Genomic DNA, 57,671 nt, shown 5'->3' on the forward strand with positions numbered 1-57,671 from the left:
TATCTTCGTCTTTAACTTCGTAAGATACTTCTTCAACTTCTAATCCTTTGTAGTCTCCTAAAGTAACTTCTGGATAAGTAGTAACTTTAGCTTTGTAAACTAAGTCTTTTCCTTCTCCAACTTCAACTACTTCGATTTGTGGATAATCAACTGGTCTTATGTCGTTTTCTTCTAAAGCAACTCCATAAGTTTTATCTATACAAGTGTTTATTGCATCATCAAATAAAACTTCTACTCCATAGAATTTTTTAACCATGTTCATTGGAACTTTTCCTTTTCTGAATCCTGGTATGTTAAACTTCTTTGAGTTTTTATTGTAAGACTTCTTTAATGCCTCAGCAAAGTCTTTAGCATCAACTTTAATTTCTAATTCTACAACATTTGTGTCTATTTTGTTCATTTTAGCTTCCATTGTATATTCCTCCTGTAAATAGCCTTTTAATTCATCTTTTTATGAATTAACCTAGGCAATTATAACATATAATTTCTTTTTTTATCAAATATTTCTTTAATTTTATTCTTACATTTATACATTTTACCATACTAGTAGATTTTTTTCTATAAAATATTTGACATCTTTTAATTCTTCATATCTTTTAAAATTCTCTCTATAAACTTCAATTACTAATGGTCCTTTATATCCTATATTGCTTAGTTTTTCAAATATAGGTTTGTAATCAACTATTCCCTTTCCTGGAAGTAAACAAATACTTTTTTCATCTCTATCATTTATATGAAAATTAACCAAATCATTTCCCATAATATCAAGATAATCAAGAGGACTTTTATTACTTTTATATGCTTGTTTTATATCACAAGTAAATTTAATATCATATTTTATATTGTTTTTTAAAAACTCTAAAAATTTCACCTCTGATGACATACACCAAGAAACATTTTCTTGAGATAAATATATATTGTTTTCTCTAGCTATATAAGCTAATTCATTATATATTTCTAAAACTTCTTTCTTATTAATAAGATCTAGTTCTCTTTTTCTCATACCATGAAAAGTATAAGATGAAGCTCCTAACTTATTGGTTGCTTTACATATATTTTTATATATGTCTAAGGCATCTTTTCTTCTTCTTTTATAATCATCAAATAAATAAGGCTCGTACATAGATGAAAAAAAATGTACTGATTTTATATTAAAATTATTTTTCTCTTTTTCTTCTATTAACTTGAATAAAAATTCATCACTATATTCATAGTAAGTATTTAAAAACAATTCTCCTGTATCGAAATCCAATCCTTTCATTATCTTAATAGATTTTTCTAATTCAAAATCTGGATAAAAACATGCTGAAGAAATTCCTATTTTCAAATCTATTCCTCACTCTCCTTCTTAATTTATAATATTATAACCTATAGTAAACATTTAAATAAACTTTTTAATTCTTATTTTAAATAATATCATTTGCTTATATGGAGATACTATGTTATGATAAGCTTTGTTTGATTGTGAGAATTTTTTAAAAATAAAATAAATTTAAAAACTAAAATACACGAAAAGAAAGAGGATAAAGAATGAACAATATAAAATTTGATGACTTAGGTCTTAAGGAAAGCTTACTTAAAGCTATAAAAGATATGGGATTTGAAGAACCATCTCAAATACAAGCTGAGAGTATTCCTGTAGCCCTAGAAGGACACGATATAATCGGTCAAGCTCAAACTGGTACTGGTAAAACAGCTGCTTTTGGATGCGCTATAATAAACAATGCTGATTTTTCTGGAAAAAAGAAAACTCCTAAAGCACTTATTTTAGCACCGACTAGAGAGCTTGCTATACAAGTTAATGAAGAACTTGTAAGACTTGGTAAGCACGAAAGACTTTCTGTTTTACCAATATACGGTGGTCAACCAATAGATAGACAGATTAGAGCTTTAAGAAATGGTGTTGATATAGTAGTTGGAACACCTGGTAGAGTATTAGACTTAATAAGAAGAAAGAGTTTACCTCTTAACGATATAGGATTCCTAGTATTAGATGAAGCTGATGAAATGCTAAACATGGGATTCATTGATGATTTAGAAGAGATTGTTAAATCATTAAGCACTGATAGACAAACACTTTTATTCTCTGCTACTATGCCTCCACAAATAAAAAAATTAGCTAAAAACTATATGAAAGAAGATACTAAGCACATCGCAATAAAGAAAAGTTCTTTAACAGTTTCAAAAATAGAACAATTTTATTTTGAAATAAAACATAGAGATAGATTCGAAACACTTTGTAGAGTTTTAGATTTTGATGAACCAAATGCTGCAATAATTTTCTGCAAAACTAAAAAAGGCGTTGATGAAGTTGTAGAAAAAATGCAAGCTAGAGGATATATGGTTGAAGGAATGCACGGAGATATGAGCCAAAACCATAGACTTCAAACTTTAAGAAAATTCAAAGAAGGAAGCTTAGACTTCTTAGTTGCTACTGATGTTGCGGCTAGAGGAATCGATGTTGAAAGTGTAACTCACGTTATAAACTACGATTTACCTCAAGATAATGAAAGTTATGTACATAGAATCGGAAGAACTGGTAGAGCTAACAGAGAAGGTGTTGCGTATTCTTTAGTTACTCCAAAAGAATATATGATGCTTAAGCAAATTCAAAAACATACTAAGAGTAAAATAGTAAGAAAAGCTGTTCCTACAGTTGATGAAATATTCCAAAACAAACATAATAACATAATAAACACTGTAAAATCTACAATAGAAGAAGCTTCAGAAGACTTCCAAAAGTTCATTCCAATAGCTACTCAATTAGATGAAGATTATAGCTTAGTAGATGTTGCAGCTGCACTTTTAAAAATAGTATTTGATAAGGAATCTTCATTTGAGTACACTTCAAATTCTATAGAAGCACCTGTAATGGATGAAACTAGATTATTTATGTCTGTTGGAAGAAGAGATGGTATAACTCCTAAATCTCTTGTAAACTTCTTAAAAGAGACTGCTAGAATAAGCCCTAAGCAAGTTGGAGATATAGATATAAAAGAAAACTTCTGTTTTGCCAACGTTGATGCTGATGCTGTAAACAACATTATGAAAAAATCAATGGGTAAAAAACTTAATAAAAGAACTGTTAACATAGAAGTTGCTAAAAAGAAAAAATAATAATAAAAAATACATACTCATATGAGTATGTATTTTTTTATTTATTCTTGCAGCATCCTCCCCCTTTTGAACATCCGCCACCATTTGAGCAACCGCCCCCTGAACAGCTTCCACTTGAACACCCACCACAAGTTCCATTATCTTTTTTAGGACATCCTCCTCTACTTCCACAACAACTTTTTTTGAATCCCAACTCTTCTAATTCTTCTGCACTAAGATATTTTAAAGGGAATTCATTTTCACCAAAGCTTTCATACTCCGGAGTATCCTTAATTTCATTTCTATCTATATTCAACAAAATTATCACCTCATTATTTTCTTTTTAAAATATAATATAAAATAATAATACTAAATTACTATTACTTAATAATATAGCACAAGAAACAATGTTTAACTACTTAAATAAAATTTTAATTTTTTATAATTTTTAGCATTTTTTCACTATTTATGATAAAATTTATTTACAAAAACATTTACATTACGAGGAGGTACATTATGAGCGTTCATATAGGTGCAAAAGAAGGTCAAATAGCCGAAACTATTTTATTACCAGGAGATCCCTTAAGAGCTAAGTTTATAGCTGAGACATTTTTAGAAAATCCAGTTTGCTATAACGAAGTTAGAGGCATGTTAGGATATACAGGAACATATAAAGGAAAAAGAATATCAGTTCAAGGTACTGGTATGGGAGTTCCTTCAATTTCTATTTATGTCAACGAACTTATAAGAGATTACGGAGTTAAAAATTTAATAAGAGTTGGTACTGCTGGCGGTATGCAAGAAGATGTAAAGGTTAGAGATTTAGTTTTAGCAATGTCATCTCATACTGATTCTGCAATAAACAAAGTTAGATTTAACGGTTTAGATTTCGCTCCAACAGCATCATTTAAACTTTTAAAAGCCGCTTATGATACTGCTGTGGAGAAAGGATATAGCCCTAAAGTTGGTAGTGTATTCACAGCTGATAGTTTCTATAATGATAACCCTGAGGCATGGAAACAATGGGCTAAATTTGGCACCTTAGCTGTTGAAATGGAAACTGCGGCTTTATATACTTTAGCTGCTAAGTATGGAGTTAATGCTTTAACAATACTTACTATAAGTGATCATTTAATAACAGCGGAGGAAACTACTGCTGAAGAACGTCAAACAACATTCACTAAAATGATGGAAGTTGCTCTTGATACTGCTATTACTCTATAAAAATGAAAAAAACAGATTGATAATTATCAATCTGTTTTTTCATTTTTATTGGTTATTATTATTTTCTTCTATTCCAGGTAAAGAGAAATCTTGAACGTCATAAACTAACCATTTTCCATTTTCATATTTCATCTTTGTGAAGAAATTCTTTTCTACATTATCACTCTTAACATCTATTCCTAGTATCTTCTTCTTTATTTTATAAGATACATTAACAACAATATTAGCCTCATATAACCCATGATTACGTTCTATAGAACTATTTTCCATCTTAATCTGTAAATCACTTATATCATAATCATTCTTTAAAAAGAAATATTTTTGACTTAATGTTGAGTATATATTTTCTTTAACATTAGCTGTAGCATCTTTTATATCATTTTTATCTTCTGAATTTAAAGATTGAAAAACACTATTATAGAATTCTTTAACAACTTTTTCTACATCATCTTTAATAACTGTATTCTTTAAGTCTAATTCTATTTTTATCTCTGGATGATCTTTTATATATACTTTCTCACTATCTATTTCTCCCCAAGGAGTATTGCACTTAATAGTTAAATAAGTTGAGCCATCCTTTGGAAAAGGCCCTACATCTTTAAAATCCCTAACCTTTATACCTGAATCTTCTCCATTTATATAAACATTACTATCATCAAAGCTACTTTTTACTGTAATTAAAGTTCCATTTAAAGGTATATCTACTTTATTATCATCCATAAAAATTATGCTTTTTTCTTCCACAAGGTTAGAATTATATGCTTTCTTTTCAACTTTAAGATTATAAATACCAGGAATTAAATTAGGAATTTTTAAACTTCCAGAACTATTTGTTGTTCCTATGAAATTATTGTTTAAATATACACTTGATTCTTGGAAATTTGATGATACAAGTAAATCTTTTTTTTCTATTACTATATACCACTTTTCACCCCAGAAACTTTTTCTAGATTCTAATTTTGTGGAATATATTTCTTCTCCATTCTCTAGAGAATGAATCAATTTATTTACTCTAGTTTTATCCTCTTTAAAAAAATCAATATAGGGAGTTAGTTCCTCTTTTGTTATTCCTGAATTCATATCCCCCTCTTCTATTAAATTCATTAAAGCTCTTTCATTCCCTTTATTCAAAGAATTAGCTAATTGTTCTATAACATCACTTCTTTTACTGCTAACATTACCATATAGAACTACTATAATTCCAATTAAGGATATAAGACATAAAATAATTATTTTAGGATCTTTTTCCCTTATAATCTTATTTTTTCCCTTCTTAAAAAAATCAGAAACTTTATGACCTACCTCTTTAATATTCTCCTTTAGTTTATCCATATATTAAGGCTTACTCCTCTAATAAATTTATAATCCATTTATTACATGCTGTACATTTATAAACTTGTATTCCAAAAGGATATAGCATTTCATCTTTAAATCTCTCATAATCGCTTCTTAACTCATTTAACGAATAAAATTCATCATCTTTAGTTAAAGCTCCTATAAGCTCGCATATATAGTTTTCCTTAGTTTTAAAGCAGCAGTCATTCTTATCTATACACTCTATCTTTTCTAATTTCAACTCATCTTGAAAATCTTGTATTATAGGTATTATATCTTGAAATTCATTTATATTATCTTGAAAATCCTTTTCTAAAAAATCCACTCCACTTATAGTAAATAATTTATCCATTTAACCACCTCTAATTTTCTAATTAACTTTAATAACTAAATTTATTATTACATAAATTAATTAATTTTACTAATTTATTTCAGTATAATAAATTTTACTTTAAATAAAGAAATTCTTCAACTAAAATGAAAAGATAATAACCTTCCTTTCTTTTGCTATAGTATTATTATATTAAAAATTCTGCTCAGTTATTTCTATTAAAATTATAATAGAAATAATAAAAAAGTATCTTACAAAACTTTATAAGATACCATTCATTTACTCTATTATTGATAAAAATTCTTCTTCACTTATAATCTTAATATCAAAATTTTCTTTTATTAGCTTTTCAGCTTTTTTTAATTTAATACTCTTTTCAGATTCTTTTAATTTCTCTAATTCTTTAATACCTGTAATTAAATAATTTGTTTTTTTACTAACGGAACTAGAAACAGATCCTCCACATCTTATTACATTGCCTATAGCTTCCTCTCTAGACATTGAGCTTAAAGGACCAGTAAAAACTACACTCTTGCATTTTAAAGAAGATTTTCCTTCTTTTTTATCTTCTTTAAATTTTAGATTACTCGAATACCTACATTCTCCCTTTTTCCCTGAAGGCTTATATCCCTTATCATAAACAGCTCCTATTCTAATTGCAAGCTTATCTGAAAGCTCTTCAACAGAGTTAATCTCCAAGTCTTTACATATGTTAATAAGTATATTAGCACAGGCTTTAGCATCCTCTCCTGCATGGTGATGAGAAAATTCAAAGCCTAAAGCTTCACTGACAGTTCCTAATTTATGATTTGGTAAATTTTTATAATAATTTTTTGCCATAACAACAGTACAAGCATATTCAAAGTCTGGATAAGATATATTATAAAAATCTAAAGTTTTTCTAAGTACACTAATATCAAAAGCTGCATTGTGGGCAATTACTAAATTGCCATCTATATAATCCTTTATTTCTTTCCAAATTTCATCAAAGGTCTTTTCTTTTTCTACATCCTCTGGTCTGATTCCATGTATCCATATATTCATAGGCTGAAATCTCATTTCACAAGGTTTTATCAAAAAATATTTTTCCTCTACAACCTCATTATTTTTAACAATAGTCAATCCAATAGAACAAGCACTATTTCTTTTCTCGTTAGCAGTTTCAAAGTCTATTGCAACAAAATCCATTTATGTCCGTCTTCCTTTCTATGTACAATAAATAATATTATATCATATTTTATTTTTATATTTTTAATTTTTTAAGTTTAATTTAAAATTAAAAGACCTTACTAAATAATTTTTTTATTATTCTAATTTTTCAATTATAATAATAAAAAATCATCAAATTTAGTAAGGTCTTATACTTGCTTTATTTTAGTTATAATAATTTATTGAATATGGCTTATTTTATAGCCTTTTTAATATTATTAAATAAATTTCTATTTTCTTTTATTTTCTCTTGATTTCCTAACACGCAAATATATTCTTCTTTCATTAAATCCTTAACCATAGGTGCAAAACTCTTGATTTTTTCAATATTTGCATTTATTATTTCTTCTCTTTCCTTTTGTAGCTCCTCATAGCTAAAGTTACTTAAATAATATGAAACTGCTATATCTCCTTTTATTCCATTGCTTAAAGGTTGATCATATTTCCTTATTGTACCTATAATATATTTTGTCATTTCTCTTTCATCAGCTTCAAAATTTTCTAAATAATTAGGTATATTATCATAAGCCTTTAATGTCTCTACAATATTAGGATCTCTATATGAAACTATATAAGCTCCACCATCTCTCCTAAAATTAGAAAATACTCCATAGGCTCCACCTTTAACTCTTACAGTATTCCATAAATAATCAAATCCTAAAATGCTTTCTAATAGTGATAAGGCACCTGAATATTTGTATTCATCAGCTTTATAATTACCACCTTTAGCTACATATTGTACATTTCCTTGAGTTAAAAGTCCTTCATTTTTATTTCCTAAATCGAACTTATAATCTACTTTATCAAATTTTTCATCTTTTATTTTATCTATTAAATACTTGACTTCTTCTTTAAAGTTTTCATACTCTTCTTCTTTGCCTGAATAGCTTATAAGCATATTTTCCTTATTAAATATTAACTCTCTTACCTTTTTTAATCTTTCTGATAAAATTGACTTTTTACTATCATCATCTATGCTAACTAAGAAATCATAGTAATCTAATCCACTTATTTTTTCATCATAAGCTCCTCTACTTGTGCAATATGATAAAACCTTTTTCATGGCTATTCTATGGCCACTATCAAAAATAGCACCTTCTAATCTAGCTCTCTTTTCTCTGATTAGTTGCATAACTCTATCCATATCATCTAAATCAGTGTGATTTAAAATCTCTTCAACTAATTCTATAGCTTTATTAGTCTTACTGCTTAATGCTTTATATGAAATTTCTAAATACGGTCTAAAGGCATTATTTTCTTTTAAGTTAGCAAAGGTTATAGCACCAAAACTTATTCCACCTGTATTTATATTTATTGCATTTGATAATTTAGAATAATCGTATTTTTCTGTTCCACATTTACCTAGTATGTCACATAGTAATCCAACATAAGGTATTAAGTCCTGGTGAACACTACTTGTATTAAAGAAGAAATTAACATAATCTATTTTATTAGTATGGAAGTCGTGATGTAATGTTTTAATTCCCTCTATCTCTTTTTCTTCCATAGGAATTTTTGTAGCATCTTTGTTTATATCCTCTAAAGATAACATAGGAATGCTCTCTAAATCTTCCTTTTTATCCGGTGTGCTTTGTCTTTCCTTTAACTTCTTACAGTTGTTTATTATTTCATCTAAAGTTTTTTCATCAAAACTATTTTTTATGTCTTCTAATTTTTTCTTTAATTCCTCTAATTTCTTTTCATTTATTCCTCTTTCAGGATGTAGTGAAACAAGTGAAGAATGCGTATTATTAAGCATGTATTCTTCAATTAATTTTTCAAAATAGTTGCTTGTTAAAGCAGTCTTTACTTTTTCAAGATCTTTCTCATATTTTAAATGAACGTATGGCTTTCCATCATAAAGCCAACTATCCATTACCTTTAAATAATAAATTAATCCACTTGGGTAAGAACCATAGTCTCCCTCTCTTAGTTCAAATTCTACTCTATTTATTGAAGCCTCTATAAGTTCTTTGTCTATACCATTTTCAACTAATTCCTTTAAAGTATCCATTACAACCTTTTTAAACTCTTCTTCCTTATTAAGATCTGCATTCTTAACTAAAACAGTAAATGCTGATTGTTTAGTTGAATTATCAAAATCGCCAGATACAGCTTTTCCTATACCAGCATCTATTAAAGCTTTCTTTAAAGGAGCCGCTGTACTTCTTGTTAAAAGATAAGCTAAAACATCAAATGCTAATCCCTTTTCACTATCTGTAGCATCTCCTATTACAAAGTTTAGACTATAATAACTCTTATGATTTAAATCTTCGCTTTCAGCTACTCCATAAGTAAAACTCTCTTCTTTCATTTCTTTAAAAGGTTTTTGTTTCTTTATTTCTGAATCTATATTTCTATATTCAAAGTCTTTTAAATACTCATTATTTATAAATTCTAATTCATTTTCTGTATCTCCGTTACCATATAAGAAAATATAGGAATTGGATGGATGATAGTATTTTTCATGAAAAGCTAAAAACTCTTCATAAGTTAAGTTAGGTATTTCATCAGGATCTCCACCTGAAGATAATGCATAACAAGTATCTGGATATATTGTTGCAGGAATTTTTCTGTATAATAAAGAATCTGGAGATGAATACGCTCCCTTCATCTCATTATAAACAACACCATTATATTTTAATTCATCCTTCTTATTTTCTATATAATAATGCCATCCTTCTTGCATAAATATTTCTTTATGCTTATATATATTGGGATATAATACTGCATCTAAATATACATCCATAAGATTCATAAAATCTTTTTCGTTTCTTGATGCTACTGGATATATTGTTTTATCTGGATATGTCATAGCATTTAAGAATGTATTTAATGATCCTTTTAAAAGCTCTACAAAAGGTTCTTTAGTATTGAACTTTCTAGATCCACATAAAACTGAATGCTCTAAAATATGAGGAACTCCAGTACTATTTTCTGGAGGAGTTCTAAATCCTATTGCAAAGCATTTATTATCATCTTCACTTAATATTTTTATAAGCTTAGCCTTAGTTTTTTCATGTTCAAATGTTAATCCGACTCCACCTATTTCTTCTAAGTTTTCTATGTTTAAAAGTTTAAATCCACTATAAATATTATTCTCTTTAAAATTCATTTTTCACACTCCTATGGAAAGCAATTTTATTAATATGTTTATTTTAATAATTGTACCATAATTACCCTTTATTAAAAAGTTTACTAATATTAATAAGTATTTATTCTTTAAAATCAATATATGCAGATATAATACTACTTAGAAAAAACTAATTTTTAAAGGTTTTTTATATAAAACGCTCTCATTATAATACTTTTAAAATTCATCTTAATTTATTTATTTCCAATGTACATGTAATTTATTTAAATTTATAAAAAAAGAAATGACATAGAATTACTATGCCATTTCTTTTAAGTTTAAATTATTATTCTTTAATATTATCTCATCTTTTTAAGAAAATAAAATACTAAAAATTATATTTACACTCAATATTAATTATTATAATATTCCAAATTGTCTAGCTATTACATAAAGAATTATTATTCCTCCACAAAAAAAGCTATACTTTGCATTTTTTTTATTTTTTGCCATAACTTCCTCAAAGACACCTCTAGCTATAAGTAAAACTCCGGCTACAACTCCAATCCATTGATTAGTTACAAACCAACTTGGATTAAGGTATGTATAAAAATACCCTATTACAAGGGGAAAGATAAAACATCCAAAAATACTTCTTATAAATGGAACTTTTCCTTTAATTAATTTCATCCTATGTAATTCTCCTTTACTTTCATATTACATATTAATTTTATCAACATTCTTTTAAATTTAAAAGCATATATACTTTATTAAACTAATATTTTGATTTTAATTATTATTTTTTCTTATTATTTATCATATACATTATTGAATTATGTATTAACTAGGAGGATATTAATGCTAAAAAAACGCAAAGTACTTTTATTAACATCTATAATATTAATAGTCATATTAAGCTTATCTATATATGTGTCTTTAAATAAGAAAAATAATTCTGATTTCACTGAAGCAATAAATTTATTAAAGGAACCAGATAAAAAAGAAGATGAGGAATTAAAAACTAAATTTGAAGTTGTTATTCAAGATTTATTTAAAAATAGAAATATAGCAATACTAAATAATGATTTAGAAGAATTAAAGAAATTTTATGATTTACAAAAAAAACCTAGTCTTTGGGCTTATGAAAGTGAAAGTAAAAAAGTCGAATATTTAAATAACTGGTCTCAAAAACAAGGAGTTGTATTTAATGATATAAGATCAAAGATTCAAGTAAATAAAGCTAAGGAAAGAGAAAAAGATTTATATGGAATAATATGTGTAGTATCCACAGAATTTACATATTATTACTTAAACGATCCACTTAAGACTAATACCTTCAGATTAGGTACCTACCATTACTTAAACTTAAAAGCTGAAGGAGATAAATATATTATAACTAAGGAATGGTACACAGATCCTTTTGCTGATTCTCTAGATTTAAATAATATAAAATCAGATGAAATAAAATCTTATATTTTAAATAGCACAAGACCAGATTATACTCCTGATGAGAGAACCCAGAAAGCAATTGACTATGCTCATGAATACTGTGGTGCCGCTGCAGATGATGAACTTGGATTTAACTATAATAAAAAATATACTGATTTCAATCCTCAAGGAGGCGATTGTGCTAACTTTGCCTCTCAAATACTACATGAAGGAGGAAGCTTTAAGAAAAACTCAACATGGAATTATTCAGAAGGTGAAGGAACCAAAGCATGGGTAAATGCTCAAGCTTTTAAAAATTATATGGTACACAGTGGACGTGCTTCTTATATCGCTAAGGGAAAATATTCTGAAGTATATAAAGAAGCCTATAATTTACGACCTGGTGACTTTGTAGCCTATGAGAAGAATGGACGAATAACTCACATATCAACAGTTACAGGATTAGATAGCAAAGGATATCCTTTAGTTACTTGTCACAATACTGATAGGCTTCTTGTTCCTTTTGATTTAGGATGGAGCAATGACAACATACGCTTTCATCTAATAGATGTACATTACTAATAATAATTATTTAATATAGCCATCTATTCTAATTAAATAAATACTTATTTTAAAAAGATTCTTTAATATAAAAATTCACCATGCTTAATTATTTTCTTAGGCATAGTGAATTTTTTATAATCTTTTTTATATTTTTTCTAAAATTTCAAGCTAATTTATAAGCGAAATTTTTTAAGCTAATTTATATTATAAATTAACTCTATATTTTTCTAAGGATTTAACTATTAAATCTGCTATTTTTTGCTGATATAATTTATCTCCTAAAAGCCTATCGTCTTCCCAATTGCTCATAAAACCCATTTCTAATATTATTACTGGTCTTTGAGACCAGTTAAAACCAGTCATATCTTTTCTTTCAAAAACTCCATTAACTTTTATTCCATTTTCTTTTAAGGTTTCACATAAAACCTCTCCATATCTTTTACTTTCTCCATATATACTTGCAAGTTGTTTCGTTTCAGAGGAAGGTATTAAAATTGAAGCACCCCTTTTACCTGAGTTATTTGAGCCATCACAATGTATCTTTATTGAAATATCCGCCATTGATTTATTTGCTATATCAGCTCTCTCTCTGTTACTTAAGGAAACCTCATTTTTCTCTCTAGTCATAACTACATTATATCCTTCTTTATTTAAAAGCTCCTTTAATATCATAGCAACTTCTAAATTTACTTCATATTCTCTGTTTTTTGTTCCCACTCCTGCAGTACCTGATGATACTCTTGGCTTTTTGTTACTAGACCACGGAGCTATTGGCTCAAGCTTACTATCTCCTTTTTCTTGATGTCCTGCATCAATACATATTGTAACTTCACTCTTCTCTTTTGCCTTAATTTCCTTTTCTCCTATTCCACCCATAATAAAACTTGCTAAAATAAAAACTACACATAAAAATATACTTTTCTTCTTCATAAAAAAAATCCTTTCTAAAATTAAATAATAGATAGTATTCCTCTAATTTATTAAAAATATTATTCTCTTAGTTTTACATATAAATTTTTCATGTTATAATTTTAAAGTCTTAAATTATGTCTAATAAAGAATTTAATATAAATTAAAGGAGATACATATGAGAAAAGTTAATTTTAAAGGTAGTGTAATGTTAAATCCTACTCCAGTAGTTCTTGTTACTTCTAAAAATGAAGAAGATAAAGTAAATGCTTTTACTGTAGGTTGGGTAAGTACAGTTTGCACTAAACCTCCAATGATAGCTATGGGTATAAGACCGGAAAGATTATCCTATGAATACATTAAAAAGAGCGGAGAATGTGTAATAAACCTACCTTCTAGGGATATGGTTAAATTTGTTGATTTTTGTGGCGTTAAATCTGGAAGGAAAGTCGATAAAATAAAGCACTTTGGATATGCTCTTAGTAAAGGTGAAGCAATAGATACTCCATCTATTGAAAAAGCACCAGTAGCTTTAGAGTGTAAGGTTAAATCCATAACTCCACTAGGTACACATGACATGTTCCTATTTGAAGTTGTTAACGTAAAAGTTGATGAAAGCCTTATAGATGAAAAAGGAACTATTCATTTTAGCAAAGCTAATCTAATGGCTTATAGTCACGGTGAGTATTTTGGCCTTAACTCAAAACCTTTAGGCTCTTTTGGATATTCAATTAAAAAAAAGAAAAAAGGTTCAAGATAAAATTTAATTAAATAAAAAAAATGATGCATCGTTTGATACATCATTTTTTATTTTGTATATTTATCACAAACTTCTAGTAAAAGACCTTCTGTTTCAAGATCAACCTTAATTTCATCTGTTCTAATATCTTCTAAAATCTTTTCACATTCCCTTATAATCTCTTCATCTACTTCTCCAACTTCCCAAAGATTATAAACTTCCTTTGCCCACTCATTTATTTTATGCATAATACCCTCCAAAGAATACTTAATAATAAACTTAATATGATTATATTCGCTACTTCCCTACTTATGCATAAAAAAATAAAGCTGTGAATAATTCACAGCTTTAAATTTCTTCCTTAGCAGATGTTAAAAATTGAACTTCTTCTAAAACAGAACTTGCTCTACTTTCATCAACCATTACAACTAAATAATCCCCACCCTGTATTTCAACAGATCCTTTAGGTATTATTTCATTATTTCCTCTTTTTATTGCAACTAAAAGAGCTGATTCTGGCCACTTAACATCTTTTATTTCTTTTCCAGCAGCATCACTACCAAGTTCTACTCCAATCTCTAATAAAGTTTTATTATTAGCTGACTCTTCTACATCTGATCCAGCTTTTTCTATCCATTTTTCTAATAAAGATTCGTAAATTGGTTCGCTCTTTAATAAATCTGATGTTACATATGATATTATAACAACTACTGATAAAGCTAACATATGTTCAAAAGAACCTGTCATCTCAGTAATAAGTATTATCCCTGTAATAGGAGCCTTTACTATTGAAGCAAAGTTACCTGCCATAGCTAATATTATAAAATCTATTATATATTGATTTGGAACTCCAAATACATTACAACTTATTATTCCAACTATATTACCTATTACTGCACCTAAAAGTAATAATGGGAAGAATATACCCCCTGGTGTTCCAGCTCCAAAACTTATAATTGTTAATAAGAATTTCACTAAAAGTACAGCTAAAAGAATTTTAATTGTAAAGTTCTTAGTTGCTAAATCCATTATAAGTTCATGTCCACCACCTAATATTATAGGTGCAAAAATACCTAATATACCTGTTAGTAAGAAAGGAATCATAACTTTAATCTCTACAGGAACCTTTTTAAACTTTCCATACATACTTTGTACTTTCAAAATTCCATTTGAGAATATTGCACCACCAACTCCTAAAACTACACCTAATATTATTAATACCCAATAATAATTTAAAGGTAATACAGGAACATTGGCCATTCCTAAACTAGGATTCATTCCTAAAAATTGTTTTGAAACAAAATCAGATACTAATGATGCTGCCATTGCAGAAATTAAAACTAGAGGTGAAAAACTCTTATGGACCTCTTCTAAAGCAAATATAACTCCTGATAAAGGTGCATTAAACGCTGCCGCTAGTCCTGCTGAAGCACCTGATGTTATTAGATATTTCTTCTCTATATTTATTCTCTTTAGGCTATTACTAAATCCTTCACCAATTGCAGCACCCATTTGTACTGATGGGCCCTCTCTACCTAAAGATAATCCAGCTCCTAGAGATATTACTCCACCTAAGAACTTATAAACTAAAATCTTTAGCCAATTCATTTTAAGTTTACCTATTAATTCTCCTTCAACTTGAGGAATACCACTTCCTGAAATCATTGGCTCTATTCTAACCATAAATCCAACTATTGCTCCTAAAATAGCTAAAATAACTAAAACTATAATCATATTAGTACCGCTTAATGCAGCCCAGGCATAAAGCTTTTTAAAAAGTGGAAATAAGTAATTGACAATAATTCTATTTAATACTAAAACTAAAGAACATAAAAGCCCTATAGCAGCACCTTCTAGAACCAATTTAAATCTTAAATCCTTTCTGTGTGACAGTACTCTCTTCGTACTCTCATTACTCAAAAGTTCCCCCTCCTTACACTTAACATTTTATTAACATATACATTATACGCTTATGTTTTTTTATATTCAAATTTAATTAAACTTCAATTTCAAATTATTTTTTCAAAAAACATCTCTGTAAACATTACCTTCTTCTAATAACAATAAGTTTTACATAATTTTATCTTTAAATACAAAACCTTAATAATTAAAAATATGTAATTTATTAATGATTTTATACATAGTATTAAAATATGAAGATTATATGAAAGGATGTGCATCTATGAGTCTCTTTACCTTTAAAAAAGGGCTTCATTTACCTTATAATAAAGAGTTTACTAAAGATAATCCTATAGAAATTTTTGAGCCTAAAGAAGAATTACTATTTCCACTTTCTCAACATATAGGTGCTCCCTGTGAACCTATAGTAAATGTAGGAGATAGGGTTTTAGCAAATCAAAAAATAGCTGATTCTTCTTCCTTTGTTTCTGCTCCAATTCATTCTAGTGTATCAGGAACTGTAAAAGAAATTAAGGATACTTGTGCATTTAATGGTTCAAAAGTTAAAACAATAATAATAAAGAATGATTTTAAATATGAAAATTTTCGAAATGAAAATATTAAATACTCTAATACACTTTCTTTAAAGGATGTTATTTCGCTAGTAAAGGATAATGGTATTGTTGGTCTTGGTGGAGCTACATTTCCTTGTCACGTAAAGCTTAATGTTCCTGAGGATAAGGAAGTTAATCATATCATTATAAACGCGGCTGAATGTGAGCCATACTTAACCTGTGATCATAGAGTTATGCTTGAATATACAGATGAAATAATTGGTGGCTTAAATATTCTTCTAGAACTTTTCCCTAAGTCTATAATCTACATAGGTATAGAAGACAACAAACAAAATGCCATAGATAAATTTATTAGTACTTTAGGAATCAACGAGAGAATAAAAGTAATACCATTAAAAACAAAGTATCCTCAAGGATCTGAAAAACATTTAATTTATGCTATAACCAAACTTCAAGTTCCTTCTGGAAAACTTCCTTTAGATATAGGATGCCTTGTTCATAATGTATCTACTATTTATCAGCTATATATTAGTTTAGTAAAAGGATATCCTCTTACAAAAAGAATAATTACAGTTACTGGAGATGCTATAAAAACGCCTAAAAATATTAAAGTAAAACTAGGAACTCCAATAAAAGATGTAATTGAATTTTGTGGTGGCTTTATAAATAAGCCTTCAAAAATAATCTTAGGTGGTCCTATGATGGGTTTTGCTATAAATTCTTTAGAATTACCTATAACTAAAGGAACTTCTGGTATTCTTTGCTTATCTAAAGTAGATAATTCGCCTAAAACTCATTGTATAAGATGTGGAAAATGCTTAAATTCATGTCCAATGAATTTATTCCCACAAAAATTAAATGATTTTGCTATCCAAAATAAACTTGAAGATTTTAAATCATTTAATGGAATGGATTGTATAGAATGTGGTTGTTGTACATTTTCTTGTCCTGCCAAAATTTCTATAGTCAATAACGTTAGAGAAGCAAAGAAATCAATTAGAAATAATTCTAAAAAGTAAAGAGGTGGAAAGAATGATTGATACAAAACAAGAGTCTATGGAATCACTCTTAATAAATGATGAGGATCTTTTAGTTAATTCATCTCCTCATATAAAGTCAACTATCTCTACACAAAGCATAATGAAAGACGTTTTAATAGCTTTAATTCCTACCTCCCTAGTTGGAGCTTTAGTTTTTGGATTAAGGGCTATATTTGTTATTGCAACCTGTGCCCTCTCCGCTGTAATTGCTGAATACGCATTTCAAAAGCTCACAAAAAAGGAGATTACCATAAGGGATTTAAGTGCAGTTGTTACAGGTGTTTTACTAGCATTAAATCTTCCTGTTAACACACCACTTTGGGTAGCATGTATAGGTTCTATTGTGGCAATAGTACTAGTAAAGCAAATTTTTGGCGGTATAGGATGTAATTTTATGAATCCAGCCTTAGTAGCTAGAGCTTTTATCCTAGCTGCATGGCCTGAAACCATTAGTATTTTCACTTTAGATGGTGTTACTACAGCCACACCTTTAGCTTTATTAAAAAGTGGACAAGGAAATCTTCCTTCCTTAAGTAATGCCTTCTTAGGCAACATAGCAGGATGTATAGGAGAAGTTTCTGCTCTTGCTATATTAATTGGTGCTATCTATTTAATGTATAGAAAAATAATAACTTGGCATATACCTGTTGTCTATATTGGTACAGTTTTAATATTAACAACTGTTATAGGTAGAAATGGTTTCTTAAGTGGAAATGGTCTTTATGAGATTTTCACAGGAGGTTTATTTCTAGGAGCCTTCTTTATGGCAACAGATTATGTAACCTCTCCAATGACAAAAAAAGGACAAATTTTATTCGCCTTTGGATGTGGACTTATAACTACATTAATAAGAATATTTGGTGGTTATCCAGAAGGAGTGTCTTATTCTATTCTACTTATGAATTTACTTGTACCAGTCATAGATTACTACATTAAACCTAAAGGTTTTGGTCATTAAAAATAATTTTTTTCAAAAAATTTAGTATATAACTTCTTATATATGATAATAATATTAGCTGTAGAGTTATTTAATCTATACAGCTGTTCCTATATAAATCTTCTCTACTTTAGAGCTTCAATTTAAGGCTGTATTCTAAAATGTACGCGTTATTATTTTAGGGTCTTAAATTTCTCTAAACTCATTTCGTTATAGCTAAGTCTGCTATAACCTCTTATTCATTAAGATAGCTCAGAAAGTATTCTAGAATTCTTTCTGAGCTATTACGTTTTTAATATATAATTTTATCAGTTATATATTAAACTCTCTCTTTATCTATTTAAACTTTTAACTTCAAACTCTTCAAATCTATATTTTTGTCCTGTAGGATTTTCTTTTCCCTTTGGAACCTCTTCTAAAAACATATCATAAGGTCTTACGAATTGACCACAATCTCCGTATAGTGCTCTATATAAAACCAGTTTTTCGCTGCTCTCAGAATGAGTAACTATTCCTTCTACTAAATAAAGATCTCCTTTAAAGTGTCTAAATATTTTCCCTATGCTTTTTTCTATATTTCTCTCCATATAAATCCTCCTAAAAATAAAAGAATCAAGTTAAACTTGATTCTTCTATTTTATATTTAATTAATTTAAAATACAATATACTAATGAGTTTATTAAAAATAATACTTTAAAATATTATTTTTAGAATAAAATTATTCAAAGATGAATGTTTCCATTTCATCAATAGCCTTATTTACTAAAGCCTCTACATCAAGCTTTCTTTCAGCTATTCTCATGTCCTTAACTCTAGGTTTAGTCCTTGGATGTTTTGGTACAAAGATTGTACAACAGTCTTCGTACGGAAGTATTGATGTTTCATAAGTATCTATTTCTCTAGCTATATCCATTATATCCTCTTTATCCATAGCTATTAATGGTCTAAATACTGGTCTATCTGCTACATCATTGCTTACCATAAGCCCTTCCATAGTTTGAGAAGCTACCTGTCCTATACTCTCACCAGTTGTAACTGATTGTATATTTTTTCTTTCAGAAAGTTCACAAGCAACTCTCATCATAAATCTTCTCATTATTATTGTTAATTCATCTTCTCTACACTTTTCTATTATATCCATTTGTATTTCTGTAAATGGAACAACATAAAGTGTTATTTTTTCTGTATATCTACCTACTATCTTAGCTAATTCTTTAACCTTATCCTTAGCTCTTTCTGATGTATATGGATGAGAATGATAATAAACGCAGTGTGTTTCAACACCTCTTCTAGCCATTAAATAAGCAGCTACTGGAGAATCTATTCCTCCTGATAGCATGACCATAGTGCTTCCATTCATTCCATATGGTAGCCCTCCTACAGCTTTTATTTTATCTTTATCAGTAAATACATAAGCATTTCCTCTTATCTCAACATAAAGCTTACATTCTGGATTATGTATATCTACCTCTATTTGATCCTTAAGCTCTGAAAGAATATATCCACCAACCGCTCTTGAAACCTCCATAGAGTTCATTTCAAACTTTTTGTTAGCTCTGTTAGTTTCAACCTTAAAGCTTTTAGCTCCACTTTCTTTAATTTTTTTTAATCCTTCTTCCTTTATGGCATCAAAAGTTGCTTCTACTTGAGTAACTAAACAAAGTTCCTTAACTCCAAATACCTTTTTAACTCTTTCAATAACTCCATCTAAATCTTCTGATTTTATGAACCATCTATTTTGATCTGTTATTATTTCATGATCTATATCTTTTAATTTCTTTCTTATATTATCTTTTAATTTTCTTTCAAACTTATTTTTATTAAGTCCCTTTAAAAATATTTCTGAAGCATATTTTACTAAAATCAATTTATTCATATTTTTATTCTCCTTAAAAATTTCAAAGATTTTTCTAAAGAATTTATGGTATAATCCACTTCTTCTAAGGTATTGTATTTAGAAAAACTAAATCTTATAGCTCCTTGTATGCATCTTGGTTCTAACCCCATAGTATTTAATACATAACTTCCTTTCGCTACTGCTGATTTTGAAGAACAAGCTGAACCTGTTGAAACAAAAATGTTATCTTCCTCTAACATGTGAAGTAATACCTCTGACCTAATCCCTAAAAATGAAACATTTAAAATATATGGACTATACTCTTCACTATTTGGAGCATTTATTATAACATTTTCTATTTTTGAAAGTTTCTCTATAAAATACTCTTTAAGTTTCTTTACATGATTATAAGAATCCTCTAAAGAATCATAAGCTATGTTCATTGCTTTAACCATACCCATATACCCTGGAATATTTTCTGTTCCAGCTCTTAAACCACCTTGTTGACCGCCTCCAGTTATTAAGGACTTTAGGTTTAATCCTTTTCTCATATACATGAATCCTACTCCCTTAGGTCCATGAAACTTATGAGCCGATACAGAATAGAAGTCTATATTACATTCTTTAACATCAATTTTAAATTTTCCAAAGCCTTGTACCCCATCTACATGAAACTTAGCTCTTTTACTTTTTTCCTTGATTAATTTACCTATTTCTTTAATCTTTTGAATGCTTCCAATTTCATTGTTTACATGCATTATTGAGATTAAAACAGTATTTTTGTTTATAGCTTCTTCTAATTCTTTTAAATTTATAAATCCTTTATTATCTACTTTTAAATAAGTTACACTTACACCTTGTTTTTCTAATTCTCTATATGTATTTAAAACACTTGAATGTTCAAAGGCTGTAGTTATAATATGATTATTTTCTCCTACAAGACCTTTTATAACCATATTATTACCTTCACTTCCTCCTGAAGTGAATATTATTTCTTCTTTAGAACAATTTAATCTTCTTGCTATAGATTCTTGAATTTCCTCTATCTTTCTTTGTGATTTTACACCTAACTTATGTAAAGATGATGGATTTCCCCAAAATTCATCCATAGCATAATAAATTTCTTCTCTAACTTCCTTTAAAGGCTTAGTAGTAGCACTGTTATCAAAATAAACTTGCATATTCAACCTCCCTTATAGTTATATAATTTTCTATTAAATCATTATATATACACATTTTCTGATTATATAATAATTATTAAACCACAATAATAATTATTATCAAAAACATTTTCTACCAAATTAAAAAAGTTTAAAAAAAATTCCTAACTTAGCTAATACTAAGTTAGGAATCTCTCTACTCCATAGCAACAAATTCTACTTTTTCAACTCCATGTACTAATTCTATTTCACTTAACATTTCTTTTATATCACATTTCATAGTAGATATATCTATTGTAAAACTTACATGAGCTAATCCATGTATAGGTAATCCTTGATCAATTGTAAGTATATTACCCCCAACATCTGATAGTATATTTAAAACAGATGATAAAACTCCTTTTTCATGAGTAACCACCATATTAAATATAACTTTTCTTCCTTGAAGCGTTTCTGCAAACTCAAATATATAATCCTTATACTTATAATATACACTTCTACTAATTCCAGCTTGCTTTGTAGCTTCTGTTATTTCTTTAACTTTTCCTTCTTTTAAAAGTCTTTTAGCATTTATTACCTTCTCAAAAACCTCTGGTAATACTCTTTTATCTATAACTAATAAATTTCCTTCCATTGGAACTATTCACCTCTTTTATCTTTATATAAATACCCAAAACTTAAGTAAATAATAGCCCTCTTTTATTCGCCACTTATTAAAATACCACCTCTAATTAATATTTTCAATAAGAAACATCGCTTATTATTAATTAAATTTATAAATATTTTAATTAATAACCCTAATTATTTATTAAAGCAACCCTATTATTTTAATTTATTTCCTTTATTAGATAAAATATACGTTTACAACTTATCCTTCCATCTACTAAATTATACTTTTAATTTAAATATATCTATATAAAAAGTATATCACCCTACATTTTAAAACACAACTGTTCTCTTATAAAAGACAACTTAAATTAATAAAGAGGATATACCTTAAAGATACACCCTCTTACACTTCTTGATTAAAGTACTATTTCAAATGTTTTTATTTGTTTCTTTGAAATAATTCCATTAATAGCATTTTCTTTTACTTCTAGTTTTTCTATAATTTCCTCATTTAAGTTAACTTCGTTTATTTCCTTAACATCTCTATTAACTTTTATTTGGAAGTTTTCTTCTTTATCAGAAATATTAAATATTCTTACTATTATAGAATCTCTATCTTCAGCTTTCTTAAATGCTGATAAAACTATATTTTCTCCTGTAATTGAAACTAAAGAGTCCTCTACTTTGAAATCTCCTTGAAGAGCTAACATTGGAGTATTTAAGTTGTATGCTTCTTCGTAAGCTCTTTCTCCAGTGTAATCTCCTTCATGAGCTATTACTGAATATTCGGCAATATTATTTCCTAAGCATTGTGCTTCAGGTGTTGGGAATACTCCCCAATCTCCTAACTCTCCAACAGATCTTAATATTGTTATAGCAATAGTATTTTCTCCATCTCTTAATACTTCATATTCAGGTAATCCCATATTAGCAACCATAAGACCAACTTTTCCATCATTTACATCAACAAAGTTAGTTTGTTTTTGACAGTTAGAAGGATTTTGCCATCCTTCCCATGGAGTTGTTTCTCTTTCTATAACATCAAAATGTCCTTCTGCAAAGTGAGTGCTTGCTTCTATTCCTGTTGGGAATAATGCTCTTACTCTATGATCTTTTGCAGTATTTTCTATTTCAACCTTAACATCTACTCTTCTAGAAACTTCGCTAAGAACTATTGTAGAAACTAACTTAATTTCTGTCATTTCTTCTACTCTTCTACTTTCTTTCTTAACAGCTTCTACTGGAACTTCTAAAGTATTTTTAACTTCAATAACTTTTTCTACTTCATTATCTTTTAATACTTTAATCTCAGCCTTATTTCCTAAAGTATTTACTACTAAATCCTTCTCTGGAGCTCTAAAGATGTATTCATCTCCTATATCTCCACAATCTTCAAAGGCATTTAAATTCCTATACTCTTTATTTGTTCCTTTATGAAGTAAATCAAATGTACCATTTTCATTGAATTTTAGTGAGAAGAATTTATTTTCAAAAGTTAAATCTTGAGAAACTTCCTTTTCTTCTATAACTTCACATGTAACTATCTTAAATGATTTTAATCCTAAAGCTTTTATATTATTAGCTAAGAACTTAACTTTAAATCTATTTACATACTCTGGTTGTCTAAATCTATTGTTTGGAAGAGTATATTTAAATGTTTCACCTAAAGCTTCAACTACTGATGGAACCTCTTCTCCATTCTCTGTAACAACCTTAAAGTTTTCTATTCCTGATTCTTTATTTACATCAACTGTAGCTTCTACTACTTCACTTCTATCCCATCCTAATGTATTGAATACAACGATGCTTTCTCTGTCAGTAGTAGTTCCATTTACTAGATTTAGCATATGCTCAGTACTTCTATCTATCATTTCTTCTGATATTTGCATACTAGCTTTAAATCTTGTTACCATATCTTGATGAACCTCATCAATACTACATCCACAAATTGAATCATGAGGATGGTTTTGAATTAAGTATTTCCATGATTGAAGTATGAAATCACTTTCGTATTTCTTTCCTTCTAATGAAGCCATAACTCCTAAAGGTTCAACATATCTTTCTAAAAGAACTTGAGACTTATTGTTCATTTGCTTTAAATAAAGTCTTGCTGAAGCTGTGTTACATAAAGTCCACCAACCATCTGTATATTGGCCATTTAACTCTCCAGTAACTTCTTTTAAGTCCTTAACTTCGTCTTTAACATCAGCTATATAATCAACTAAGTTACTATGAACTAATTCAAAATCAACATCTTCTTTTACATTATCTATTATGTCACCAACATTTGTTTGAACTGGTTGGTGGTCACATCCGTTCATTAATAATATTTGATTTGTTGTAGCATACATATCTGCCTTGTTAACTCTGTCATTTAAGAATTCAACAGCTTCTTTCTTATCTGCTGGAATTTCATTACCATTACTATACCAGTTAGCCATAAGTATTCCTAAAACTTCTGATCCATCTGGTGATTTCCATAATACTTCTGAATGGTACTCATTCTCTCCAGCTTCTTCAACCTTTTGGTTATCAAATGCTATTGGAGTTATTCCTCTACCAAAAACTGCATTATCTATTCCAAATCCTCTTAATATTTGAGGTGCTTGAGATATGTTACCAAATGAGTCTGGGAAATATCCTATTTTTACTGGATCTCCAAATCTCTTTGCAAATCTCATTCCTAAAAGCATATTTCTTACATTTGCTTCTGCACTTATTAAATATTCATCTTGAAGAACATACCAAGGACCTACATGAAGTCTTCCTTCTTCTATAAGCTTCTTTAATCTATCAAACATATATGGCTTTACTTCTAAATAATCATCTAAAGCTATAGTTTGTCCATCTAAATGGAAATATTTAAAATGCTCATTATTTTCTAATGTATCTATTAATGAATCCATAAAATCTACTAATTTAACTCTATGTTTTTGAAATGGTATGTACCACTCTCTGTCCCAATGACTATGTGAAACTACGTGTACTTTTTTCATGTCTAACCTCTCCTTATCTAAAGTTCATTAACCTATACCTAGATTATATACGTTTACAGATTGTTTCTTCAATTTTCATTCTTATATGTTTAGTGGACTTTTTATAGATTGTTTAATTTTAGCTAATTGGTTTTTTATCAAAGTTGTATATAAAAAATTAAGCCATGTTTTAAACTGATATTGATTTTAGATATTCCCTAAGACCTATCTTACGGTTATATCTAAAAATTAACACTCAACTAAAACATAGCTAAAATTTAAAGTCAGTAATCATTAAAACTACCGACTTTTAATGATTTATTGCTCTAATCTTATTATATTTTTATATCACTTTTTATAACTGAATAAACGCATATATTAATATATTCATCTCTATTCTTATTATAATAATGTTCTCTTAATATTCCATCTCTATGAAATCCAAGCTTTTCTGATAGTTTAATTGATGAAATATTATTACTATCAATCATAGCTACAATTCTATTCATACTTAAATTTTCAAATGCAAAGTTTTCTATAGCTTTAATACACTCAGAAGCAACCCCTTGCCTCCAAAACTTCTTTGCTACAGTATACCCAATCTCAGTATTATTAGAATAAAAATCCATATTATAAAAACCTATATCTCCAATGAACTCTTTACTTTCCTTATTGACTATAGCCCACCTTATGCCTTTTTTCTCATTATACATTACTTTAACTTTTTTTAGATAAAAATCCACTTGTTTTTCTGGATTAGAAACTTCTGTTCCAGAATATTTCATAACATCTTCATCTGAAAATAAATTAATGAAATTCTCCTTATACTTTTCTTCTATCTCTTTAAGTATAAATCGTTTAGTTTCAAAAATTGGAAACTCTAAGAAAAATTTTTCTATTTTATTTTCTAAAAGTTGATTTTTAATACTCATATTATCCACCTTATTATACCATTAATAAATATTTATAACTTATACTCTATATTAAGTTACAAATAGCTCTTATATATTTAGGCGTTGTTCCACAACATCCTCCTATTATATTTACACCTTTTTCAATAGCCTTTTTAGACAAATCTTTAAATTCTTCTGGAGTCTGTTCATATATAAGTTCATCCCCTATTTTTTTAGGTATTCCTAAATTAGCTTTTATCATAATAGGAAGAGAAGTATTTTCTTTTAAAATATCTAACGCCTTTAATACTTCCTCATACTCTGTACAATTTATTCCTAAGGCACTTACTTCACAAGACTCCAAAATTGAAATCATCTCTTTTATAAACTTAGGAATATCCTTTTTCCCAGCTAAAGTAAAAGAACATATAACTGGTTTATCTGTTAGTTCCTTTGCTTTTTTAATTGCAAATTCTGCTTCTTCTATACTTCCTAAAGTTTCAAAAACAACAATATCAAATTTATTATTTGACGAGTTAATTATTCTTTCTGTATTTTCTTCTACAACACATTTAAAATTTTCATTAGTTTCTTCTATATAATATGAAAGAGGCCCTATATCTAAAGCAACTATTCCATTCTTCTCACACACTTTTTTAGCAATATTAACACCTGCTTCTACAACCTCTTCTAAATCATAATTATTCTTTTTTGCATTTATAACATTGCACATAAATGTATTTGAAAGTATTAAGTTAGCTCCAGCGTCTCTATACTCTCTATGAATTTTTTCTATTAATTCAGGCCTTTTAATATTTAAAAGTTCTGAAGGAGTCTCTTTTAAATTTACTCCTAACTCCATAATCCTAGTTCCCATAGCGCCATCAGCTACTATGAACTCATTTTTCAAATCTAATTTTTTCATCTTAATGTATTCTCCAATCAAATTTACTTCTTTTTTATTTAATGTTTATTTTTAAATAAAACCATATTTTAAACTAGCTAAAATTAACACTTACCTAAAACATAGCTTTAAATTTTAAATATTTGCTTAGCTATTTCTACAGCTCTATTAGCGTCTTTAGCATAAAAATCTGCTCCTATTTCTTTAGCATATTCCTTTGTTAAAACAGCTCCTCCAACAAATATTTTAGTTTTCAAGTCTTTTTCTTTAACTCTTTTTATTGTCTCTTCCATACTCTTTAAAGTTGTTGTCATTAAAGCACTGAGACCTAATAATTTAACATCTTTTTCAATGCACACCTTTAAAATTTCTTCTGGTTCTACATTTTTTCCTAAATCAATAATATCATAACCATAGTTTTCTAGAATAACTTTAACTATATTTTTACCAATATCATGTATATCTCCTTTTACTGTAGCTAATACTATGCACCCCTTATTTTTATCCTCTTTAGAGAAATCAACACTTGATTTTATAACCTCAAAGGATTCTTTAACCGTTTCAGCTGATGCTATTAATTGTGGCAAGAATATCTCTTCTTTCTCAAATTTTTCTCCAACCCTATCTAGTGCAGGTATTAATTCCTTATTAACAATTTCCATGCCTTTAAAACTTTTAAGAAGTTCTTCTGTTTTTCTTCTTGCTTCTCCTCTTAATCCTTTTATGACTATTTCTTTTAAGGTTAAAATATTTCCTCCCTTTTCTCTTAGATTTTCTTCCTTAATATTATTTTTCTTAGAATAATAACTTACATACTTATTAGCCCCTTTATCATATCCATAAAGAAGTTCAAATCCTCTTACAACTTTCATTATTCCCTCTTTGTTAGGATTGACTATAGGAAAATCTAGTCCTTCATTAAGAGCCATTCCTAAAAATACTTCATTTATATTTTCCCTTTCTGGCAATCCAAAGGAAACATTTGAAACTCCTAAAGTAGTCTTAACTCCAAGCTCCTTCTTTATTTTTCTAATAGTCCTTAATGTTTCTCTAACCTCCATCTGGTTTGTTGCTGCTGTTAATATAAGAGGATCTAAAATTATATTCTCTTTACTAATTCCATACTCTGAAGCTTTCTCTATTATTTTTTTCCCTATTTTTATTTTTTCTTCACAGGTTTTTGGTATTCCCTTATTACTTAAGGTCAACCCAATAACCATAGCCCCATATTTTCTAACTATTGGAAGTATTCTATCTAAAGTCTCTTCATCTCCATTTACTGAATTTAAAATACATTTACCATTATAATATCTTAGTGCCTTTTCTATTACCTCTGGATTAGAAGAGTCTATTTGAAGAGGAACATCTAAAACACTTTGAAGATCCTTTACGATTTTAACCATCATGCTTTCTTCATCAATATCTGGAATTCCTACATTAACATCTAAAATATTTGCTCCAGCTTCAACCTGTTCAATCCCCTGTTTCACAATATAATCTATATCATTATTTTTTAAAGCCTCTTTAAATCTTTTTTTCCCAGTAGGATTTATTCTCTCTCCAATTACAGAAACTCCTCTTCCACTTATAGTAAGTGAAGGCGTACATACACCTGTTAGACTAACTTTATCTCTTTTTATACTTTCTTTCTTTTTTAATCTTTTCGATAATTCCTCTATATATTCAGGAGTTGTCCCACAACATCCACCAATATAATTAACACCTAGAGAAACAAATTTTTCTCCATATTCACCGAATTCATATTTATCAACTTCATAACTTGTCCTATCTCCATCTATACTAGGCATTCCTGCATTAGCCTGTACTATTACATCCTTGTTAGTTGATTTTACTATTCTTTTTATTATTGATTCCATTTCTCTAGGTCCTAAAGAACAATTAACACCTAAAGCATCAACTCCTAATCCTTCTAATGTCATAGCCATACTCTCTGGAATACATCCTGTAAAAGTTCTCTCATTTTTTTCAAAACTCATAGTACAAAATACAGGCAAGTTAGAATTTTCTTTTGCTGCTAAAATAGCTGCCTTAGCTTCATATAAATCACTCATTGTCTCTATAAGTATAATATCTGCTCCATTTTTTACTCCAACTATAACCTGTTCCTTAAATATATCATAAGCTTCATCAAAACTTAGAGTTCCCATAGGCTCTAAAAGTTCTCCTATAGGACCTATATCTAAGGCTATTTTCACTTCATTTCCCTCTCTAGCTCTCTTTGCTATTTCTAAAGCTTTTGTTATAATTTCTTCTACTTTAAAATCTGTATTTCTTAATTTTTTTCTATTTGCTCCAAAAGTATTAGTAGTTATAAAGTTTGCTCCTGCCTCTATATATCTTTTATGAACTTCATATATAATATCTTCATTATATATATTAAAAACTTCTGGATTCTCCCCAAGCTTCAATCCTAACTTTTGAAGCATAGTCCCCATAGCCCCATCAAAAATCTTAATCATAACATCTCTTACCGCCTTTCCTATAATTGCACTTTGTATAAAAACTACATTGATCACAACTTCTTATGGAAGCTTGATTATTTCTACATTTACTTATTCCTATTATTGCTGTAACTGATTTTCTAGGTATTAAAATATTACTCTCTGTTAAATTTAAACCTATTGCTTTTTGCCCATCTATTAACTCTAAAAAATCCTTTTGAAATTCTATTGAAAAATCTCCATACCCTGGACTAAATCTTTCTCTTATAAACTCATTTTTACTTTCAACCTTTTCCTTTATAGCCTCTTCAATTTCATCACAGACTTCCTCTATGGCAGCAGTAGCACAGGCATCTAATACGAGAGCTTTTAACAAATCTATCTTCTCATACTTATTTATAGCCCTTTCTATCTCATATCCTAAGGTAACTCCTAGTAAAATCACCTTATAGCACCCTTTTAAATGTCTCTTTATAGATACTCCCTTTAAAATTTTTTCAGTTCCTAATATTTTTAAATTATCTTTATACTCTTCTAAACCATATTCTCTATAGGTTACTCTATAATCAGCTATTTCCTTGCATTCTTCGATGCATTTATCTATAAGTTCAAAATCTTCTTCATTTCCTTTTACACCTAAATATCTAAGCACTTCTTTTTTATCTATATTAGTAATTTTCATATTTATATAATTCTTTCTCCTTTTAAGATATTTTTTCCTTTCTATTTACTGAATTAATAATATTTTTAGTTCCACTTACTATATTCTTTGCTACATATGAATTATTCATTGTATATAAATGCACACCTCTTACCCCGCTAGAGATTAAATCTATTATTTGCTCATTTGCATATGCTATTCCAGCATCTCTTAAAGCTTCCTTATCATGCTCATACTTATTTACTATTTTCATAAATTTTTTAGGGAATGTTGCCCTACAAAGAGATAATATCCTCTCTATTTGTTTTTTATTAACTACAGGCATTATTCCAGCCTGAATTGGTACATCTATTCCTTTCTTTTCACAGGATTCTAGAAAATCAAAAAATATATCATTATCAAAAAATAATTGAGATATTAAGTGATTAGCTCCAGCATCTACTTTTCTTTTTAAAAATTCTAAATCCTTATCTTTGTTAATGGCTTCTGGATGAATTTCTGGATAACAAGCTCCTGCAATATTTATATCTTTATATTTTCCAATATGTTTTATTAAATCTATGGAAGAATTATATTCCGATATAATATTTTCTCTTTTATCTCCTCTTAAAGCTAATACATTCTCTACTCCTTTACTTTTTAATATGCTCAAAGTTTTCTCTATATCTTTTTTTTCTGCTCCTATACAAGTTAAATGTGCTAAAGTTTCTAAATTGTATTTATTTTTTATTATTGATGATAATTCTATTGTTCTATTACTTACAAAATTTCCACCTGCTCCATAAGTCACACTTATAAAATCTGGTTTTAATTCCTGTATCTCTTCTAAAGTTCTGTATATATTTTCTATTGGAGTACTTTCCTTTGGAGGAAAAACCTCAAATGAAAACACAAATTCTTTTTTATCAAATAATTCTTTAATATTCATAAAATCCCTCCTAAAAATAAAAAAGCCTAAAGGAAATAATCCTTTAGGCATAAAATCTCTAATTTTCTCAACTTCAAAACTTATCTTTCAGTAAACCTGCAGGATTTAGCACCGTTATAGAATAAAATTTATTTATACTATAGGTTGCTGGGCTTCACAGGGCCAGTCCCTCCACCTCTCTTGATAAGAATAATATTCTGTTTTGGTAAATTATAGTATATAAAAATAAAATAGTAAATATATAAGTTTTTTTTATTATTATAATTTGTAAAACACACTACATATTTGATATTTTTTTAAAACTGTTATAATATTACTTAGTACTAGTAATATTAAAGGGGCGAAATATATGTTTAGATCTATATATTGGTATGGAAAAGGATATGCCTGGACATTAATAAAATCCTTATCTGATATAAAAAAAATAAATAAAATGGAAGAGGAAGGTAAGCTTGAAGAAAGAGATGAATATATCTATCAATGTAGTAGAAGGATAGCTCATACTTTTCTTAAAGATGCCGGAATAAAAGTTAACGTTGAAGGCTTAGAAAATATTCCTGAAGGACCTGTTCTTTTTGTTGGTAACCATCAAAGTAATATGGACATTCCTGTTGTCATGTATTCTATTGATAGACCAAAAGGATTCATAGCAAAAAAAGAACTTGAAAAAATGCCTATACTAAAAGATTGGATACTACTTTCAAAAGCTATATTTATTGATAGAGATCATCCTAAAAAAGCCATGGCTGGTATTTTACAAGGAATTAAGCAATTAAAAGAAGGATATTCAATGGTTGTTTTTCCTGAAGGAACAAGAAGTCATTGTAGTAAACTAGGAGAATTTAAAGCAGGTAGTTTTAAATTAGCTACTAAATCAAAAGTTCCTATAGTGCCTTTTACAATTGATGGAACATATAAAATAATGGAAGGAAATCATTATTTTATAAAACCTGGTGAAGTAAATCTTTATATTCACCCACCAGTTTATACTGATAAACTTACTAAGGAAGAAATTGCAGAGCTTCCTGAAAAAGTTGAAAATATCGTTAGAAGCAAACTTCCTAATGAAGGAAGATAAAAAAATCCATGAGTAAAATTTACTCATGGATTTTTTTATTTATATCAATTTAAAACAGTTCCTTCTAATTCAACACTCTTCTTATTAAGAGCTTTTTCTTTAAAGAATTCTTCTGTTTCTTCTATAACTACTTTTCTTAATCCAATAATACCTATAAGGTTTGGAATTGCCATTAATCCATTAACAATATCAGCTATTATAAATATCAATGTTAATGGTAAGAATGATCCTGCAGCAACAAGAAGTATATATAATATTCTATATGGTTTTATTGCTTTTATTCCAAATAAATACTCAACACATCTTTCCCCGTAATAATTCCATCCTAATATTGTTGTGAAAGCAAAGAATATAAGTCCTATATTAACTATATATGTTCCTATATTACTAATAGGAAGACCCATTTCAAAAGCTTGCGTTGTAAGGGCGGCACCTTCTAAATTTCCTGTATAAGCACCTGTAAGAATTATAACTATACCTGTCATTGTACAAATAAGAATTGTATCAAAAAATGTACCAGTCATAGAAATAAGTCCTTGCTTAACTGGTGACTTAGTCCTAGCTGCAGCCGCTGCTATTGGAGCACTTCCAAGGCCAGCTTCATTCGAGAAAACTCCTCTTGCTATCCCACTTTTCATAACAGTTATTATACTAATTCCCACAGCTCCACCTAAGGCAGCTCTAGGATTAAAAGCACTCTCTATAATTATTACTACGGCATTTGGAACCTTATCTAAATTAAAAGCTATAACAATTAAAACTCCTAATATATAAAGACCTGCCATTAAAGGAACAACCTTTTCTGATACGCTAGATATTCTCTTTATTCCACCTAAAGTTACTAAAGTAACTAATAAAGTTACTATTCCTGCTGTAATTACAGTTGGAACATTAAATGTAATACTTGCAGCATCAGTTATTGATTTAACTTGTCCAAAGGTTCCTATTCCTAATAAAGCTACACCGATTCCAAAGAAAGCAAAAATATTTGCTAGCCAATTTAGCCCAAGACCATTTTTTATATAATACATTGGTCCTCCAGCCATTTGACCATTTTCATCTACCACTCTGTACTTTATAGCAAGTACACCTTCTGCATATTTAGTTGCCATTCCAAAGAAAGCAGCTACCCACATCCAAAATAAGGCTCCTGGTCCTCCAGCTTTTATAGCCGTTGCAACTCCTACTATGTTTCCTGTTCCTATTGTAGCCGAAAGTGCTGTACATAAGGCTCCAAAACTTGAAACATCTCCTTCTGCATCATCACAAGAAGATTCATCATCCTTCTTAAATACATACTTTAAAGCCATTGGTAATTTTAAAATTTGTAATAATTTTAATCTTATAGTCAGGTAAATTCCTGTTCCTACAAGTAGTACAAGAAGTGGGACTCCCCATACTAAGTTGTCGATTTGATTTAATAAGTTTTCCATAAAAAAAATCCTCCTTAAATTTAAATTTGCGGAGGAGAATAAGGATACTTAAAAAACTTAAGTAACTAACCTTATCCTCTGTCCTTTTACCTGAGAGTTTCAGTCAAAATAATTTGACCTTGCTCCTTCGGTGCTCTTTTACAAGAGTCTCTCCAGAGGCTCGTCCAGTAACGGTCCTAATACCTGAAAGATTTCCCTCTTCGGTGGATATATAAAATATCACTCTCCCATTACCTTCATCCGAACATATTGAATTTTAATTTATTATAGTCATTATATAGTTATTTAATACAAAAATCAAATACTATTTTTCCAAAATATTTAATTTTTCGTATTTTTTATTAGTTATACTATTTGTCTTTTCAATAAAATCATTTATTGAATTTAAGATTTTTCTCTTTTCCTCTAAACTTTTTTCCCCTCTACCAACTCTATCGCAATATGTTAATAAAGCTATGTCATGTAAATCTGAATTTAAAACCATATCTTTCGGCTTTACAAATGGAAGATTTTTATCTACATAAAGATATGACATGTGATATCTTATTAGATTACTTACATCTATTATAAACTTTTCATCCTCTACTACACTTCTTAGAATATTTTTGGTAATCTCTGCCCCTACTCTATCATGATCATAAGCAGTCCATCTTCCTTTTCTCATCTTAGTAGTATCTTTTTTCCCTATATCATGAAGCAAAGCTGCCCACATAAACTCTCTTTTATTATTAGCAAATTCTTTTAACCTGGCTGCTTCATCCAAAACCTGCAAAGTATGATTCCATACATTACCTTCTGGATGATGTTTCTTTTCCTGCTGAACTTTCTCTAAATCCTTTATTATTTCTAAAAAAGAGTTTTTTAATTCTCCTTCTTCATTCAAAGAAATTAAAAATTTTGATGGAACTTTATCCTCTAAAATATGTTTTTCTAAAATTTCAAATAATTCTCTATCATTCATAATGAACTCCTAAACTTTATATTATAATTTTATTTATTAAATTAACATTAAGTAAAACTTAATGTTTCAACCTAAGATTAATTATATTTTACCACTAATTTTTAAATTCAATTCCTATAATTAATTGTCAGAAAATTACTACTTTATGTTTTCAAATCCAGCAAATGAGCCATTCTGCCTTTTATGGTACTTATATATTTGCACAAATTTTCCTTTTTATATTGAATTACTTAAAAAGATAATGTTAAAATATCACTGTCGGTATTCTAATCTTAGAAGCTGAACTATTTTTACGGTTAAAAATTCAAGAACCGAATTATATCCCAAAGGGAATAAGAACGGAGGAGAGTCAATGAGCGCAGTTTATCAAACTAGACAAAAGACAAGAAAACTAGTAATTATTGGTATGCTATCTGGTATATCAATTTTCCTAGGACTAACAGGATTAGGTTTTATAAAGATTCCACCTGTTAACGCTACTATTATGCATATTCCTGTTATAATAGGTGCTATTATTGAAGGACCAATTGTAGGAGGATTAATAGGACTAGTGTTTGGATTATTTTCTATGTACCAAGCCTTTACGGCACCAATGCCAACTAGTTTTATGTTTTGGAACCCTATTATAGCTTTAGTTCCTAGAATTCTTATAGGTGTAGTAAGTTACTACGTATATGCATCTATGATTAAGGGAGCTAAAAAGAATTTAAAAGCTACAACCTTTATAAGTTCTCTTGTTTTAGGACTACTTTTATTTGTGAGCTTATCAGCTTTAACAGAATCTTTACTAATATCAGCTATAATAGGAGCTTTATTCTTTGCAATTAGTATGCTTATTATGCTTAAATTTAAGCATAAAAATAAAGAGGAAGCCTTATCTATAGGTACAGCTTCAGTAATCGGAACCCTAGTAAATACTGTTGGTGTACTTGGTTTAACATATGTTTTCTATTTAGAAAGATATGCTTCTGCTTTAGGAATATCTGAGCATGCTGCTAAATTAACTTTAGCAGGAATAGGTATAACAAATGGAATACCTGAGGCTTTTATATCTGCCTTAATATCCATACCTGTTATACTTGGAGTTAGAAAAATATTAAAATAATTTTATAAATATGTTTTAGCGTATAGCTTAATAAAGTTATACGCTAAAACTTTATTCAATTGCTGGTAAAGGTTTAATAATGTGAGGTGTATATTATATGTTTGAAATAAAAATTACTGATATTGAGGGATTTAAGTTAGGACATGCACAGAATTTTGAAGGTGCTACTGGATGTACAGTTTTAACCTGTGAAGAAGGAGCTTCTGGTGGTGTTGATGTACGTGGTGGTGCTCCAGGTACTAGAGAAACAGATCTTTTAAATCCAATGGAAATGGTTGATAAAATTCATGCTGTTGTATTATCTGGTGGTTCTGCCTTTGGATTAGATGCTTGTTCTGGAGTCATGGAATACTTAGAAAATAAAAATGTTGGCTTTGATGTAGGTGTAGCTAAAGTTCCTATAGTATGTGGTGCTGTTTTGTTTGATCTAGTATGTGGAAGTTCTAAAATAAGACCTAATAAAGAAATGGGATTAGAAGCTTGCATTAATGCTGAGAACTATGATGATTCTAAAAATGGTAATATAGGTTGTGGTACTGGTGCCACCGTAGGTAAGGCCATAAATCCAAAACTTGCAATGAAAGGTGGTTTTGGAAGCTATGCCGTGCAAGTTGGTGACTTAAAAGTTGGTGCTATTGTTGGAGTTAATAGTCTTGGAGATATTGTTGATCCAAATAATAATAATAAAATCATTGCAGGTGGATTAAGTGAAGATATGAAATCCTTCATTAACACAGAGGAAAGTTTAATAGGCAACTATGCAAATCCTAAAAATGCTTTTAAAGGTAATACCACTATAGGTGCCATAGTCACTAATGGAAAGTTTACTAAAGCTCAAGCTAATAAAATTGCTTCTATGGCTCAAAATGGTTTTGGAAGAACCATAAGACCAGCTCATACTATGTTTGATGGAGATACAATTTTCACACTTTCTTCAAATAAGGTAGATGCTGATATAAATGTTGTTGGTCTTTTAGCTGCTCAAGTTATGGAAAGAGCTATTATTAAGGCAGTAAAAGAGGCAGATACTTGTCATGGCTTCCTAGCTTATAAGGATTTAAAATTTGATGTATAATATTTTTAACTCAAGCAGATAATATTTCTGTTTGAGTTTTTTATTTGATTTATTATAATATTTAAATCACCAGATAGGCTATTAAAATAATTTTATCATTTTATTCCAAAACATGTCTTTTAATCCTCCAATGGATATAAGTTTATAGTTTATTAACTCCATTTCTGCACATCATAATATCGAAAGGAAAAGAAAACTTATCCTTTCAAAAAAAATCTCATTTAACTTAAAAGGAGGAATTCAAAATGGCACAATTAGTTCCAGAAGCAAAAAACGGATTAGCAAAATTTAAGAATGAGGTAGCAAATGAAATGGGAGTACCATTCTCAGATTACAATGGTGACCTAAGCTCAAAACAATGCGGAAGCGTTGGTGGAGAAATGGTTAAAAGAATGGTTCAACAATACGAACAATCAATGAAATAATAAAAAAGAGTAGAAGGTAAGAACTTTCTTACCTTCTACTCTTTTCTTTAAGAAACCTTTTTAAGCATAAAGTTTCTCCAGTTTCCATCCTCTATTAAAATGCTATTACTTTCAAACTCTTCTTTATCATTCATTGCATAATAATAAACATAACATTTCTCTGGTGATTTTTTCCCTACAATTTCAACATCCATTTCAACTCTATTATATTCATTATTATTATTATCAATTCCAAAGTAGCCTTCCATAAGATCCATAGAATTTATAACATCTTCATAATCATGAATAGTCATTACTTCTCCATATACAAAGCCATCCCCTTCTAATAAAGCAGGATATCCTTTTTTAGGCATATGATATAAAGTTCCTCTTACTCTTCCTAATTCACTCTTTATAACTTTTCCTTTTAAGTATTTATCATAGTTAAAAAATCCTGTTCTTAAGCTTCCATAAACAAAGATTTTTCTTTTTATCCTAGGTTCTAACATTAGCAAACAGCGCCTCCTATAGTTTTAATATCATTATCATTTAAAACAATAGCTTTTATACTAAGCTCTAATCCTTTTGCTATATCATCAATTGACATAGATGGAGTATTTGGTTTACTTACAACTTGAGCTGGTATATATGGTACATGTATAAATCCTGCTCTTATATTTTTATATTTCTTATTAACCAAATATAAAACGCCGTACATTACATGGTTACAAACAAAAGTTCCTGCTGTGTTAGAAACTGATGCTGGTATACCATTATCCACCATCTCTTTAACCATTGCCTTTATAGGTAAATTACTAAAGTATGCACTTTCTCCATCTTCATATATAGGAATATCTATTGGCTGATTTCCCTCATTATCTTTTATTCTAGCATCATCCATATTTATAGCTACTCTTTCTGGAGTTATGCCAAATCTTCCTCCTGCTTGTCCTATTGATATAACTACATCTGGATTAATCTCGTTTATCTTTTCTTCAATTTTTTCGAGAGATTTTCTAAAAACTGTAGGTATTTCTAATTTAATAACCTCAGCTCCTTCTATATTTTCTGGTATCATCTTAACAGCCTCTAAAGCTGGATTTATACTTTCTCCTCCAAAAGGATCAAATCCTGTAATTAATACTTTCATTCTCATACACTCCTTCTTCTCAATACATAGTTAATTAAAATGCTAAGAAATACATTAATGCTATATGTATCACTAACAAAATTATAGCAAATAAACTTTGACATTTCATAACCACATTCTTGTCTTTTGTCTCTAATAAAGCCGCTGGCATTACATTGAAATTCGCCGCCATTGGTGTTAATAATGTTCCACAGTAACCTGCTGTTAAGGCTAAAGCCCCTGCTATAGCAACATTAGCACCTTGAGCAAATACAAATGGTAATCCTATTCCCACAGTTATAACTGAGAAGGCTGCGAAGGCATTTCCCATTATCATAGTAAATACAGCCATTCCTACACAGTAAGCTGTTACACCAGCTAGTATGTGTCCTTCAGGAATAAAATTAGATATTCCTGATGATATAACATCTCCAACTCCTGCCGCAGTAAATACTGTTCCTAAGGCTGCTAAAAGTTGAGGTAATATACTTGTAGATCCAACTGACTGAACCATTCTATTACTATCTTCTACTAAATGCTTAGGCTTAGCTTTTAATACTACAAATGTTGTTATTACAGCTGCCACGGAAGCTATACCTATAGCGACTGTTCCTGATAAACTTGTAAATTGTGCAATCACTAAAGAACCTATTGCTATTACAATCGAAGGTAAAAAAATCTTATTTTTTAATTTTTTAGCCTGCAGTTCTGCAAAATCTACATTAGGCAGCTTTAAGTTTCCTATATTAACTTGTTTACTTGCAGTTAATACACCTATAACTAAAAGTAAAGCTCCTATTACTACAGGTGGAATGGCTCCTCCAGCTATAAAAATAATTGATAGTATTGTCCAAAAGACTGCCGTTCCTATTCTAGTTTTATGTTCTTTATCTCTTAATGTATCAATTGCCGTATTTAACATTAAAAGACCTACAATTATATAAAAGATTTCAAGTAATACATTAGAAATCACTTCCATATTCATTAGCTTTCACCTCTACTTTACTTCTTCTTTGTTCTTTGATAAGTTTTTACTTAACTTTTTATCCAATAACCTATTTTGTAATACTCCTAGTATTAAAGCTATTATAGCTATTGGCACTGAAGCCTTTGCTATTTCTAAAGTACTAACTCCATATCCTAATTCCTGTAATGTTCCAGCTATTAAAAGAACTCCTGAACTTGCTAAGAATACGTTTTGGCCAAAGAAGTTTCCATAGTTATCCATAGCCGCTGCTGTTCCCTTTATTAAGTCTTCGCTCTTATCGTCTAGCTTTCCATATTTGCTTACAGCTGCTCCTTGAGCCATTGGATTTATAAGAGGTCTTATAAACTGTGCTTGTCCACTTAATCTTAAAGAAACCGCTGTTCCAACTTCTCTTATGAATAAATAACAACTTAAAAGTTTTCCAGTTGACATATTTTTCATATTTTTTATTAAAGTTATAGCTCTTTCTTTTAAACCAAATCTCTCACACATACCGATTACAGGTAAGGTCAAAATAAATAAAGTCATATGTCTTTGACTTACAAAAGTTGAACCTAATTTTTCTAATATTTCATATACACTCATGTCTGCTACTAATCCAGTAGCTAAACCAGCAACTAACACAACAGCTATAGTATCAAATTTTAGTGCAAATCCTATTATTACGATTAATATTCCTATTAGTTCCAATATTATCTCCCCTTTTCAATTTATCATCTTAATACCATTAAAATTTTTATTTCGTTATTTTAAAATTATTATAACCATAAATTTATCAATTTTCTACAGTTTTTTATGAATATTTTTAAAATTATCTATATTTTTATTATCATTTTAATTTTGTTATTAATTTATTTAAAGTTTATTCAAAATTTAAACAAACAAAAAAAAAGAAACCATAGGTCTAAACCTATAATTTCTTTTAATTAATATTCTATTTTCTAGAAACTATAATTTTTCCATCTTCTCCATCTACTAAAGCAATAGATCCATCATAAATTTCTCCAGAAATTATCTTCTTAGCAATTTTAGTTTCTAATACATTACTTATATATCTCTTTAATGGTCTAGCTCCATATACTGGATCATATCCTTCTTCAGCTAATATATCTTTAGCTGTATTAGTAACTTCAAGAGTTATATTTCTTTCTTTTAATCTATTTTCAACACCTTTTAAGAAGATATCTATAATTTTCTTAATACCTTCACTACTTAAAGGTCTAAACATTATGATTTCATCTACTCTGTTTAAGAACTCTGGTTTGAATCTTAATTTCATTTCATTCATAACATTTTCTCTAATATCTTCTTCTATACCTTCAGTAGATTTATTTTCTAATAAGTAGCTACTTCCTATATTAGAAGTCATAATTATTATAGTATTCTTAAAGTCAACAGTTTTACCTTTGTTATCTGTTAATCTACCGTCATCTAATATTTGAAGGAATAGGTTAAATACGTCATCATGAGCTTTTTCTATTTCATCAAATAATATTACTGAATATGGGTTTCTTCTAACAGCCTCTGTTAATTGACCACCTTCTTCATATCCAACATATCCTGGAGGAGGGCCTATTAATCTAGATACAGCATGTTTTTCCATGTATTCAGACATATCTATTCTAATAATATTATCTTCACTATCAAATAAGTCTCTTGCTAAAGTTTTTGCAAGTTCTGTTTTACCAACACCAGTAGGTCCTAAGAATATAAATGATCCTATTGGTTTTCTTTCATCTTTAAGACCTGCTCTAGCTCTTATTACTGCATTAGCAACAGCAGTTGTAGCTTCATCTTGACCAATTACTCTTTTTCTTAAATCTTCTTCTAATCTTAAAAGTTTTTCTCTTTGACTTTCAACTAATTTTGTAACAGGAATTCCAGTCCATTTTGAAATTATTTCTGAAATTTCATTTTCAGTAACTTCTTCTTTTAATAATGCATTATCATTATCTTTTTCCATGTGAACTTCTTGTTCTTTTATTTGACGTTCAAGCTCTGGAATTCTACCATATTTAAGTTCTGCAACTTTATTTAAATCATATTCTCTTTCATATTTTTCAACTAATCCTCTTGCTTCATCTAAGTTAGCTTTTAAATCTCTAATTGCTGAAATATGAGCTTTTTCTTTTTCATATTTAATTGTCATTTCATCATTTTTATTTTGAAGATCAGCAAGTTCTTTTTCTAATGCAACTAATCTATCTTTAGATGCTTCATCGCTTTCTTTTGATAAGGCTTCTTTTTCAGTTTCAAGCATTAAAATCTTTCTTCTTAAAATATCTAACTCAGTTGGAAGAGAGTCTATCTCACTTCTTACCATAGCACCAGCTTCGTCTATTAAATCTATAGCTTTATCTGGTAAATATCTATCTTGAATATATCTATGAGAAAGTTTTGCCGCAGCTACTATTGCTGAGTCATGGATTCTAATTCCATGGTGAATTTCAAATCTTTCTTTTAATCCTCTTAAAATTGATATAGTTTCTTCAACTGTTGGTTCTTCAACTATAATTGGTTGGAATCTTCTTTCTAAAGCTTTATCTTTTTCAATATATTGTCTATATTCATCAAAGGTTGTAGCTCCTATACAATGTAGTTCTCCTCTTGCAAGCATTGGTTTAATTAAGTTTCCTGCATCCATTGCACCATCTGTTTTACCAGCACCTACAATTGTGTGAATTTCATCTATGAATAAAAGAATTTTCCCTTCTGAACTTTGAACTTCTTTTAATACAGCTTTTAATCTTTCTTCAAATTCTCCTCTGTATTTTGCACCAGCTATTAAAGCTCCCATATCTAATGAAATGATAACTTTTTCTTTTAATCCTTCTGGTACATCTCCTCTTACAATTCTCTCAGCTAGTCCTTCAACTATAGCAGTTTTACCTACTCCAGGTTCCCCTATTAGTATTGGATTATTTTTAGTTTTTCTTGAAAGAATTCTAACGGCTCTTCTTATTTCTTCATCTCTTCCTATAACAGGATCTAATTTATGTTGTTTTGCAAGTTCTATTAAATTAGTTCCGTATTTATCTAATGCTTCATAAGTTCCTTCTGGATCTTGTGAGTCAACTCTTTGACTTCCTCTAACTTCATTTAAAACTTTTAGGAATCCATCTTTAGTTATATTATATTTTCTTAAGATTTCTCCTACAGCTCCATTTTTATCTATATCCATTATTGCAAGCATTACATGCTCAACACTTATATATGAATCCTCAAATTGTTTTGAGATTTCTTCTGCTTTTATTAATACTTCATTTATTCTTCTTGTTGCAGTCACTCCTGATGATTGAGCTGCTTCACCTAAAACCTTAGGCATTCTATCTATTTGAACATGAATGTCTCTTTTTAATGACTCAATATTAACACCCATTTTTTCAAATATATTAGGAATTAGACCATCTTTTTGATTCACTAATGCTGAAAATAAGTGAATTACATCTAGTTGTTGATTATTATATTTAACTGCAATTTCATAAGCATCATTTAAGCTTTGTTGTACTCTTAATGTCATTTTATCTGCATTCATTTTATCACCTCAATATTCTCTTGTTTGTATCTTATGTAATAATAATACTATAATAGTCAAAGAAAGTCAAAGTCTATTTTTAACTTTTAATTTTTTTCCTATTATCTTAATTAATAAGCTCTTTTCTTTATAAACTATTACTTAATAATAATTTATATTAATAATTTTTAAACTAATCCCCTATTTAAATAAGAAAATATATTTTTATTTCAAAAAAATAGCAAAATTATAAATATATTATTTTAAATTCCTATATTGTTATCCTTAATATATGTTGATATTATTAAACTATACTGACTTTAACAACTTTAACTAATAAGGATGGTGTTTTAAATTTGGAATTAAAAGTTTTTGAATTTACTAAAAGTACTTTGGAATTACTTAAGGATATAAAAAAGGAACTTGCATATAGTGCAAATCTATTAGATGATTTTTTCTATTCCTTACTAGAAAATTCTTGTGAAGGTTTTTTTAATATATCAACTAGAGTAAAATCAGCTTCAAGCTTAAGAGAAAAGATAATAAGACATAATTATTATCTAAAATATGAATCTTCTAAAGATTTATTTGAAAATTTATCTGATTTAATAGGAGTAAGGATAGAATGTAGATTTATAGAAGATGAGGAGCATATTTTTAAATTCATAAGAACAGTTTTTAACTGTATTAATGAAGATGGTTTCTCTTATTCATCTCAAAGTCCTAATATATTTTTAGATTTAAATGAGCATCAGCCTTTAAAACAAAAGAATGGTTTTGAATTATATAGAATAGATGGTTTTATTATTAATGAAGGAGAAAAATTTAACTTTGAACTTCAAATAAAATCAATGGTAAATAATTTTTGGGGAGAAATAGAACATAAAATCATCTATAAAAATTATAATATGATTTTAGGTGATAAGTTTTATAAAAATATACTTCATTCTATTAAAAACAACTTATGCCTAATAGATAATCAACTCCTTACAATATTTAATCATGTTAATTCCAACATGGATAATGCTCCTGGTATGGGAATTAAAAAAGAAGGTATAGAACTTCTTTTATCTAAAATGATTTATGATATCTATTCTTCTAAAGTAAAAAATGAATTAGGAATATCAGTTGACTTTAGAAATGCATGCGATATAATAATTGATTACATATTTACAAAAAATAATTGTAATACCTCTCAAGAGTACTACACCGCTTTTATAGATACTTCTGTAAGATTAAATGAGGTATTTAAAAATTCTATTTCTTTTAAAAACGAATTATCTATTGGAAAAGAACCTTTAGATTTTGATTCAGATTTTTCTATTTCTGTAGGAAATAAATTGGCTCATGCAATGAACTATGATTTTCACTGGAATCTATTTTTTAAAATATTATTTGAAATAGAACCTGGTAATAATAGAGAAGACTTCTATTCATTTATAAGCTATTTAGAAACTATTTTTTCTAAAAGAGATTCTTATTTGAATCTATATTTAACCTTCTCATCTGATGAAGTTTCTATGATAAAGGAAGATATTTTAAGTGCTTTAAGCAAGGCATTTTTAGAAATTGATTCTTTAAAATTCATATATAGAGATAAGCTTTCAGAAATATTTAATGCTCTTGATGAGCATGTTAAATTCTTATGTGAAAATATTAAGTCTTATGAGGATTATTCAGATCATAAATACTTATATACAGAATATCTTTACCTTAACGTATTAAGTATTTTTAATGCTGATATAAATATAAATTCAATTATTGAATTTGTTAATGAATTAAAAAATAGTAAGTGTAAACTTAGAATAAGCTATAAAGGAATTAAATTACTAGCTTCAAATAACATTAATTCTCCAATTAACACATGTGAACTTTTAGAACAAATTTATATTAGATAATCAATAATTAAAATATCAGTCCACATAAATTTAATTATTGGACTGATATTTTTTCATATACAAAGGAGGAATTTTTATGCACTTTTTTTTAAGCGCAATATTTTTAATAAATATTGTATTCATATTATCAATTATATTTCTTGAAAGGAAAAATCCCGCAACTACTTGGGCTTGGATTTTAATTCTAACATTTTTACCTATAATAGGATTTATTATTTATATTCTTTTTGGTCAAAATATAACACGTGAAAAAAACTTTAATAAAAAAATCACAGATGATAAAACAAAGCAAAAATACTTAAATGAGTTTAAAAAGCATTTCAAATTAGATGATATTTCTTTGAAATATAAAGATCTAATAATGATGAACTTTAATAATGATAACTCAACTTATACTCAACGTAATGATATAGACTTATATTTTGATGCTCACAGACTTTTTGAAGAGATGATAAAGGAAGTAAAACAAGCAAAAGAGTTTATTCATATGGAATTTTATATTTTTAAAAGCGATGAAATTGGTAAAAAAGTATTAAAAGCCTTAACAGAAAAAGCTAAAGAGGGGGTTGAGGTAAAACTACTAGTAGACTCCATAGGTAACTCTATAGAAAAAAAATATATAGATGACTTTAAGGCTGCTGGTGGTGAGTTTAAAGTATTCTTTCCTGGCTTTTGCAAATATATAAACCTAAGAATAAACTATAGAAACCATAGAAAAATACTTGTTATAGATAGAAAAGTAGCTTTTCTAGGTGGATTTAATATTGGTGATGAATACCTTGGAAGAGATAAAAAAATAGGTTATTGGCGTGATACTCATACTAAAATAAAGGGACTTGTAATAAATGATTTAGAAGGGAGATTCCTTCTTGACTGGAGTTATGCTAACGATTCAGATTTAAATATAGCCCTTAAAAAGTACTTCATACATCCTAATTCTTTAGATGTACCAGATAAAATTATTGGAGCTCAAATAGTTTCCTCAGGTCCTGACCATGTTGAACAACAGATTAAAAATGGTTATTTTAAAATTATAAATTCAGCAAAGAAAAATTTATTTATACAAACTCCATATTTTGTACTAGATGAACCTATGCTTGAGGCCTTAAGGCTTTCAGCATTATCCGGAGTTGATGTTAAAATAATGCTTCCTGGAAACCCTGACCATAAATTTATGGGATGGATAGCTAATTCATATTTTGAATCTTTATTAAAATCAGGTGCAAAAATTTATCTATACCAAAAGGGTTTTTTACATGCTAAAACGATAGTAGCGGACTCCTCTATATGCAGTATAGGAACTGCTAATATGGATATTAGAAGCTTTTCTTTAAACTTTGAAAGTAATATATTTATATACAACGAAGAACTTTCAAAAGCTATGGAAGATCAATTCTTTAAAGATTTAGAATTCTGTGAGAGAGTTACTCTTGAAAAATTTGAAAAACGTTCTATTGTATCAAAAGTTGGTGAATCCGTAATAAGATTGGTTTCTCCTTTAATGTAATAAAAAAATACAGCATATATAAAAATATATGCTGTATTTTTATTTCTCTTTAATTCTAAACTTTTAAATTATCTTAAATTAAATAAAAAAATTCATTATTCTTCTTTAAAATACACTTCAATGTCATCCTTTAATTCGACCATTATCATTTTATCCATATTTTCATTTATATTTGGATAATCACTTCTATAATGAGATCCCCTACTTTCTTTTCTAAGATCAATTGCTTTTAGTATAGCTTTACACAATAATATATTATTTTCTAACCTATATGAATTCCTTACACTTTCAATATTAATATCTTTCTTATATATAAATTCCTTAGACATTTTATTTAATTTTGAAATTGCATTTTTTACACCTATTTCATTTTTTTCTATCATTGCATTTTTAAACATTATTTCTTGAACTTCTGAAATAAGTTCTTCTGCCCTATCTATCTCATATAGTTCAAATTCTACTTCATCTTTATCACTTAAGTTTTTATTTTCAGCATACCTACTGGCACTTTCTCCAGCTATCTTTCCAAAAACAAGACCATTCGCTGTAGATAATCCACCTATTCTATCTGCACCATGCATACCTCCAGTGCACTCTCCTGCTGCAAATAATCCATTTATCTTTGTTTCTGCTTTTTTGCTTATGCTAATTCCACCGTTTGCTGCATGAAAGAATATTCCAATATTTATTTGATCCTCTATAGTAAGACTCTTATTTTCTTTTAACCACTTGAAATAGACTTCAATAAATTCTGGCATATTATCTTTCAAACTATCTTTATATCTAACAGCGACTCCATTTTTATTTTTCATAAACTCCTTAAATATAGCATAATCAATATCTTTAGAGGTTAATCTTGAAGTAAAAGGTCCATAAGTTGATCTTTCCTGAAGCTTTTCTTCTAAATTTTTAAATATACTTTCACCTATTTCATTTCTAGCCTCTATATATTTAAATGTCTTTTCATTAAATATAGTCTTCGGACATGGTTTTATATATCCTGGCATCATTTGCATAAATTCTATATTAACCAATTTACACCCCGCTTTTAATGCTAAGGACTGTCCCATGCCTGTTATATCACTAGTATTTAATCTATATTTAAATAATCCACCTATTCCTCCTGAGGCAATTACAAGTGCTTTACATTTTATAAACTCAAGTTTATTCAACTTACTAATAACGATTACACCAGAAACATTATTATTTTCTATTACTATATCAATTACCTCTGAAAAAGGATATTTTTCAACTTTATTGCTTTCTAATTTCTCATTTAAAATTTTCTTTGCACTTTCAAATAAAATTCCATTCCAATTTCTATTTTTATGATCAAAGCACGGAATAAATTCCTTTTCTCCTGCATTATTAGCTTGTTTAAGTTTAACATTCATTTCTTTTAATGACTCTATACTTGGATTGATATTTTTCACAAAAATCTCTACTAATTCTCTATCTATAACATTACAGCCAACTTCTTTAATTGTATTAGCTAAATCTTCTTCATCAATTTCATTTTCTGGTCCTATTAATCCTAATCCCCATGTGCCAGGATAAAAACTTGAACCTGAAAATATATTTGCACTACTTGCAATTATTACTCTTTGTCCATTATTGGATGCTTGAATTGCAGCCATAATTCCTGCAATCCCAGCTCCCATTACAAAAACATCACATTCTTTAACTTTTTTCAATTTCATTTTTTCTCTCATAAAAAATCCTCACATTAATTAAATTTCATATACCCTTTATTTATTATTCATTTTCTAAAATTAATTTTTCTTTATTTAAAAATTAAGCTCTGTTTTAAACTAGTGTTGATTTATAGATATAGGTGTCCAACTATCTTAATTAGCAATATAAACTCTTTATGAAACTAAGTTAGTTCTTACTATATCTAAAAATCAACATTCATTTAAAACAAAGCTAAAAATTATTATCCTTCAAAACTTTCAAAAGCTTCTAAGAATTTATCTATATGTTCTTCTGTATGCTTTACACTTAAAAACATAGCTTCAAATTGTGATGGTGGTATGTTAAATCCATTTTCTAACATATGTAAGAAATATCTCTTAAATCTTTCTCCATCACAAGTTTTTACATCATCATAAGAAGTAACTTCTTTTAAATCAGTAAAGAATAAAGTCATCATTCCACCTTGTCTATTAACAACAAGACCTATACCTTTTTTCTTTGCTATCTCAAGAACACCTTTTTCAAGCTTTTCTCCTATTTTTTCAATATGTTCATAATAGGATGGATTATCATGAAGCTTATTAACAGTAGCAAGCCCTGCACTCATTACTATTGGATTTCCTGACATTGTTCCAGCTTGATAAACTCCTCCTAATGGTGATAAGTTTTCCATTATCTCTCTTCTTCCACCATATGCACCACAAGGTAGTCCACCCCCCATTATTTTAGCATAAGTAACTAAATCTGGCTTAACATCAAATAAAGTTTGTGCTCCTTTATAAGCTACTCTAAATCCGCACATAACCTCATCAAATATAAGAAGTGATCCATATTTATCACATAACTCTCTAAGTTTTCTCATAAACTTAGGATTACACTTAACAACTCCCATATTTCCTGCAACTGGCTCTATTATTACTCCCGCAATATCATTTCCGTACTTTTCAAATAAATCTTCAACTTGCTTTTCATTATTGTATATTCCTATTAAAGTATTTTTTATACTTTCTTCTGGAACACCTAAACAGCCTGGAATTCCTTCTGTTAATACTCCAGAACCGGCTTCTATTAAAAATCCATCAAAGTGTCCATGATAGCATCCTGCAAATTTAATTATTTTGTCTTTCTTTGTATATCCTCTAGCTAACTTTACAGCACTCATAGTAGCTTCTGTACCTGAGTTTACCATTCTTATCATATCAACATTATCTAATGTTTCACATAGAAGCTTAGCTAAATCTAACTCTAATTTTGTTGAAGCACCAAAAGCTATACTTTCCTCTGAAGTTTTCTTTATTGCTTCCACTACATCTTCATCACAATGGCCTAATATCATTGGTCCCCAAGCTAAGACAAAGTCAATATATTCATTTCCATTCTCGTCCTTTATCATAGCTCCTTTACCACTTTTTATTATTGGAGGATTTATTCCTACACTTCCGAAAGATCTTACAGGACTATTAACTCCACCTGGCATATATTTTTTTGATTCTTCAAATATTTCTTTATTTCTGTCCATATTCATTCTCCTAACCATAAGATTGTTAATCAAATCCTTGATTTCATTATATTATAGTTTAAAACTATTTTTCTTGTAACCATCTAGCAGCTTCTATAGCATAATAAGTTATTATCATGTCTGCTCCTGCTCTCTTCATTGATAGAAGCATTTCTAAGGCAACTTGTTTTTCATTTATAAGTCCAAGCTTAGCTGCTGCTTTAACCATAGCAAACTCACCACTTACATTATAAACACAAACTGGCACATCTACTTTACTTCTAACTTCCTTAACAATATCTAAATATGATAAGGCAGGTTTAACCATAACTATATCTGCGCCCTCTTCTATATCCTGTTCTACTTCTTTTATTGCTTCTCTTGAGTTTGCAGGATCCATTTGATAAGTTTTTCTATCTCCAAATTGAGGTGCTGAATTAGCTGCTTCTCTAAAAGGACCATAAAAAGCTGAGCAATATTTTGCAGAATAGCTCATTATTCCAACATTAACAAATCCAGCTTCATCTAAAGCGTTTCTCATAGATAATATTCTTCCATCCATCATATCTGAAGGAGCCACCATATGAGCACCAGCTTTTGCATGTGAAACTGCTATTTTATCTAAGAAACTTAAAGTTTTATCATTATCTACATCTTCTCCATTGATTATTCCACAATGACCATGACTTGTGTATTCACACATACAAACATCAGTTATTACTAATAAATTCTCATAGTCCTCTCTTAATTTTCTAATAGCTTTTTGAACAATTCCTTCATCAGAATATGCTTCTGATCCACAAGCATCCTTATGCTCTGGAAGACCAAAGATAATAACACCTTTTATATTTAATTCTACAACTTCATCAACTATTTCATTTAATCTATCTAAAGATACATGATAGTTTCCTGGTAAAGAACTTATCTCCTCTTTTATGTTGTTTCCTTCAACTACAAATATAGGAAATATGAAATCATTAGCTGTTAGAGTATTTTCTCTAACAAGGTCTCTCATTTCCTTATTTATTCTAAGTCTTCTTCCTCTCTTTATCATAATCTTTCCTCCTAATTTGTTTGTGATTTACTTATAAATTTAATTTTACCATAAATTTATTTTTTAACCTCGTTCCATATACCCTCAATTTCACTTAAAAATCCTTCTCCACAATGTGTTTTGCACATTTTTCCTTCAATTCCACTTTCATTTAAAGCTTTTAATGTTATAGGTCCTATGGCTATACTAACCTTTTCCTTAAGAGCATCAAGTCCTATTAGATTTATCATGTTTTTAACTGTTGAAGGACTTGTATATAAAACCATATCTACCTCTTTAAAAGCTCTAGGATTCTTAACTCCTCCACATACAGTATCATAAATATTAACTCTATGGCATACAGCACCTAAATCAGTTAAGTTCTCAAATAAATATTCTCTACTTAGAGAAGAACATGGAATTAATATTTCTTCTCCCTCTTTAATATTATCTTTTAAAGCCTCAAATAATCCTTCTGCTGTAAATGATTTTGCAATTATAGTTGGTATAATTCCTCTTTCTATTAAAGCCTTTTTAGTAGCTTTTCCTAATACAGCAAACTCAGCTATTATTCTTCTTATATCAATTTCATTTTTTATTATATAATCGAAAAATATATTAACAGAATTTACTGAAGTAAATACTATACGATCATATTTTTCTAACTCTTTTAAGTAGTCCTTTAAGTTTTCAGATGTCTCTTTTATTTCTATAGAGTTTATTTCTGTTACCTCAGCACCTAATTCTTTTAATTTCCATTTAAGTTCTTTTGATTGCTCTTTAGATCTTGTAATGCAAATATTAGCACCAAATAAAGGTAACTTTTCAAACCATGAAAGTTTCTCATTTAATGAAACAACTTCACCGACAACTATTATGCAAGGAGATTCTAATTTAGCTTCTCTAACCTTTGAACATATATTCTCTAAAGTTCCAATAACCTTTCTTTGCTTTGATGTTGTTCCTCTCATTATTACTCCACAAGGAGTCTTTATGTCTTTATCATTTTCTAAAAGCTTCTCTACTATTGTTTCTAAATTTGAAAGTCCCATCATGAACACTAATGTTCCATTTTCTTTTGCTAGTGCTTCCCAATTTACATTTAAAGTTCTTGCTGACATACCTGTGACAATATGAAAGCTTTGAGCTAATCCTCTATGTGTTATTGGTATTCCACCATAGTTTAAAACAGAAATAGGTGAAGTCACTCCTGGAATAACTTCAAAAGGTATATTCTCTTCTACTAAAGCTAGTACTTCTTCTCCACCTCTTCCAAAAACATATGGATCTCCACCTTTTACTCTTCCAACAATATGACCTTTTTTAGCAAGTTCAACTATGCTTTCATTTATCTCTTCTTGTGTTTTATAATGACATCCTGGCTCTTTTCCACAATAATAAATTTCACAATCATCATTTAAATAGTTAAGTATGTTATTCCCAACTAACCTATCATATAAAACAGCTGTACATTTTTCTAATGCATTTATCGCCTTAAGTGTTAATAATTCTTCATCTCCAGGACCTGCTCCTATTATATATGCTTTTTTATTCATGATTTCTTCTAAGCCTCCCCTAGTATTTTCTCTGCAAGTTTTTTTCCTAATAATATATTATCTTCTTTCTTTCCTAATATATCTTTTTTAACTATTTTATTGTTAACCGCGAATGTACCTATCATATATAAGTCATTACCTTTAACCTCTGAATAAGCTCCTATAAGACTATGGCATCCACCATTTAAAACCTTCATAAAACTTCTTTCAGCTTCAACAGTAGTCCTAACCTCTTTGCTATCTAATGCTTTGAAATAGTCATTAAAATCTCCATCCTTTAAACACTCTATTCCTAAAGCTCCTTGTCCTATAGCTGGTAAAAATACCTTTGGATCAAAGTAATCACTTATTACATCTTCCATACCAAGTCTTTTTAATCCTGCCGCTGCTAAAATTATTCCATCTAAATTTTCTTCAGTTATTTTTTTTATTCTGGTTTGAACATTTCCTCTAATTGGAACAATCTCTAAATCGCTTCTAAATAATTTTAATTGCTCTGCACGTCTTATACTACTAGTTCCGATTCTAGCACCCTTTCTTAAATTAGATAAGGTTGAACCATTTAAAGATACAAAGGCATCTCTTATATCTTCTCTCTCAGGCATTGCAACAAGTTCAAATTCACTAGTAAGTTCAAAAGGAACATCTTTCATGCTATGAACTGCACCATGAGCTTCTTTATTTAAAAGAGCTAATTCTATTTCTTTTACAAATAGCCCTTTTCCACCAATTTTATTTAATGAGACATCTAATCTTCTGTCTCCTTCTGTCATAACTAAAAGCTTCTTACTATCTATATTTTCTTTTTCTTTTAAAAGTTCCATAACTTTTTCAGTTTGCACTTGTGCTAACTTACTTTTTCTAGTTGCTATTATTAATTCCATTAATCCAAACCTCACATTGATTATTTTTATAATAAATTTGATACTCTCTTTTCTTTTGCTAAAATTACTTTTATAAAAGGTTATTTTTTATTAAGATTATATTTGTCTTAATCCTCAGTTAATGAATAAGCTATTTTCTCTCCGAAAACATTTGATAGATATTCATACTCTCTTTCTTCTAAAAAAGCTTTTTTAAATTCATTACTTGAAATAACCTTAATTATTTCACTTTTTAATTCTTCTTTTTTAGCTTTTTCTCTAATTTTAGCTACTTTAATTGAGTACATATCATTTTCCTTAATAATACTTGATACCTCTTCACCTATAGCTCTAGTTATTCTAGGTGATCCTAACTTACTACTTATACTAAAGCCTAAATTTTCATAACATCTACTATATGGAATAGATACCATACCATCTTTATAATTAGTTGCATTTAAATATAATTTATATTCCTCATCACAATCCTTACATATTTCATATGCTAAGGAATCTTCATCTATAGCTATTATTATAAGATGAGCATCTTTTATAAACTCTTTATAATAAGTTCCTTCTTCAAGCTTTAAGTTTTCATTGTTAATATCTAAAATTTCCTTTGAAAACTTCTTTGATAAAATATGTACATAACAACCTTTTTCTAATAGTCCTTTAACCTTTATGAAAGCTGCTTTTCCTCCACCTATTACCTTAACGTGGAATTTACTACTTATAATATTTATTGGCACTAAGTTAAAAATATCTTCTCTATTATTTCTACACAAGAACTATCACTTCCCTTTAAAGCTTCACTTTTTAAAAGTTCTATAGCCCTATTAACATAAGCATCAGCTGTGCTTTTTATCATTTTTTCTGCTAATTTAGAATTTTCTCCATTTCCTTTATTAGAAAAAGTTTTTATTCTCTCTTTGCAAATTTCATTTTCTCTTATTTTTATATTTCTTATTCTGCTTGATATTTCTCTTATTTTAAGCCAGTTTAAAAATTCTTCTATGCTTTCTTCAACTATATGCTTATACTCTTCCATTCTATCTTTTCTTATTTGCTTATTTTTATCATCAATCTTACTTATCTCATCTATATCTTTAAGAATTATTCTTTCTTTTTCTGATAATTCTTTATCAACATCTCTTGGAACAGCTAAATCATATATGTATATTCTCTCGCCTTCTTCTTTTATGTCTCCATTTCTAACTACTGTATGAGGTGCTGCTGTGCAGGAAACTATACAATCAACCTCATTTATAACTTCATTTTTCTCATTAAAATCTAAAATTTCTACAATTTCATCTTCTAAATCACTAGCCTTACTCTTATCCCTTACTATTAAATAAATGCACTCTGCCTTGTGGCATAAAAGGTGCTTAATTGCAAGTTTTCCAATCTCACCGTAGCCTAATACCATAAATTTTTTGCACCCTTTTAATAAAGCGCTATTTATTGATATTGATACTGATGAAACTGGCACCTCAAACATTTTGCACTCAGTTTTAAACTTTTTACCACAAGCAATAGCTATTTCAAACATTTTTTGTAATTCGCCTGAAATACTATTATCCTCAAGTGCCTTCTTATAAGCATCTTTAATTTGCCCTAAAATTTGATCTTCCCCTAAAATTCTTGAGTGGAATCCACAAATAACCTCCATAAGATGGGTTACTGCTCTCTTTTCCTTTGATAAAAACATATAATTTTTCAAATCATCATTCCAGTTAAAAGCACCAAAAATCTTATTAAAAATTTCATCATCTGAAATACTTTCAGTGCAATTAAAGTAAATTTCTGTCCTATTACAAGTATTTACTATTACAACTTCTTTAAATGAATCTAATAATTCTTCTATATATTTCTTATGTTTTTTAGGATATAAGGCTAATTTTTCTCTTATTTCTATATCTACATTCCTTTTAACCCCTATAACTCCTATCATGAACTGCCTCCTAATTTAATGTCTCATCTGTTAAAAATTTATTAAAATACTATATAATTTATAATATCATAAAAATTATATATGCCCAATGAAATAATTGTATTAGTAATATCAAAAATATATATTTATTATAATCAGTAACTTATATACTAGTATATAAGGAAAAGCACTCTATAAATAGAGTGCTTTTTATTAAAATCCGTTTGTATAATGTATTCCGCTCCAATAAACATTATTTTTCATTAATGCTTTTTCAGATAAAGTTACTCCTTCTAAAGCCCATTTTTTAAATTCCATAAATCCAGTTCTGTCTATTATGTATCCAATGTGCTCTTTTCCACCTGGAGCATTTCTATCGATATATTCAGTAACATATTTATAAGTATTTAAAATAATTTTAACAATACTATCCTCATCTACCCAAAGTATAAAATCTTCTGCTAATCTTGGGTTTTTCTTTCCTGTTCTACCCATTATAGCTAATCTGTAGTATTTTTCTTTACTTCTTGTCCATGCATTTGTTGGGCAATTCATAACACATTCTCCACAACCAATACATTTACTTGCATCTCTAACAACTTTAAAGTTTTCAAAACTTAAAGCACCTGTAGCTTTCTTTTTACAAGCTCTAACACAAGCTCCACAAGTTACACATCTGCTTTTTTCATATTGTGGCTCTGTCATTCCTATTATTCCAAAGTCATGCATTCTTGCTTTAATACAATCATTAGGACATCCTGTTAAGGCAACTTTAAAATGTAAGTCATTTGGGAAAATTGCTTTTTCTATTCTTTTTGCAAAATTTGTTGTATTGTAATTAGCAAATGGACAAACATTATTTCCTATACATGCTGAAACATTTCTTGTTCCTGCTGCATTGTATCCATCTCCTGGATTTTCTTGGTTTATTTCTAAAGCTTCTATAATAGGTTGAAGTTTTTTGTTTACTTCCGGTATATCTCTCATATCTATTCCAGGTATTTCAAAACCTTGTCTAGTTGTAATATGAACTGTACCATCTCCATAAGTGTCAGCTATTTCTTGAATACCAAGTAATAATTTAGCATCTAAATGCCCACCTGGAACTCTTATTCTTGATGCTGTATATCCTCTTCTTTTAGTTACTCTAAAAGCGTTCTTTTTAAGTTTTTTAGTATTTATATCTAAAGACATAGTCCTTCCTCCTAATCTATTAAAAGTTTACCCTTAGTATAGTTGAATACTGGTCCATCTAAGCATATATATGTATCATCGATTTTACAGTGTCCGCATTTACCTAATCCACAACACATTTTTCTTTCTTGAGATATCCAGATATTTTCTTCTTTAATTCCTCTTTTTAAGAATTCTAAAACTGTAAACTTCATCATCATTGGAGGCCCAACAACTATAACTTGAACATTATCCATATCTTTTATTTCTAATTCAGGAATGTACTTAGTTACAAGTCCTGTATTTCCTTCATAACCTTCTTCTGCTGAGTCAACAGTTATGATCATGTTCATATTCTTTTCCCATTCTTTCATATCATCCTTGAAAAGAATATCCTTTGGTCCTTTAAATCCACTTATAAGAGTAAAACTTTCTGCATCTTGTGGATTTTGTGAGAAATAATCTACTATTCCTTTAACTGGTGAAAGACCAGTTCCTCCAGCAACAACTACAACTTCTTTTCCTTTATAGTTTTCAACGTCAAAGCCATTACCATAAGGTCCTCTTAAGAAAAGTTTATCTCCTTCGTATTTTTCAAATATTTCATTTGTTACTACTCCAACTCTTCTTATTGTAAGTTCTACATAGTCTTCTCCTATACCACTTACTGATATTGGAGCCTCTCCAAACTTTGGAAGAGAAACTTCAAAGAATTGTCCTGGTTTAACATCGCCTTTGAATTCCATTCTAAAAGTATATTCTATGTCAGTATGTTTTTTTACGTTTAATATTTTTGATATAAAAGGAGTATATTCATTATGCATTATCTTTCACCTCTTCTACAGCATCTTTAAGTTTATTTACACATTCTGAAAAAGATATGTATTCTGGACAGATATCATCACATCTACCACATCCAACACACATATGGTATCCCCATCTCTTCTTGTAGTCATATACTTTGTGCATAACTTTAAATCTCATTCTTTGACCTTTATCTTTTCTAAAGCTATGTCCACCAGCCATATCTGTGTATCCATCTACTTGACATGAAGCCCAAACTCTTCTTCTTTCACCTGCATTTTCATTATCTTTGTAAAATATATCTTGCATTGTGAAACAAGTACATGTTGGACATACAAAGTTACATCTTCCGCAAGCTATACATCTTTCCGAATACTCATTCCATACAGTTGATTTTATTATGTTTAAATCAATTCCTTCTGGAACTTCAACCTTAGTTTCATTTTCTTCTACAAACTTCGGTGAAACTTCTTCTTTATTACTTTCTACTGCTTCAAAGATTTTTGCTAATTCTTCATCTTTTATATCTAATAAAACTTCATCATTATCTATTCCTATATATGCTGAATATTCATCTGTTTTATTAGTTCCCATGCTTACACAGAAACAATTTTCAAAACTGTTTTCACATCCCATAACTATAAATTTAGCTTTTTCTCTTAACTTTTTATAGTAAGGATCTTCAAAACCATTTCTTAAGTATATATCATCAATTCTTCTTAATGAATGCATATCACAGCTTCTTAAGAAAATTAATATATTCTTTTCTTCTACACTTGCTTCACTAAATTTATCTTCAGTAAAGAAGAATAATGTTTGAGTTATTGGAAGTAAAACTTCTTTATATGAAAAATCTGACTTCTTTGAAAACTCAATATCATTTATAGAATTTATTTCTCCGTATCTTGTTATGTCAGTATCAGAAAATCTTCCCTTGCCTTCCATAACTTTAGGAGCGTATATCTTATATTCTTTTTTTAAACAGTCTATTATCTTATCAAAATTGTCTTTTGTAAGCCTTAAACCCATAATAAAACACCTCTTAAACTTAACTTTATTTTGAAATTAAATAAATTCTAATCTATTATTTAAAATAAAAGAATTTCTTTTTCCGTTAATTAATTTTTAATAATTAAGAATTTAACAAAGTATATTATAAGAATAAAGCATTAAAGATGATGTGATTTTTGTTACACTGTAAAAATTCTTAAATTGATAAAAAATAAAAAGTTATAAATA

At 28.6% G+C, this 57,671-nt stretch carries 50 protein-coding genes and 2 riboswitches (1 of these 52 only partly in view); of the genes, 12 read left to right on the forward strand and 38 right to left on the reverse strand.

Annotated features, from left to right (window positions below; genetic code table 11):
* Window positions 1–412, reverse strand: partial view of a trigger factor gene (gene tig / locus OIF33_RS01100; RefSeq protein WP_322502381.1) — the start only. The gene continues 875 nt to the left of window position 1, outside the view; the window shows 412 of its 1,287 coding nt (coding positions 1–412); its start codon is at window positions 410–412; its stop codon lies beyond the left edge, outside the window.
* A gap of 123 nt (window positions 413–535) precedes the next feature.
* On the reverse strand, window positions 536–1,327 hold the full coding sequence (locus tag OIF33_RS01105) for a sugar phosphate isomerase/epimerase (protein WP_322502382.1): 792 nt from the start codon (window positions 1,325–1,327) through the stop codon (window positions 536–538).
* A gap of 203 nt (window positions 1,328–1,530) precedes the next feature.
* Between OIF33_RS01105 and OIF33_RS01110 the strand changes: the two genes are divergently transcribed.
* Entirely contained in the window at window positions 1,531–3,117 is a 1,587-nt protein-coding gene (locus OIF33_RS01110) for a DEAD/DEAH box helicase (protein ID WP_322502383.1), read from the forward strand.
* A gap of 37 nt (window positions 3,118–3,154) precedes the next feature.
* Here OIF33_RS01110 and OIF33_RS01115 read toward each other — a convergent pair whose 3' ends face one another.
* Window positions 3,155–3,412, reverse strand: a complete 258-nt coding sequence (locus tag OIF33_RS01115) for a hypothetical protein (protein ID WP_322502384.1) — start codon at window positions 3,410–3,412, stop codon at window positions 3,155–3,157.
* A gap of 200 nt (window positions 3,413–3,612) precedes the next feature.
* On the opposite strand from OIF33_RS01115, the gene deoD reads away from it, so the two are divergent.
* Window positions 3,613–4,320, forward strand: a complete 708-nt coding sequence (deoD, locus tag OIF33_RS01120; protein ID WP_322502385.1) for a purine-nucleoside phosphorylase — start codon at window positions 3,613–3,615, stop codon at window positions 4,318–4,320.
* Window positions 4,321–4,365: 45 nt separating this feature from the next.
* Here deoD and OIF33_RS01125 read toward each other — a convergent pair whose 3' ends face one another.
* The 5 genes from OIF33_RS01125 to OIF33_RS01145 form a co-directional block, all read right to left on the reverse strand.
* Window positions 4,366–5,652, reverse strand: a complete 1,287-nt coding sequence (locus tag OIF33_RS01125) for a TcaA 3rd/4th domain-containing protein (RefSeq protein ID WP_322502386.1) — start codon at window positions 5,650–5,652, stop codon at window positions 4,366–4,368.
* A 10-nt stretch (window positions 5,653–5,662) separates the two neighbouring features.
* The gene (locus tag OIF33_RS01130) at window positions 5,663–6,007 is read right to left on the reverse strand and encodes a hypothetical protein (protein WP_322502387.1); all 345 of its coding nucleotides are present in this window, start codon (window positions 6,005–6,007) and stop codon (window positions 5,663–5,665) included.
* Between the two features lie 258 nt (window positions 6,008–6,265).
* Window positions 6,266–7,174 carry an exonuclease domain-containing protein gene (locus OIF33_RS01135; RefSeq protein ID WP_322502388.1) on the reverse strand — a complete coding sequence of 303 codons (909 nt, stop codon included), beginning with the start codon at window positions 7,172–7,174 and terminating at the stop codon, window positions 6,266–6,268.
* Between the two features lie 214 nt (window positions 7,175–7,388).
* Window positions 7,389–10,310, reverse strand: coding sequence for an insulinase family protein (locus tag OIF33_RS01140; RefSeq protein WP_322502389.1), 2,922 nt, complete (start codon window positions 10,308–10,310; stop codon window positions 7,389–7,391).
* A 378-nt stretch (window positions 10,311–10,688) separates the two neighbouring features.
* Entirely contained in the window at window positions 10,689–10,958 is a 270-nt protein-coding gene (locus OIF33_RS01145) for a hypothetical protein (protein ID WP_322502390.1), read from the reverse strand.
* Window positions 10,959–11,126: 168 nt separating this feature from the next.
* Between OIF33_RS01145 and OIF33_RS01150 the strand changes: the two genes are divergently transcribed.
* Window positions 11,127–12,278, forward strand: a complete 1,152-nt coding sequence (locus OIF33_RS01150) for an amidase domain-containing protein (RefSeq protein ID WP_322502391.1) — start codon at window positions 11,127–11,129, stop codon at window positions 12,276–12,278.
* A 186-nt stretch (window positions 12,279–12,464) separates the two neighbouring features.
* On the opposite strand, the gene OIF33_RS01155 is transcribed toward OIF33_RS01150, so the two are convergent.
* On the reverse strand, window positions 12,465–13,190 hold the full coding sequence (locus OIF33_RS01155) for an N-acetylmuramoyl-L-alanine amidase (protein WP_322502392.1): 726 nt from the start codon (window positions 13,188–13,190) through the stop codon (window positions 12,465–12,467).
* A gap of 157 nt (window positions 13,191–13,347) precedes the next feature.
* Between OIF33_RS01155 and OIF33_RS01160 the strand changes: the two genes are divergently transcribed.
* The gene (locus OIF33_RS01160) at window positions 13,348–13,929 is read left to right on the forward strand and encodes a flavin reductase family protein (RefSeq protein WP_322502393.1); all 582 of its coding nucleotides are present in this window, start codon (window positions 13,348–13,350) and stop codon (window positions 13,927–13,929) included.
* Between the two features lie 47 nt (window positions 13,930–13,976).
* Here OIF33_RS01160 and OIF33_RS01165 read toward each other — a convergent pair whose 3' ends face one another.
* Both OIF33_RS01165 and OIF33_RS01170 read right to left on the reverse strand, forming a co-directional pair.
* Complete coding sequence (locus tag OIF33_RS01165; protein WP_322502394.1) at window positions 13,977–14,156, reverse strand: hypothetical protein; 180 nt, start codon at window positions 14,154–14,156, stop codon at window positions 13,977–13,979.
* A 100-nt stretch (window positions 14,157–14,256) separates the two neighbouring features.
* Complete coding sequence (locus tag OIF33_RS01170; RefSeq protein ID WP_322502395.1) at window positions 14,257–15,828, reverse strand: ClC family H(+)/Cl(-) exchange transporter; 1,572 nt, start codon at window positions 15,826–15,828, stop codon at window positions 14,257–14,259.
* Between the two features lie 262 nt (window positions 15,829–16,090).
* Here OIF33_RS01170 and rsxC point away from each other — a divergent pair, with 262 nt between their 5' ends.
* Window positions 16,091–17,401 (forward strand): electron transport complex subunit RsxC, encoded by a 1,311-nt coding sequence (rsxC, locus tag OIF33_RS01175; RefSeq protein WP_322502396.1) that lies wholly within the window; start codon window positions 16,091–16,093, stop codon window positions 17,399–17,401.
* Between the two features lie 13 nt (window positions 17,402–17,414).
* Window positions 17,415–18,380 (forward strand): RnfABCDGE type electron transport complex subunit D, encoded by a 966-nt coding sequence (locus tag OIF33_RS01180; protein ID WP_322502397.1) that lies wholly within the window; start codon window positions 17,415–17,417, stop codon window positions 18,378–18,380.
* A 311-nt stretch (window positions 18,381–18,691) separates the two neighbouring features.
* Here the strand turns inward: OIF33_RS01180 and OIF33_RS01185 are convergent, their stop codons facing one another.
* The 10 genes from OIF33_RS01185 to metF form a co-directional block, all read right to left on the reverse strand.
* Entirely contained in the window at window positions 18,692–18,946 is a 255-nt protein-coding gene (locus OIF33_RS01185; protein WP_322502398.1) for a DUF1653 domain-containing protein, read from the reverse strand.
* 131 nt (window positions 18,947–19,077) lie between these two features.
* Window positions 19,078–20,235, reverse strand: a complete 1,158-nt coding sequence (thiI, locus tag OIF33_RS01190; RefSeq protein ID WP_322502399.1) for a tRNA uracil 4-sulfurtransferase ThiI — start codon at window positions 20,233–20,235, stop codon at window positions 19,078–19,080.
* Window positions 20,232–21,377, reverse strand: coding sequence for a cysteine desulfurase family protein (locus OIF33_RS01195; RefSeq protein WP_322502400.1), 1,146 nt, complete (start codon window positions 21,375–21,377; stop codon window positions 20,232–20,234). Before OIF33_RS01195 ends, thiI begins: the two co-directional genes overlap by 4 nt.
* Window positions 21,378–21,552: 175 nt before the next feature.
* Complete coding sequence (locus OIF33_RS01200) at window positions 21,553–21,990, reverse strand: ACT domain-containing protein (protein WP_322502401.1); 438 nt, start codon at window positions 21,988–21,990, stop codon at window positions 21,553–21,555.
* A 391-nt stretch (window positions 21,991–22,381) separates the two neighbouring features.
* Complete coding sequence (locus OIF33_RS01205; RefSeq protein ID WP_322502402.1) at window positions 22,382–24,961, reverse strand: alpha-mannosidase; 2,580 nt, start codon at window positions 24,959–24,961, stop codon at window positions 22,382–22,384.
* 314 nt (window positions 24,962–25,275) lie between these two features.
* Entirely contained in the window at window positions 25,276–25,872 is a 597-nt protein-coding gene (locus tag OIF33_RS01210; RefSeq protein WP_322502403.1) for a GNAT family N-acetyltransferase, read from the reverse strand.
* Window positions 25,873–25,918: 46 nt separating this feature from the next.
* On the reverse strand, window positions 25,919–26,758 hold the full coding sequence (locus OIF33_RS01215; protein ID WP_322502404.1) for a homocysteine S-methyltransferase family protein: 840 nt from the start codon (window positions 26,756–26,758) through the stop codon (window positions 25,919–25,921).
* A 107-nt stretch (window positions 26,759–26,865) separates the two neighbouring features.
* Window positions 26,866–29,217 (reverse strand): homocysteine S-methyltransferase family protein, encoded by a 2,352-nt coding sequence (locus OIF33_RS01220; protein WP_322502405.1) that lies wholly within the window; start codon window positions 29,215–29,217, stop codon window positions 26,866–26,868.
* Entirely contained in the window at window positions 29,210–29,881 is a 672-nt protein-coding gene (locus OIF33_RS01225; RefSeq protein WP_322502406.1) for a vitamin B12 dependent-methionine synthase activation domain-containing protein, read from the reverse strand. The genes OIF33_RS01220 and OIF33_RS01225 overlap by 8 nt, the downstream gene beginning before the upstream one ends.
* A gap of 22 nt (window positions 29,882–29,903) precedes the next feature.
* On the reverse strand, window positions 29,904–30,788 hold the full coding sequence (metF, locus tag OIF33_RS01230) for a methylenetetrahydrofolate reductase [NAD(P)H] (protein ID WP_322502407.1): 885 nt from the start codon (window positions 30,786–30,788) through the stop codon (window positions 29,904–29,906).
* Window positions 30,789–30,865: 77 nt separating this feature from the next.
* A riboswitch (SAM riboswitch) is annotated at window positions 30,866–30,978 on the reverse strand.
* A 159-nt stretch (window positions 30,979–31,137) separates the two neighbouring features.
* On the opposite strand from metF, the gene OIF33_RS01235 reads away from it, so the two are divergent.
* Complete coding sequence (locus OIF33_RS01235) at window positions 31,138–31,866, forward strand: lysophospholipid acyltransferase family protein (RefSeq protein ID WP_322502408.1); 729 nt, start codon at window positions 31,138–31,140, stop codon at window positions 31,864–31,866.
* Between the two features lie 44 nt (window positions 31,867–31,910).
* Here OIF33_RS01235 and OIF33_RS01240 read toward each other — a convergent pair whose 3' ends face one another.
* Together OIF33_RS01240 and OIF33_RS01245 are read right to left on the reverse strand one after the other, a co-directional pair.
* Complete coding sequence (locus OIF33_RS01240; RefSeq protein ID WP_322502409.1) at window positions 31,911–33,299, reverse strand: sodium:alanine symporter family protein; 1,389 nt, start codon at window positions 33,297–33,299, stop codon at window positions 31,911–31,913.
* Between the two features lie 68 nt (window positions 33,300–33,367).
* Window positions 33,368–33,465, reverse strand: a riboswitch (glycine riboswitch).
* A gap of 138 nt (window positions 33,466–33,603) precedes the next feature.
* Window positions 33,604–34,260: an HDIG domain-containing metalloprotein gene (locus OIF33_RS01245; RefSeq protein WP_322502410.1), complete on the reverse strand. Its 657-nt coding sequence runs from the start codon at window positions 34,258–34,260 to the stop codon at window positions 33,604–33,606.
* A gap of 352 nt (window positions 34,261–34,612) precedes the next feature.
* Here OIF33_RS01245 and OIF33_RS17080 point away from each other — a divergent pair, with 352 nt between their 5' ends.
* From OIF33_RS17080 to OIF33_RS01265, 3 genes are all read left to right on the forward strand, one after another.
* Window positions 34,613–35,365 carry an ECF transporter S component gene (locus OIF33_RS17080; protein ID WP_416173342.1) on the forward strand — a complete coding sequence of 251 codons (753 nt, stop codon included), beginning with the start codon at window positions 34,613–34,615 and terminating at the stop codon, window positions 35,363–35,365.
* Window positions 35,366–35,462: 97 nt separating this feature from the next.
* Window positions 35,463–36,440, forward strand: a complete 978-nt coding sequence (locus OIF33_RS01260; protein ID WP_322502411.1) for a P1 family peptidase — start codon at window positions 35,463–35,465, stop codon at window positions 36,438–36,440.
* A 245-nt stretch (window positions 36,441–36,685) separates the two neighbouring features.
* Window positions 36,686–36,865 (forward strand): alpha/beta-type small acid-soluble spore protein, encoded by a 180-nt coding sequence (locus tag OIF33_RS01265; RefSeq protein ID WP_322502412.1) that lies wholly within the window; start codon window positions 36,686–36,688, stop codon window positions 36,863–36,865.
* Window positions 36,866–36,912: 47 nt separating this feature from the next.
* Here the strand turns inward: OIF33_RS01265 and OIF33_RS01270 are convergent, their stop codons facing one another.
* From OIF33_RS01270 to clpB, 5 genes are all read right to left on the reverse strand, one after another.
* Window positions 36,913–37,353 (reverse strand): gamma-glutamylcyclotransferase family protein, encoded by a 441-nt coding sequence (locus tag OIF33_RS01270; protein WP_322503245.1) that lies wholly within the window; start codon window positions 37,351–37,353, stop codon window positions 36,913–36,915.
* A complete protein-coding gene (pcp, locus tag OIF33_RS01275) occupies window positions 37,353–37,994 on the reverse strand; it encodes a pyroglutamyl-peptidase I (RefSeq protein WP_322502413.1) in 642 nt (213 codons plus the stop codon). The genes OIF33_RS01270 and pcp overlap by 1 nt, the downstream gene beginning before the upstream one ends.
* A 34-nt stretch (window positions 37,995–38,028) precedes the next feature.
* On the reverse strand, window positions 38,029–38,958 hold the full coding sequence (locus OIF33_RS01280; RefSeq protein ID WP_322502414.1) for a DUF979 domain-containing protein: 930 nt from the start codon (window positions 38,956–38,958) through the stop codon (window positions 38,029–38,031).
* A gap of 12 nt (window positions 38,959–38,970) precedes the next feature.
* Window positions 38,971–39,651, reverse strand: a complete 681-nt coding sequence (locus tag OIF33_RS01285) for a DUF969 domain-containing protein (protein ID WP_322502415.1) — start codon at window positions 39,649–39,651, stop codon at window positions 38,971–38,973.
* 244 nt (window positions 39,652–39,895) lie between these two features.
* Window positions 39,896–42,496, reverse strand: coding sequence for an ATP-dependent chaperone ClpB (gene clpB, locus OIF33_RS01290; RefSeq protein ID WP_322502416.1), 2,601 nt, complete (start codon window positions 42,494–42,496; stop codon window positions 39,896–39,898).
* A gap of 335 nt (window positions 42,497–42,831) precedes the next feature.
* Here clpB and OIF33_RS01295 point away from each other — a divergent pair, with 335 nt between their 5' ends.
* On the forward strand, window positions 42,832–44,373 hold the full coding sequence (locus tag OIF33_RS01295; RefSeq protein WP_322502417.1) for a relA/spoT family protein: 1,542 nt from the start codon (window positions 42,832–42,834) through the stop codon (window positions 44,371–44,373).
* Window positions 44,374–44,449: 76 nt separating this feature from the next.
* Complete coding sequence (cls, locus tag OIF33_RS01300; protein WP_322502418.1) at window positions 44,450–45,880, forward strand: cardiolipin synthase; 1,431 nt, start codon at window positions 44,450–44,452, stop codon at window positions 45,878–45,880.
* 95 nt (window positions 45,881–45,975) lie between these two features.
* Here cls and OIF33_RS01305 read toward each other — a convergent pair whose 3' ends face one another.
* The 10 genes from OIF33_RS01305 to asrA form a co-directional block, all read right to left on the reverse strand.
* Window positions 45,976–47,592, reverse strand: a complete 1,617-nt coding sequence (locus OIF33_RS01305) for an FAD-binding protein (protein WP_322502419.1) — start codon at window positions 47,590–47,592, stop codon at window positions 45,976–45,978.
* A gap of 224 nt (window positions 47,593–47,816) precedes the next feature.
* The gene (hemL, locus tag OIF33_RS01310) at window positions 47,817–49,094 is read right to left on the reverse strand and encodes a glutamate-1-semialdehyde 2,1-aminomutase (protein WP_416173343.1); all 1,278 of its coding nucleotides are present in this window, start codon (window positions 49,092–49,094) and stop codon (window positions 47,817–47,819) included.
* A 64-nt stretch (window positions 49,095–49,158) separates the two neighbouring features.
* Window positions 49,159–50,127, reverse strand: coding sequence for a porphobilinogen synthase (gene hemB, locus OIF33_RS01315; protein ID WP_322502421.1), 969 nt, complete (start codon window positions 50,125–50,127; stop codon window positions 49,159–49,161).
* Between the two features lie 56 nt (window positions 50,128–50,183).
* Window positions 50,184–51,662, reverse strand: coding sequence for a uroporphyrinogen-III C-methyltransferase (gene cobA, locus OIF33_RS01320; protein WP_322502422.1), 1,479 nt, complete (start codon window positions 51,660–51,662; stop codon window positions 50,184–50,186).
* Between the two features lie 8 nt (window positions 51,663–51,670).
* Window positions 51,671–52,546 carry a hydroxymethylbilane synthase gene (gene hemC / locus OIF33_RS01325; protein WP_322502423.1) on the reverse strand — a complete coding sequence of 292 codons (876 nt, stop codon included), beginning with the start codon at window positions 52,544–52,546 and terminating at the stop codon, window positions 51,671–51,673.
* Window positions 52,547–52,653: 107 nt separating this feature from the next.
* Window positions 52,654–53,310: an NAD(P)-dependent oxidoreductase gene (locus tag OIF33_RS01330; RefSeq protein ID WP_322502424.1), complete on the reverse strand. Its 657-nt coding sequence runs from the start codon at window positions 53,308–53,310 to the stop codon at window positions 52,654–52,656.
* Window positions 53,274–54,476, reverse strand: a complete 1,203-nt coding sequence (gene hemA / locus OIF33_RS01335) for a glutamyl-tRNA reductase (RefSeq protein ID WP_322502425.1) — start codon at window positions 54,474–54,476, stop codon at window positions 53,274–53,276. Before hemA ends, OIF33_RS01330 begins: the two co-directional genes overlap by 37 nt.
* A 192-nt stretch (window positions 54,477–54,668) precedes the next feature.
* Entirely contained in the window at window positions 54,669–55,649 is a 981-nt protein-coding gene (asrC, locus tag OIF33_RS01340; RefSeq protein WP_322502426.1) for a sulfite reductase subunit C, read from the reverse strand.
* Between the two features lie 11 nt (window positions 55,650–55,660).
* Window positions 55,661–56,452, reverse strand: a complete 792-nt coding sequence (asrB, locus tag OIF33_RS01345) for an anaerobic sulfite reductase subunit AsrB (RefSeq protein WP_322502427.1) — start codon at window positions 56,450–56,452, stop codon at window positions 55,661–55,663.
* Window positions 56,445–57,461 carry an anaerobic sulfite reductase subunit AsrA gene (asrA, locus tag OIF33_RS01350; protein WP_322502428.1) on the reverse strand — a complete coding sequence of 339 codons (1,017 nt, stop codon included), beginning with the start codon at window positions 57,459–57,461 and terminating at the stop codon, window positions 56,445–56,447. The genes asrB and asrA overlap by 8 nt, the downstream gene beginning before the upstream one ends.
* Window positions 57,462–57,671 lie beyond the last annotated feature (210 nt).

Source organism: Clostridium sp. LIBA-8841, assembly GCF_034439435.1.
Taxonomy (GTDB): Bacteria; Bacillota; Clostridia; order Clostridiales; family Clostridiaceae; genus Sarcina.

Excerpts from the sequence above, each read along its gene's own strand:
- OIF33_RS01270 (WP_322503245.1), bottom strand. The coding sequence starts at position 37,353 with ATGTTAGAACCTAGGATAAAAAGAAAAATCTTTGTTTATGGAAGCTTA.
- OIF33_RS01265 (WP_322502412.1), top strand. The coding sequence starts at position 36,686 with ATGGCACAATTAGTTCCAGAAGCAAAAAACGGATTAGCAAAATTTAAG.
- OIF33_RS17080 (WP_416173342.1), top strand. The coding sequence starts at position 34,613 with ATGAGCGCAGTTTATCAAACTAGACAAAAGACAAGAAAACTAGTAATT.
- OIF33_RS01235 (WP_322502408.1), top strand. The coding sequence starts at position 31,138 with ATGTTTAGATCTATATATTGGTATGGAAAAGGATATGCCTGGACATTA.
- pcp (WP_322502413.1), bottom strand. The coding sequence starts at position 37,994 with ATGAAAGTATTAATTACAGGATTTGATCCTTTTGGAGGAGAAAGTATA.
- rsxC (WP_322502396.1), top strand. The coding sequence starts at position 16,091 with ATGAGTCTCTTTACCTTTAAAAAAGGGCTTCATTTACCTTATAATAAA.
- thiI (WP_322502399.1), bottom strand. The coding sequence starts at position 20,235 with ATGAATAAATTGATTTTAGTAAAATATGCTTCAGAAATATTTTTAAAG.
- OIF33_RS01280 (WP_322502414.1), bottom strand. The coding sequence starts at position 38,958 with ATGAATATGGAAGTGATTTCTAATGTATTACTTGAAATCTTTTATATA.
- OIF33_RS01225 (WP_322502406.1), bottom strand. The coding sequence starts at position 29,881 with ATGAAAATTACTAATATAGATAAAAAAGAAGTGCTTAGATATTTAGGT.
- metF (WP_322502407.1), bottom strand. The coding sequence starts at position 30,788 with ATGAATATTAAAGAATTATTTGATAAAAAAGAATTTGTGTTTTCATTT.
- hemB (WP_322502421.1), bottom strand. The coding sequence starts at position 50,127 with ATGATAAAGAGAGGAAGAAGACTTAGAATAAATAAGGAAATGAGAGAC.
- OIF33_RS01200 (WP_322502401.1), bottom strand. The coding sequence starts at position 21,990 with ATGGAAGGAAATTTATTAGTTATAGATAAAAGAGTATTACCAGAGGTT.
- cobA (WP_322502422.1), bottom strand. The coding sequence starts at position 51,662 with ATGAATAAAAAAGCATATATAATAGGAGCAGGTCCTGGAGATGAAGAA.
- OIF33_RS01260 (WP_322502411.1), top strand. The coding sequence starts at position 35,463 with ATGTTTGAAATAAAAATTACTGATATTGAGGGATTTAAGTTAGGACAT.
- asrA (WP_322502428.1), bottom strand. The coding sequence starts at position 57,461 with ATGGGTTTAAGGCTTACAAAAGACAATTTTGATAAGATAATAGACTGT.
- OIF33_RS01215 (WP_322502404.1), bottom strand. The coding sequence starts at position 26,758 with ATGAAAAAATTAGATTTGAAAAATGAGTTCATAGTAGCTGATGGCGCT.
- OIF33_RS01240 (WP_322502409.1), bottom strand. The coding sequence starts at position 33,299 with ATGGAAAACTTATTAAATCAAATCGACAACTTAGTATGGGGAGTCCCA.
- OIF33_RS01165 (WP_322502394.1), bottom strand. The coding sequence starts at position 14,156 with ATGCATAAAATAAATGAGTGGGCAAAGGAAGTTTATAATCTTTGGGAA.
- deoD (WP_322502385.1), top strand. The coding sequence starts at position 3,613 with ATGAGCGTTCATATAGGTGCAAAAGAAGGTCAAATAGCCGAAACTATT.
- OIF33_RS01125 (WP_322502386.1), bottom strand. The coding sequence starts at position 5,652 with ATGGATAAACTAAAGGAGAATATTAAAGAGGTAGGTCATAAAGTTTCT.
- OIF33_RS01205 (WP_322502402.1), bottom strand. The coding sequence starts at position 24,961 with ATGAAAAAAGTACACGTAGTTTCACATAGTCATTGGGACAGAGAGTGG.
- OIF33_RS01305 (WP_322502419.1), bottom strand. The coding sequence starts at position 47,592 with ATGAGAGAAAAAATGAAATTGAAAAAAGTTAAAGAATGTGATGTTTTT.
- OIF33_RS01155 (WP_322502392.1), bottom strand. The coding sequence starts at position 13,190 with ATGAAGAAGAAAAGTATATTTTTATGTGTAGTTTTTATTTTAGCAAGT.
- OIF33_RS01145 (WP_322502390.1), bottom strand. The coding sequence starts at position 10,958 with ATGAAATTAATTAAAGGAAAAGTTCCATTTATAAGAAGTATTTTTGGA.
- OIF33_RS01185 (WP_322502398.1), bottom strand. The coding sequence starts at position 18,946 with ATGGAGAGAAATATAGAAAAAAGCATAGGGAAAATATTTAGACACTTT.
- OIF33_RS01160 (WP_322502393.1), top strand. The coding sequence starts at position 13,348 with ATGAGAAAAGTTAATTTTAAAGGTAGTGTAATGTTAAATCCTACTCCA.
- hemA (WP_322502425.1), bottom strand. The coding sequence starts at position 54,476 with ATGATAGGAGTTATAGGGGTTAAAAGGAATGTAGATATAGAAATAAGA.
- OIF33_RS01220 (WP_322502405.1), bottom strand. The coding sequence starts at position 29,217 with ATGATTAAGATTTTTGATGGGGCTATGGGGACTATGCTTCAAAAGTTA.
- OIF33_RS01210 (WP_322502403.1), bottom strand. The coding sequence starts at position 25,872 with ATGAGTATTAAAAATCAACTTTTAGAAAATAAAATAGAAAAATTTTTC.
- asrC (WP_322502426.1), bottom strand. The coding sequence starts at position 55,649 with ATGTCTTTAGATATAAATACTAAAAAACTTAAAAAGAACGCTTTTAGA.
- OIF33_RS01130 (WP_322502387.1), bottom strand. The coding sequence starts at position 6,007 with ATGGATAAATTATTTACTATAAGTGGAGTGGATTTTTTAGAAAAGGAT.
- cls (WP_322502418.1), top strand. The coding sequence starts at position 44,450 with ATGCACTTTTTTTTAAGCGCAATATTTTTAATAAATATTGTATTCATA.
- OIF33_RS01150 (WP_322502391.1), top strand. The coding sequence starts at position 11,127 with ATGCTAAAAAAACGCAAAGTACTTTTATTAACATCTATAATATTAATA.
- hemL (WP_416173343.1), bottom strand. The coding sequence starts at position 49,094 with ATGGACAGAAATAAAGAAATATTTGAAGAATCAAAAAAATATATGCCA.
- clpB (WP_322502416.1), bottom strand. The coding sequence starts at position 42,496 with ATGAATGCAGATAAAATGACATTAAGAGTACAACAAAGCTTAAATGAT.
- OIF33_RS01180 (WP_322502397.1), top strand. The coding sequence starts at position 17,415 with ATGATTGATACAAAACAAGAGTCTATGGAATCACTCTTAATAAATGAT.
- OIF33_RS01245 (WP_322502410.1), bottom strand. The coding sequence starts at position 34,260 with ATGAATGATAGAGAATTATTTGAAATTTTAGAAAAACATATTTTAGAG.
- OIF33_RS01110 (WP_322502383.1), top strand. The coding sequence starts at position 1,531 with ATGAACAATATAAAATTTGATGACTTAGGTCTTAAGGAAAGCTTACTT.
- asrB (WP_322502427.1), bottom strand. The coding sequence starts at position 56,452 with ATGCATAATGAATATACTCCTTTTATATCAAAAATATTAAACGTAAAA.
- OIF33_RS01195 (WP_322502400.1), bottom strand. The coding sequence starts at position 21,377 with ATGCAAGTTTATTTTGATAACAGTGCTACTACTAAGCCTTTAAAGGAA.
- OIF33_RS01140 (WP_322502389.1), bottom strand. The coding sequence starts at position 10,310 with ATGAATTTTAAAGAGAATAATATTTATAGTGGATTTAAACTTTTAAAC.
- hemC (WP_322502423.1), bottom strand. The coding sequence starts at position 52,546 with ATGGAATTAATAATAGCAACTAGAAAAAGTAAGTTAGCACAAGTGCAA.
- OIF33_RS01135 (WP_322502388.1), bottom strand. The coding sequence starts at position 7,174 with ATGGATTTTGTTGCAATAGACTTTGAAACTGCTAACGAGAAAAGAAAT.